Source organism: Rhodohalobacter sp. SW132, assembly GCF_003390325.1.
In the GTDB taxonomy this organism is placed as follows: Bacteria; Bacteroidota; Rhodothermia; order Balneolales; family Balneolaceae; genus SW132.
On the sequence record NZ_QUOK01000002.1, the window covers coordinates 230,687 to 288,357 of the forward strand.

The 57,671-nt window shown below is 44.7% G+C and carries 39 protein-coding genes, 2 pseudogenes and 1 riboswitch (1 of these 42 cut by a window edge); of the genes and pseudogenes, 29 read left to right on the plus strand and 12 right to left on the minus strand.

Features of this window, described 5'->3' with window-relative positions; translation table 11 throughout:
- The 12 genes from DYD21_RS05630 to DYD21_RS05690 form a co-directional block, all read left to right on the plus strand.
- Positions 1–32 carry the end of an NUDIX domain-containing protein gene (locus tag DYD21_RS05630; protein ID WP_116033903.1) on the plus strand. 427 nt of this gene lie to the left of the window's left edge, so the window shows 32 of its 459 coding nt (coding positions 428–459); its start codon lies beyond the left edge, outside the window; its stop codon occupies positions 30–32.
- The gene (locus DYD21_RS05635) at positions 11–1,240 is read left to right on the plus strand and encodes a hypothetical protein (protein WP_116033905.1); all 1,230 of its coding nucleotides are present in this window, start codon (positions 11–13) and stop codon (positions 1,238–1,240) included. The genes DYD21_RS05630 and DYD21_RS05635 overlap by 22 nt, the downstream gene beginning before the upstream one ends.
- A 12-nt stretch (positions 1,241–1,252) precedes the next feature.
- Entirely contained in the window at positions 1,253–3,004 is a 1,752-nt protein-coding gene (locus DYD21_RS05640) for a hypothetical protein (RefSeq protein ID WP_116033908.1), read from the plus strand.
- Positions 3,004–3,864: a DMT family transporter gene (locus DYD21_RS05645; RefSeq protein ID WP_158551430.1), complete on the plus strand. Its 861-nt coding sequence runs from the start codon at positions 3,004–3,006 to the stop codon at positions 3,862–3,864. Before DYD21_RS05640 ends, DYD21_RS05645 begins: the two co-directional genes overlap by 1 nt.
- The gene (gene pta, locus DYD21_RS05650) at positions 3,861–4,853 is read left to right on the plus strand and encodes a phosphate acetyltransferase (protein WP_116033913.1); all 993 of its coding nucleotides are present in this window, start codon (positions 3,861–3,863) and stop codon (positions 4,851–4,853) included. Before DYD21_RS05645 ends, pta begins: the two co-directional genes overlap by 4 nt.
- A gap of 632 nt (positions 4,854–5,485) precedes the next feature.
- On the plus strand, positions 5,486–6,928 hold the full coding sequence (sufB, locus tag DYD21_RS05660) for a Fe-S cluster assembly protein SufB (protein ID WP_116033919.1): 1,443 nt from the start codon (positions 5,486–5,488) through the stop codon (positions 6,926–6,928).
- Positions 6,929–7,080: 152 nt separating this feature from the next.
- Positions 7,081–7,854 (plus strand): Fe-S cluster assembly ATPase SufC, encoded by a 774-nt coding sequence (gene sufC, locus DYD21_RS05665; RefSeq protein WP_116033921.1) that lies wholly within the window; start codon positions 7,081–7,083, stop codon positions 7,852–7,854.
- The gene (gene sufD / locus DYD21_RS05670) at positions 7,854–9,179 is read left to right on the plus strand and encodes a Fe-S cluster assembly protein SufD (protein WP_116033924.1); all 1,326 of its coding nucleotides are present in this window, start codon (positions 7,854–7,856) and stop codon (positions 9,177–9,179) included. Before sufC ends, sufD begins: the two co-directional genes overlap by 1 nt.
- Positions 9,176–10,423 (plus strand): cysteine desulfurase, encoded by a 1,248-nt coding sequence (locus DYD21_RS05675; protein WP_116033927.1) that lies wholly within the window; start codon positions 9,176–9,178, stop codon positions 10,421–10,423. Before sufD ends, DYD21_RS05675 begins: the two co-directional genes overlap by 4 nt.
- 46 nt (positions 10,424–10,469) lie before the next feature.
- The gene (locus tag DYD21_RS05680; RefSeq protein ID WP_116033930.1) at positions 10,470–11,021 is read left to right on the plus strand and encodes a NifU family protein; all 552 of its coding nucleotides are present in this window, start codon (positions 10,470–10,472) and stop codon (positions 11,019–11,021) included.
- A gap of 7 nt (positions 11,022–11,028) precedes the next feature.
- Complete coding sequence (locus DYD21_RS05685) at positions 11,029–11,364, plus strand: iron-sulfur cluster assembly accessory protein (RefSeq protein WP_116033932.1); 336 nt, start codon at positions 11,029–11,031, stop codon at positions 11,362–11,364.
- Positions 11,365–11,444: 80 nt separating this feature from the next.
- Positions 11,445–11,954, plus strand: coding sequence for a DUF2480 family protein (locus tag DYD21_RS05690; protein ID WP_116033935.1), 510 nt, complete (start codon positions 11,445–11,447; stop codon positions 11,952–11,954).
- Between the two features lie 207 nt (positions 11,955–12,161).
- Here DYD21_RS05690 and DYD21_RS05695 read toward each other — a convergent pair whose 3' ends face one another.
- From DYD21_RS05695 to DYD21_RS05735, 9 genes are all read right to left on the minus strand, one after another.
- Positions 12,162–13,253, minus strand: a complete 1,092-nt coding sequence (locus DYD21_RS05695) for a hypothetical protein (RefSeq protein WP_116033937.1) — start codon at positions 13,251–13,253, stop codon at positions 12,162–12,164.
- Between the two features lie 4 nt (positions 13,254–13,257).
- Positions 13,258–14,304 carry a homoserine O-acetyltransferase gene (gene metX / locus DYD21_RS05700; protein ID WP_116033940.1) on the minus strand — a complete coding sequence of 349 codons (1,047 nt, stop codon included), beginning with the start codon at positions 14,302–14,304 and terminating at the stop codon, positions 13,258–13,260.
- Positions 14,305–14,354: 50 nt separating this feature from the next.
- The gene (locus DYD21_RS05705) at positions 14,355–14,918 is read right to left on the minus strand and encodes an OsmC family protein (protein ID WP_116033942.1); all 564 of its coding nucleotides are present in this window, start codon (positions 14,916–14,918) and stop codon (positions 14,355–14,357) included.
- Positions 14,919–14,930: 12 nt separating this feature from the next.
- The gene (locus DYD21_RS05710; RefSeq protein ID WP_116033944.1) at positions 14,931–15,521 is read right to left on the minus strand and encodes an NAD(P)H-dependent oxidoreductase; all 591 of its coding nucleotides are present in this window, start codon (positions 15,519–15,521) and stop codon (positions 14,931–14,933) included.
- Positions 15,518–16,603: a dimethylsulfone monooxygenase SfnG gene (gene sfnG, locus DYD21_RS05715; protein WP_116033946.1), complete on the minus strand. Its 1,086-nt coding sequence runs from the start codon at positions 16,601–16,603 to the stop codon at positions 15,518–15,520. Before sfnG ends, DYD21_RS05710 begins: the two co-directional genes overlap by 4 nt.
- A gap of 430 nt (positions 16,604–17,033) precedes the next feature.
- Complete coding sequence (locus DYD21_RS05720; protein WP_116033948.1) at positions 17,034–18,362, minus strand: O-acetylhomoserine aminocarboxypropyltransferase/cysteine synthase family protein; 1,329 nt, start codon at positions 18,360–18,362, stop codon at positions 17,034–17,036.
- Positions 18,363–18,603: 241 nt separating this feature from the next.
- Positions 18,604–19,086, minus strand: a complete 483-nt coding sequence (locus DYD21_RS05725; protein ID WP_199535470.1) for a CoA-binding protein — start codon at positions 19,084–19,086, stop codon at positions 18,604–18,606.
- Positions 19,087–19,309: 223 nt separating this feature from the next.
- Positions 19,310–19,443: riboswitch (SAM riboswitch) on the minus strand.
- Between the two features lie 315 nt (positions 19,444–19,758).
- Positions 19,759–20,643, minus strand: coding sequence for a GTPase Era (era, locus tag DYD21_RS05730; protein WP_116033953.1), 885 nt, complete (start codon positions 20,641–20,643; stop codon positions 19,759–19,761).
- A gap of 69 nt (positions 20,644–20,712) precedes the next feature.
- On the minus strand, positions 20,713–21,432 hold the full coding sequence (locus DYD21_RS05735; RefSeq protein ID WP_233505480.1) for a pyridoxine 5'-phosphate synthase: 720 nt from the start codon (positions 21,430–21,432) through the stop codon (positions 20,713–20,715).
- Between the two features lie 128 nt (positions 21,433–21,560).
- On the opposite strand from DYD21_RS05735, the gene DYD21_RS05740 reads away from it, so the two are divergent.
- Together DYD21_RS05740 and DYD21_RS05745 are read left to right on the plus strand one after the other, a co-directional pair.
- Positions 21,561–21,983, plus strand: a complete 423-nt coding sequence (locus tag DYD21_RS05740; protein ID WP_158551431.1) for a C40 family peptidase — start codon at positions 21,561–21,563, stop codon at positions 21,981–21,983.
- Positions 21,984–22,095: 112 nt separating this feature from the next.
- The gene (locus tag DYD21_RS05745; protein WP_116033957.1) at positions 22,096–22,680 is read left to right on the plus strand and encodes a hypothetical protein; all 585 of its coding nucleotides are present in this window, start codon (positions 22,096–22,098) and stop codon (positions 22,678–22,680) included.
- 242 nt (positions 22,681–22,922) lie between these two features.
- Here the strand turns inward: DYD21_RS05745 and DYD21_RS05750 are convergent, their stop codons facing one another.
- Positions 22,923–23,600 (minus strand): RluA family pseudouridine synthase, encoded by a 678-nt coding sequence (locus DYD21_RS05750; protein WP_116033959.1) that lies wholly within the window; start codon positions 23,598–23,600, stop codon positions 22,923–22,925.
- Positions 23,601–23,877: 277 nt separating this feature from the next.
- Between DYD21_RS05750 and uvrC the strand changes: the two genes are divergently transcribed.
- The 15 genes and pseudogenes from uvrC (at position 23,878) to DYD21_RS05825 (ending at position 54,185) form a co-directional block, all read left to right on the plus strand.
- The gene (gene uvrC, locus DYD21_RS05755) at positions 23,878–25,713 is read left to right on the plus strand and encodes an excinuclease ABC subunit UvrC (protein WP_116033961.1); all 1,836 of its coding nucleotides are present in this window, start codon (positions 23,878–23,880) and stop codon (positions 25,711–25,713) included.
- Between the two features lie 203 nt (positions 25,714–25,916).
- Complete coding sequence (locus tag DYD21_RS05760) at positions 25,917–26,948, plus strand: LacI family DNA-binding transcriptional regulator (RefSeq protein ID WP_116033964.1); 1,032 nt, start codon at positions 25,917–25,919, stop codon at positions 26,946–26,948.
- 581 nt (positions 26,949–27,529) lie between these two features.
- Positions 27,530–28,291, plus strand: a complete 762-nt coding sequence (locus DYD21_RS05765) for an SDR family NAD(P)-dependent oxidoreductase (RefSeq protein WP_116033967.1) — start codon at positions 27,530–27,532, stop codon at positions 28,289–28,291.
- 24 nt (positions 28,292–28,315) lie between these two features.
- Complete coding sequence (locus DYD21_RS05770; RefSeq protein ID WP_116034587.1) at positions 28,316–30,487, plus strand: alpha-glucuronidase family glycosyl hydrolase; 2,172 nt, start codon at positions 28,316–28,318, stop codon at positions 30,485–30,487.
- Positions 30,488–30,539: 52 nt separating this feature from the next.
- Positions 30,540–32,852 (plus strand): glycoside hydrolase family 3 N-terminal domain-containing protein, encoded by a 2,313-nt coding sequence (locus tag DYD21_RS05775; RefSeq protein WP_116033969.1) that lies wholly within the window; start codon positions 30,540–30,542, stop codon positions 32,850–32,852.
- 56 nt (positions 32,853–32,908) lie between these two features.
- Complete coding sequence (locus DYD21_RS05780; RefSeq protein ID WP_199535471.1) at positions 32,909–34,339, plus strand: MFS transporter; 1,431 nt, start codon at positions 32,909–32,911, stop codon at positions 34,337–34,339.
- Positions 34,340–34,368: 29 nt separating this feature from the next.
- Positions 34,369–35,508 (plus strand): endo-1,4-beta-xylanase, encoded by a 1,140-nt coding sequence (locus DYD21_RS05785; protein ID WP_116033972.1) that lies wholly within the window; start codon positions 34,369–34,371, stop codon positions 35,506–35,508.
- 108 nt (positions 35,509–35,616) lie between these two features.
- Positions 35,617–35,847: pseudogene (locus DYD21_RS05790) on the plus strand (bifunctional D-altronate/D-mannonate dehydratase); the annotation flags it as partial.
- Positions 35,848–35,923: 76 nt separating this feature from the next.
- On the plus strand, positions 35,924–37,867 hold the full coding sequence (locus DYD21_RS05795; protein ID WP_199535473.1) for a sialate O-acetylesterase: 1,944 nt from the start codon (positions 35,924–35,926) through the stop codon (positions 37,865–37,867).
- 436 nt (positions 37,868–38,303) lie between these two features.
- Positions 38,304–40,295: a T9SS type A sorting domain-containing protein gene (locus DYD21_RS05800; protein ID WP_116033974.1), complete on the plus strand. Its 1,992-nt coding sequence runs from the start codon at positions 38,304–38,306 to the stop codon at positions 40,293–40,295.
- 723 nt (positions 40,296–41,018) lie between these two features.
- Positions 41,019–44,543, plus strand: coding sequence for an endo-1,4-beta-xylanase (locus DYD21_RS05805; RefSeq protein ID WP_116033977.1), 3,525 nt, complete (start codon positions 41,019–41,021; stop codon positions 44,541–44,543).
- A 488-nt stretch (positions 44,544–45,031) separates the two neighbouring features.
- Complete coding sequence (locus DYD21_RS05810) at positions 45,032–47,992, plus strand: TonB-dependent receptor (protein WP_116033979.1); 2,961 nt, start codon at positions 45,032–45,034, stop codon at positions 47,990–47,992.
- Between the two features lie 100 nt (positions 47,993–48,092).
- The gene (locus DYD21_RS05815) at positions 48,093–49,925 is read left to right on the plus strand and encodes a T9SS type A sorting domain-containing protein (protein ID WP_116033982.1); all 1,833 of its coding nucleotides are present in this window, start codon (positions 48,093–48,095) and stop codon (positions 49,923–49,925) included.
- 117 nt (positions 49,926–50,042) lie between these two features.
- A complete protein-coding gene (locus tag DYD21_RS05820) occupies positions 50,043–51,800 on the plus strand; it encodes a hypothetical protein (RefSeq protein WP_116033984.1) in 1,758 nt (585 codons plus the stop codon).
- A 105-nt stretch (positions 51,801–51,905) separates the two neighbouring features.
- Positions 51,906–54,185, plus strand: coding sequence for a family 43 glycosylhydrolase (locus tag DYD21_RS05825; RefSeq protein WP_116033986.1), 2,280 nt, complete (start codon positions 51,906–51,908; stop codon positions 54,183–54,185).
- Positions 54,186–54,282: 97 nt separating this feature from the next.
- On the opposite strand, the gene DYD21_RS05830 is transcribed toward DYD21_RS05825, so the two are convergent.
- Together DYD21_RS05830 and DYD21_RS05835 are read right to left on the minus strand one after the other, a co-directional pair.
- Positions 54,283–56,763, minus strand: coding sequence for an endo-1,4-beta-xylanase (locus tag DYD21_RS05830; protein ID WP_116033989.1), 2,481 nt, complete (start codon positions 56,761–56,763; stop codon positions 54,283–54,285).
- 39 nt (positions 56,764–56,802) lie between these two features.
- A pseudogene (locus DYD21_RS05835) lies at positions 56,803–57,654 on the minus strand (alpha/beta hydrolase); the annotation flags it as partial.
- Positions 57,655–57,671: the final 17 nt, after the last annotated feature.

The window sequence follows — 57,671 nt, forward strand, 5'->3', positions numbered from 1 at the left end:
TCCTGGAAGATTGGCGCGTTCCCTTACCCTGATTTTTACCGCACTATTGGTTCTTACCTTCAGTTTTTCTGTCACTGATGCTGATGCGCAGTATGGAGGCTCCAGTTACGAAATTATCCCCGCACCGGACCTCTGGTATAACGACGTTGACGGAATCCGGGTGGGTGTTCGGTTTCAAGGCCAAGTACCGGGATCGTTTGAAGATGGTCCGCACCGGCTGGATGCCGGAATATGGCTTGGCCTTTGGTTTCCATCACTTCCGGTATCATATTATTTAAGTTTTACGGAACCCATTCCTGCGTGGTCTGATTTTGGGAGTGAAGCCAGTATTCAGGCAATTTCTTCCATCAGAACCGGGTACCACAATCACGGACTGGGGTTTAATAAACGCTGGCAGCAAGGCTTTGATGAACGTAAATTCAGAGAGTTTTCATTTCGAACCGCTTGGGAAAATCGTTTTGATGATGAGTATGTGCCATTTCCAATTATTTGGAGTGATGACGATAAGTGGCTGGCGCAGAGCACTTTTCTGCTTCAGGATGAAAATCGATTTGGAAATTATACGTTCAGGCTCACCGGTACCTATCAGTTGCTGGATGAATCCTATCAGCAAATTGAATCTTCGGTAACTCAGCGAATACCATTTAACGAAAACTGGGGATTGAGAATGCGTGGATTTTTTGGAGCTGCATCTTCATCAACAGCACCAGAATATTTGTATGGCAGAAGCTCAGCACCCGCAATTCAATGGATGAATAATGGACTTACCCGTGCAAAAGGAACCATACCACAGCCATGGATGGAATCGGGAAATTGGCAAATTGCCGGGGGAGCAAATTTAAGAGGATATGCCGGGCAGGATGTGGATCGTTTAATGGATGAGAATGCATCACCATTTCTGTTAAACTCAATCGTAAGTCTGAATACCGAACTTGATTACCCGAACCCGATCGGCAGTCTGTTCAGACAAATACCCTACCTGGCAGATTTTCTCCGTTTTCGATCGTATCTTTTTCATGATATTGGAACTTCACCGGGTCTTGTAGCAAATGAGACGGACGAAGTTTTTGCAAATGCGGGAGCTGGCTTTTCTCTCTCGTTAAATATTCCCGATTATCTTGGAAAAAACCGGGGATTTGTATTTCGATATGACATTCCATTCTGGCTCTCTCAACCGGGGAGCGAAGATCACTTCAAGTACAGAAGTTTGTTCGCTTTTGGTGCGGTGATTTCTTTTTAAACAGGTAACACCATGATTTTTCACCGGATATTATTATGTGGATTATTGTTGGTTATTGCATCAGCATGCACAACCAGTAAGTGGACTGTTGTGGATGAACATGCAATAAATCCAGCCGAAAGTGCTGAAGTAGTCGCTGTATCTGAGCTATTACTGGCAGAGGAATTGCCAACGATTGAAAATCCGGTTCTTACGTTATCTCCCTATAGGGTTGAGCAGCGTGAATACACAGAAAGAATTCAAATACAGCGGATGGTGCAGGAGTACAGGCCAAAATGGGGATTTGCCGTTCTTGCCGCAGCCGGTTCGGTACTCTCATTTACTGCTGCGAACAGCGGATATCTCATCTCCTCACCCTCGACGACACAGCAGGTTTCATTGAATGCAGTAGGTGTCTTTTTGGGGACACTGGCGGCCACTAATCTACGGGAATCCGGAGACCCCATTCAAACCGATGAGTCCCGTTTTCTCCGGCAATCTGGCACCGATCTTCGAACTGATACGCTTTCAATTCAGCAAACGATCGACCAAACAGCATCAATATCGGTTCTTGTAGACGATGAGGAGGTTTTTTACGATTCAACGGTACAACTTTCAGGCAACAAGATTGAACTAAATCTCGGTGCTCTTGCAGCGGAATTTAGCGGCACAATCATGGAAAGTTCTACTGTCACTGTAACGTCTGAGCTGGATGGTAATGCTTCCGTGCACACCATTGATGTTCTCGATTTTATGGAGCACAGATTTATTATTCAGGATCCGGTTGCACAACTGCGCAGCAGTCCAACCATCACACAGGATAATATAATTGCTGAATTAGGTGAGGGCAGTTCATTGAAGCAGTTGGAATTGCATGATGATCAATGGGTTCGGGTTGAATACGGATCGGTTGAAGCGTATGCATTGAGAACCGCGGGTGAAACAGCTTTACGATCAACTGCAGAAAGCGGACCCGCACTTTTGGTTGAGCTGAGTGATATCCCGTTCGGAGAAATTGACGTTGAAAATTCATTACCCATTCTGAAATCAAATAATCCCAACGACCGGGCTATTGTGATTTCGGGCAATCGAAATAATCTGGCTGGAATCCGGCAGTACACCGAGCGGGATGCGCGGTTATTTCGTCATTATATGAGAACTTCGCTGCGAATGGAAAACGATCAGATCATTGAATTAGAAAGCCCCGGATTATCTGAATGGCCAAATGAACTACAGTTTTGCAGAAATCTTACCGGCGGATCAGTTGTGGTCTATCTATCCGGATTTGCCCGTTATCCGTCAGATGATAGTGATCAGCAAATGGTGATGTATCATCTTGATGAAGATGGTAACGAGGAGACTTTACCGCTGTATCATGTTATGGAAGAACTGGCCCGTTGCGGAGCTGAAAAACTGTTTGTGTTTGTTGACCTTGAATATGTTCGTGAGGGTGAAGAAGGGCGAATGATCACACAGCTGAATGGGAACAGCAGGAGGCAGCAACAACTCGCAAACCGGCTGCTTGAACGTTTTCCAAATGCCTTTGTTCTTTTTGGTAACCGCGTTGGGCAGCGCTCTTCACTATACAGAGGCTCGGTAGAAGAGGATATGAGACACCATCTATTTCCATACTATCTTGCTGATGCACTTAAGCAAAGGCGAACCCGGATGTCCGACCTCTTCAGGCATCTCGAAAATAACGTAGATTATACGTCGAGAAGACTACACGACCGGCCGCAGGAAGTTCAGGGATTTGGAAACTTCATGCTTGATATCTCGCAATGATGAGTGGCTGGATTTACATCCTTCTAAGTTCAGTTTGTTCCGTTGCCATTGCCCATTTTTTAAAAGCCGCAGAGTTTAAGAAACTGGATACTGTTAAAGTTCTTACGGTAAACTACGTCATCGCGGCTTGTATAGCATTTCTAACTCCTTCCGGTGCTGAGATTCCCTCAAATATATCGGAACAAATTCCGGCCCTTCTGCTTGCTGCACTGGTCGGTGTGATATTCATCGCCAACTTTTTTATTTACAGTAAATCTGTTAGCAAAAACGGTGTAGGGATCAGCGTAGCGGCGATGCGGATATCTCTTTTGATTCCCGTGTTGCTCTCAACAATCTGGTATCTTGAGCCGCTTGAAACCCGACAGTGGATTGGGATTGGATCCGTATTTATTGCGCTCTTTCTCCTTCTGCCAAATAAGAGAAAAATGATTCGTGAACCGCTTAGTGCCGCCTGGCTTCTGGTCTTATTGTTTGTAGGAACAGGACTTGGAGACGGTTCTTTGAAAATATTCGAGGTAGAGTTTTTATCTTTGGTTTCTAAAGAACAGTTTATGGGAACGGTATTTTTAAGTTCTACAGTAGTCGGTTTAATTGTGATATTTGCTAAAGGAAAGTTTAAGTTTACCAGGCAGGAACTGCTGCTTGGCGCACTGATTGGCGTTCCCAATCTATACTCCGCAATTTTCTTAATCGAGGCACTTGAACGAATGAACGGCGCTGTTGTATACAGTACCATCAATATTCTGACAGTGCTGGGGGCAACACTACTTGGAATGATTCGGTGGGGGGACAGTCTGACCGTATTTCAATGGACGGGTATAGCAGCTACAATCATATCAATTCTACTATTAGTTTCATGAAAGATTCCATCTTACAACAGATTCTTACTACAAGTTCGCAATTAAATAAAAAAATTGTATTTCCGGAAGCCGGTCGTGATCCGCGTGTATTACATGCGGTGTCGCACCTGACTTCAACAGGTGCAGCCGTGCCAGTTCTGATAAGTGAAGCTGGAAGTGTAGAAGCACTTGCTGATGCCGAAAATATTGAGTTGCCGGATGATATCCGCATCATTAATGCTGATGATAAACAGGGACTTAAAGAAAGAACTGTTTTTTTTGAAAAGAAGTTAAGTCATAAAAATCCAACGAAAGACCAGATTCTGCTGCTTGCTAAAAACCCGTTAATGATAGCAGGCTGGCTGGTTGCCACAGGTCAGGCCGATGGCGCTGTGGCCGGATCCATTGCGTCCACTGCTGATGTCATTCGTGCATCGATTCGCACGATAGGTACGTCAGAGGGTGCAAAACTGGTTTCAAGTACATTTCTGATGGAACTGACTGATGGACGCGTGCTCACGTATGCTGATTGCGGTGTCGTTCCATATCCCGATTCAGAGCAGCTGGCGGATATCGCAATATCTTCCGGGGAGACACACCGGAAGTTAACCGGTCAGGATCCGAAAATTGCCTTTCTTTCATTCTCTACGAAAGGAAGTGCTGATCATGAACGGGTTGATCTGGTGCGTGAAGCGCTGTTTCTGGCTAAAAAGAAAAAAAATGAGTGGGCGATGGATGGCGAACTTCAATTTGATTCTGCTTTTGTGCCGGATGTTGCCAGGAGAAAATCCCCCGATTCAGAAGTTGCCGGCCAGGCGAATGTTTATATTTTTCCAAACCTTGATGCAGGGAATATCGCTTACAAAATCACCGAAAGAGTAGGAGGGGCTACCGCTATTGGCCCGATCCTCCAGGGACTTGCAAAACCTTACATGGATCTATCCCGCGGCTGCTCCAAAGAAGACATTTTCTATGCCGCGTGTATCGCATCTGTTTTATCCGATTCGTAGAGATATCTTGGATGTGTGCCTTTGTCCGTCCCTCAGATATGGTATTTCTCAGGACTCAAAAGTGGTTCGGGTTCAGCGGTTGGTTTTGACTTATCATCCGGCCCGGAAATGATCGAACAGAAATACCATGTCTTGGATTGGTGCCTTTGCCCGTAACTCAGATATGGTATTTCTCAAGGCTCGGAAGTGGTTCGTGTTTAGCGGTTGGTTTTGAGTCATCATTCTGCAAGGAAATGAACAAACAGAAATACCATATCTTGGATTGGTGCCTTTGCCCGTCGCTTAGATATGGTATTTCTCAGGGTTCGAAAGTGGTTTGGGTTCAGCGGTTGGTTTTGACTCATCATTCGGCCCGGAAATGATCGAACAGAAATACCATATCTCTTTTCGCTTCTGGTGATAACTGCGGGCAATAGCATATATCAGTAAACTCAATTAGCTGAAAATGAAGGGATTGCGGATATTCGAACAGTTCTGAGAAAGGCTTTAAAGCGGGGAATAATTTGCTTATCTTTATTCATTCCAAATAAGGATAAGGCAATTTTGAATGCCCGGTCCTGAACGTGCAGTAATGATGTTGTGTTCAGCAGTAAGATAGATTAAACAACTCAATTTTTAAAATTTCTGAATTTATGAGTGAGACTAAAGAATTAGAAACAATGATCGGTGAAGAGTATAAATATGGTTTCACCACCGATGTTGAATATGATGAATTCCCGAAGGGTTTGAATGAGGATATTGTTCGAAAGATTTCAGAAATAAAAGAAGAGCCGGAGTGGATGACAGAGTTTCGGCTGAAATCTTTCAGGGCATGGAAAGAGATGACAGAACCAGACTGGTTCAATGCTACCTATGAAAGCCCGAAATTTGATGAAATCCAGTACTACTCATCGCCCAAGGATAAACCAAAGGTCGACAGCCTGGATGACATCGATCCAAAAATCAAAGAAACATACGACAAGCTGGGAATTCCACTTGAAGAACAGAAAATGTTGTCTGGTGTTGCTGTGGATGCGGTATTTGACAGTGTTTCGATTTTTACCACATTCAAAGAAAAACTTGCTGAAGCCGGCGTGATTTTTTGCTCAATCTCAGAGGCGATTCAGAAATATCCCGAACTTGTGAAAAAGTATATGGGATCGGTAGTTCCAGCGCGTGATAACTTCTATTCCGCACTGAATTCCGCAGTGTTTTCTGATGGTTCGTTCTGTTACGTGCCAAAAGATACCATCTGCCCGATGGAACTCTCTACATATTTCCGTATCAACAACATGGATTCCGGTCAGTTTGAGCGAACGCTGATTATTGCTGAAGAGAATAGTCATGTGAGCTACCTCGAAGGGTGTACCGCGCCGATGTATGATAAAAATCTTCTTCACGCAGCAGTTGTTGAGCTGGTTGCCATGGATAATGCAGAAATCAAGTACTCCACAATTCAGAACTGGTACGCCGGTGATGAAGATGGAAAAGGCGGTATTTATAATTTTGTAACCAAGCGTGGTCTTTGCAAAGGTGACAATTCTAAAATCTCATGGACTCAGCTTGAGACCGGTTCAGCCGTAACGCTCAAATACCCAAGTGTGATCATGAAAGGTGACAACTCCGTGGGTGAGTTTTTCTCCGTGGCCGTTACAAACAAAAGGCAGCAGGCGGATACCGGTACGAAAATGATCCATATCGGGAAAAACACAAAGAGCACAATTATCTCGAAAGGGATTTCTGCCGGGAAATCAAACAACAGTTATCGCGGTGAGGTGAAGATCAGTAAAAAAGCAGAGAATGCGCGTAACTACTCACAGTGCGACTCTATGCTGATTGGTCAGACCTGCGGAGCTCATACGTTCCCTTACATTGAATCTGCCAACCCAACAGGGAAAATTGAGCACGAAGCGACAACCTCTCGTGTAGGAGAAGATCAGATCTTTTACCTGCAGCAGCGGGGCTTAAGTGAAGATGATGCCATTTCGCTGATCGTGAATGGTTTCTGTAAGGAAGTGTTGAAAGAGCTGCCAATGGAATTTGCGGTTGAAGCCAATAAACTTCTTGGAATTAAGCTTGAAGGAAGTGTTGGCTAAGTAGTTCTCCCAAAGCAAACAGGGAAAGTTTAAGATTGAAATCGTTTCAGGATTGAACCGGAACCTCAAAACTAATTTAATTATGAGACTCCGGCTGAAGTTCTGAACGACACAAAAGTATTAAATACAAACAAAACCAAATCGTAATAAAAGTGTTAGAAATTAAAGATTTACACGTTGTAGTAGAGGGTGAAGATACAGAGATCCTCAAAGGAGTGAACCTCAAAATCAACAAAGGAGAAATCCATGCCATCATGGGACCAAACGGAAGCGGGAAAAGTACGCTTTCAAAAGTGGTTGCCGGTCATCCCGAATACGAAGTAACCAAAGGTGACATCCTTTATAATGGCGAAAGTATTCTCGAACTCGATCCGGATGAGCGGGCGCATGCAGGAATCTTTCTTGCATTCCAGTATCCTGTTGAAGTTCCGGGCGTGACCAACACTACGCTTCTGCGTGAATCGTACAATACGATCGCAGCTTCCCGTGGCCGTGAAGAACTCGATCCCCTGGAATTTGAAGATTATATCCAGGATAAACTCGAACTCGTGGGTATGAACCCCGAATTTTTGCAAAGAAGTGTGAATGCCGGGTTTTCAGGCGGTGAGAAGAAAAGAAATGAAATCTTTCAAATGGCCGTACTGAGGCCGCAACTCTCTTTTCTTGATGAAACGGATTCAGGACTCGATATCGATGCACTGAAAATTGTATCAGAAGCGATTAATCAGCTTCATGGCGAAGAAGATTCCGTTGTACTGGTAACACATTATCAGCGTCTGCTCAATTACATTGAACCCGATTTTGTACACGTAATGATCGGCGGAAAAGTAGCGAAATCCGGTGATAAAGATCTTGCTCTGAAACTTGAAGATCAGGGTTATGACTGGCTGAATGCATATGCAACTGTAAACGGAGAGGGGAAGTAATGGCACATCCTACACAGGTTGAACCATCATTTTTGCACGAGCTGGCAAAATACGCGCCGGATGTCGAGAGTGCGTTTATGAGAAAAATACGGGAACAGAGTCTTGTGAAACTGAACTCTACACCATTTCCCACACGGAAAATGGAAGACTGGCAGTTTACCGACCTCAAACCGATTACCCGGACTGAATACGTAACAAAGTCCGAAGCCGGGCTTAAACCAGCGATTGACGTAGAAAAATATTTTATCCCTGAATCAGACAGAAGTCGTCTCGTATTTATAAACGGACAGTACCAGGAGAAATATTCTTCCATCGGCGGACTCGGAAACGGAGTTACTGTAGGAAATTTATCTGATCATCTGGAAGACAAAAACGTTCAGGAATACCTGAATACTCTGGTAGATTACGAAAACGACCCATTTGTGGAGTTTAACGGTTTGATGTTTACCGATGGCGTATTCATTCACCTCGAAAAAGAGGCCAGGGCAGAAGCACCCATTCACGTCCTCAATCTCTATACCGATTCCAGCAAACCGTATGTGGCTACACCGCGTATGCTGGTTGTTGCTGAAGAAGAATCAGATGTTACAATTATAGAAGATCATATCGGACTGGCGGACAACAGCTATCTCACGATTCCTGTTTGTGAAATCAAGGTGAAAAAAGGTGCGCATATTCATCACGCCCGGATTCAGCGCGACAGCCTGAGTGCCGTTCATGTTTCCCGGCCGATCGCTTATGTTGAAAAGAATTCAGAATATCACTCCTACACCATCACACTCGGAGCAAAACTCACAAGAAATGAGCCGAAAGTGATTCAGGAGGATGAAGAAGTTGATTTTACACTCGACGGACTGGTATTGATTGATGGCGATCAGATCGCGGATACACATTCCACAATGGATCACAAATTTTCTCATGCCGAGAGCCATCAGCTTCACAAAGTTGTGGTGAATGGTAATGCTCACAGCATTTTCAACGGAAAGATTTTCGTTCGGCGTGATGCACAGAAAATTGATTCATTCCAGGAAAACCGGAACCTGCTTCTTTCACGAGACGGATTGGTAAATACCAAGCCGCAGCTCGAAATTTTTGCCGATGACGTGCTCTGTTCACACGGTGCAACCATTGGTCAGCTCGACCCGGAAGAGGTGTTTTACCTGCAGAGCCGGGGAATGACCGAGCAGAAAGCGAAAGAGGTTTTAACCTACGCTTTTGCACTGGAAACAATTGAAAACATTAAAGTTGATTCAGTCCACAAATTACTGATCGACGAAGTGTACCGTTATACAAAAGCAAACAACGTTGCCAAGGTAACTGCATGAGTGAACTTGTGACCTCCATACCGACTAAAGTCGATTTTGATAAGATCCGGGAAGATTTCCCGGTTCTATCACAACAAGTAAACGGGCATCCGCTTGTTTACCTCGACAATGGTGCGTCCAGCCAGATGCCAGCGATGGTTGCTGACAGGCTGGATCATTACCACCGGTATGAGCACGCCAATGTGCACAGAGGAATTCACACACTCAGTCAGAAAGCAACCGATGCGTATGAACTGACCCGTAAAAAAGTTCAGGAATTCATCAACGCACGGCATGTTGATGAAATCGTCTACACGACGGGCACAACCGATTCCATCAACCTGGTTGCACACTCTTTCGGTACGAAGTTTTTTGAAGAGGGTGATGAAATTATTCTCAGCCAGATGGAGCATCACGCCAATATTGTCCCCTGGCAGATGATCGCCGAACGAACCGGTGCCGTTATCAAGGTAATCCCGGTGGATGACACCGGCGAACTCGATATGGAGGCTTACAAGTCACTTCTATCATCAAAAACAAAAATGGTAGCGGTTATTCATGTATCAAACGCACTGGGTACGGTAAATCCGGTGAAAGAGATCACGGATTTGGCCCACGAACAGAATGCTAAAGTTCTGATTGACGGAGCTCAATCTGTTCCGCATCAGCCGGTTGATGTACAGGATATAGGGTGTGATTTTTTCGCTTTTTCTGCACACAAGATGTGTGGCCCAACCGGGTTTGGAATCCTGTACGGAAAGAAAGAGCTGCTGGATCAAATGCCACCCTACAGAGGCGGCGGAGACATGATCGATAAGGTGAGCTTTGAAGAGACCACATACAACGTAACTCCCTTTAGATTTGAGGCCGGAACACCGCCCATTTCCGCAGGAATTGGTCTCAGTACCGCAATTGATTATCTCAACAAAATCGGGATGGATCAGATTGCAGCGCGCGAACATGAGATTGTCTCTTACGCATACAATAAACTCCAAAAAATTGACGGCTTACGGTTTATCGGGGATTCCGAAAACAGAGCCTCGGTAATCTCATTTGTGTTTGATGATATACATGCATCGGATATGGGAACCTTGCTCGATAAAAGAGGCATCGCCGTGCGGACAGGTCACCATTGTGCCCAACCCACTCTGAGAAGATTTAATGTACCGGCAACTACACGGGCATCGTTTTCATTTTATAATACGAAAGACGACGCAGACCGCCTGGTTGATGGAATTGAGTATGTGAAAACATTTTTTGACTGAACCGATATCTGAAACGACTTTTTGTAACTTAGAATAGCTTTTTATTATGCCTAAAATTAAAGAAATAGAGCGTACACCGAACCCGGATGCCATGCGATTTGTGCTGGGTGAACCCCTTACGAATGGTGTTACGAAATCGTTTGAAAATAGTGGAGAAGCCGAGCATGATGAACTGGCAAAAGCACTGTTCAATATTGATCACGTAATTAATGTCTATTATGTAGATAAATACATCACGGTCACACAAGATGGCAAAGAGGTCTGGTCTGATCTTCTGCGCAAACTCGCACCACCCATTCGCGAAGCAACACCGCAGCTTGATATTGAAGAAGATGCCGAAGTTCATGCATCCAAAGAAGTGCAGGAAACAGACGATCCGCGGCTTCAGCAAATCAACCAGATGCTTGATGAACAGGTACGTCCATACCTGCTTGCTGATGGCGGCGGTTTGAAAATTATTGGCCTGGATGGAAACCGGCTGAAAGTTCACTACCAGGGAGCTTGCGGTACATGTCCGACGGCTACATCCGGAACACTCTACGCAATTGAAAGTATGGTCAAGCGAATCGATCCCGAAATTCAGGTAATATCCGTTTAGGAGAATTATGTCTATCACAATTACCGAACGAGCAGCCCGGCGGATCGAAGAGATCCGCCAAAGTCAAAATCACCCGGATGACACGCCACTGCGGGTTTCTGTAGTTAGTGGTGGCTGCTCAGGGCTCACGTATGATCTCGACTTCGACGCCGGTCAAACCGAAAAAGAAGGGGATAAAATCTTTGAGGATGACGGTGTTAAGCTGATCGTGGATATGAAGAGTTTTCTCTACCTGGCCGGTACCAGGCTCGATTATACCGATGGACTGGAAGGGCAGGGGTTCCATTTCTACAATCCAAATGCTACCCGTACTTGCTCCTGCGGAGAATCTTTCTCCCTCTGATTCTGCTCTTTTTATACTCGCGACATTTCATTCGACTCCATTCTCCAACCTGAATAACACACGTTTGAACACTAAGTAAAATGTCTGAAATTGTAAACAAAGTTAAACAGTCTAAGCTCGAAACCGTCGACCTTGAAAAGTTTGCGGAAGGAATTACGATCGCCGAATTTGATCTGAAGGATTATCTTTTCAAAGAGATGATCCTGAAAGAAAAAGAGTTCCGCGAAAAACTGAAGGAGCACGACTGGTCGCAATACGACGGGAAATTTCTAACCGTACAGTGCTCAACAGATGCAATCATTCCAAAATGGGCGTATATGCTCGTCGTTCAGCACGCGCAGGATCACGCTCAAAACGTACTATTTGGAAGCCGTGAGGACGCACTTCGCCAGATATTCAGGGAGAAACTCGACCTGGTAGACTGGACCAAATATGAAGACCGATTTGTGCTGCTGAAAGGATGCAGCAAGATGGATGTTCCCCCGGATGTTTACATGTATGCGACTAAAAAACTGCTTCCCCACGTTCGAAAATTGATGTACGGTGAGGCGTGCTCGAACGTACCGGTTTATAACAGGCCGAGAAAGTAAAGCGGGGAGCAAGGTTCAGGGTTCAAGATTCAAGGTTCCAGTTACACAGTCTCAAGGGACATGAAACAAGATTTATCGCCAAAAACGTATCGGTTTTTTTGAATCACTGATCTCACGCTTTTCTATCCCATGCGTGAGAGATTTTTGTAGCTTTGACCCTGAGCTTTGAACCATGTTTGTTATCTTTCCTGCACCCTGAACTGAACCTTACCCATTGCGTGAAATCTGCCTGATATCCGCAAGAACACCAGCAGCCGTTACCTCTTTACCGGCTCCCGGGCCCTGAATAATCAATGGCTGATGATCGTACCGTTTCGTTTGGATCTGTATGATGTTGTTGGTTCCGTAAAGTCTGGCCACCGGAGAATTAATGTCAATTTCCTGCGGGCCAACCTTAATTCCGCGCTCGGTCATTTTTCCGATATATCGAACTGTTTTTCCTTTTTCTTTAAGCGCTTCAAGCCGATCAGACCACTCGTTATCAAATTCACTCAGACGTTTCAGGAACGTTGCAGAGTCTACATCACGCAGTGCTTTTGGTGTGATGGGTTCAACGTCAAGATCCTCCCGCTCAATCGGGAAACCGCTCACGCGTGACAGAATCATCATTTTTCTTGCAACATCTTCACCGGAAAGATCGTCCCGCGGATCCGGCTCAGCATAACCAAGCTGACGCGCCTGGATGACGGTCTCACTAAACGGTTTGCCGGCATCAAGCTGCGAAAAAATATAGGTCATGGTGCCCGACAGAACGCCGCTGATCTCAGAAATCCGGTCACCGCTCTTCACCAGGTCTTTTACAGTGCGAATCACAGGCAGGCCGGCCCCGACATTGGTCTCATATTGAAAGGATACATCATTCTCATCGGCTGTTCGCTGCAGAAGATTGAAATAGGCCTGTTTCCGCGTATTTGCCAGTTTACTTGGGGTAACAACATGAATTCCTTTTTTGAAAAGGCGGATATAGAGGCCGGCTACTTCATGATCGCCGGTTGCATCAACAAAAACCAGGTTTCTGTCAGGATGCGGATGCAGTTTCTCAATGATTTTTTCCCAGTCTCGGAGAACTCCTTCAGCGAGCGACTGCCTGTTGATGATCTCATCTCCTGATTTGGTCCATAATGTTCTGGACCGGTTACAAACCCCGATAATCCGAAAATGTTCTTTGTCTGAAAGTGAATGGATCTGTCGGATTAGCGTACCGCCGACTGCTCCGATGCCCGCTATGAAAAGATCTGTTTTGGCCTGTTTTTCCAGGTATACCGGTTGTGAACTGCTAATTGCTGCAAAGTTGCTCATAGGTTTAGTAGGTAAGAATCGACTGTATTTCTTTGAAAGGTTTAATAATGTTGTGGAGTTGTTCAAATTCAATCAAAAACGCATCGTGGCCATAATCGGATTCTATAACGTGCAGTCTGCCATTTGGAAGACGTTTTACAAGCTCTTCCTGCTCATCAAGAGGGTAGAGGTGGTCGGAAGTCACTCCAATGACCTGTACCGGAATTTCGACGCGGTTCAGAACCTGTTCAAAAGTACCGCGGCCACGGGAAATATCATGGGAGTCCATCGCTTTGGTTAGGGTGATATAAGTGTTGGCATCAAACCGGCCGGCCAGCTTTTTTCCCTGGTACTGCAGGTATGATTCAACCTGGAATGTATCAGTTTCATCCTGCAGCTTCCGGCCAAACTTTTCGTCATAATTTTTGGGTGTGCGATAGGTTATCATCGCCATCATGCGGGCCGCCGCAATTCCCTGGTTTGGTCCGTCTCCATATTCATAATCACCATTGTTCCATTTCGGATCGGCTTTAATGGCAGCGCGCTGTGCTTCACTGATACCGATTGCCCAGGGTCGGTGTGCCATCCCCATTGCGATCAGGCAGGCCGAGCGGATTCGTCGGTCCATAATAGAAAATTCAAGTGCCTGCATGCCGCCCATCGATCCGCCAACCACCAGCTCAATTCCCAATATTCCAAGCTGATCGAGTAAGAGCTGCTGGAAACGAACCATATCCCGGATTGTAAGATTGGGAAATTTTGACCTGTAGGGTTCGCCGGTTTTCGGATCCTTTGACCATGGTCCCAGGGATCCGTAACAGCTTCCCGGAACATTAATGCATATGATGAACTGGTTTTCAGGATTACAAAGTTTTTGATTGCCGATCAGCCCTGGAAACCACTCATCAGCCGCCGCATGGCCGGTTAGAGCGTGGCAGATCAGAATTACGTTATCCCGGGCATCGTTAAGAGTTCCCCAGGTTTTATACGCAATCGGCGCATTTTCAAAACGATTTCCTGATTCCGTTACAAAATCTTTATTCAGTCTGGTTTGAATGATGTCGTTATTCATGCTTATAAATTGATATCAATAAGTAAATGTTAATATCCAGCCGGTATGGATCAACTTTTCAAGCCGTCAGGATTGACACCGGTTTTTTTAAACGATACAGACCCTTCCAGGGGAACCGGATTTCTGATGATATCCAATACAGGACATCTTCTGACAGAAAAATGTTCAAGCTGCTTTAACTTGTCCTGATCCGTTTCATTTGTTTCAATAACAGTTTTATAGCGCACATCTGTAAAACCGGCTCTCGCATCAGATAAATTAAGGAAACCGTGAAGATCTACATCACCTTCAACATCCACATGTACTGACACTACATCAATCCCAAGAACTGTAGCATATGCTTGAATGACTATTTCCTGGCAGGCAGCAAAAGCTCCCAGTACATATTCAACAGGATTCGGGCCAAGGTTTGTGCCTCCAAGTTCTTCTGGTTCATCTGATTGAAAATTGAAATCACGGATTTTGACCTCTGCAAGAAAACCATCCTCGAGGCTGGATTTTGCTTTGAAGACTGCATTTGCCTGATTTGGCTCTTTTTTAATTCCCTGAATAAGATTAACTAAAGCTTTTTCAAGCTGCTGATTCTTAGGTTTAACTGTTTCTATAGTGCTCATATTTATTCTTGTTTATGAAGTTTGAAGAGATTCTCTTTTTATTTCCGGCTGTGTAGGGCCAATATACCTTTGATTCAGCCTGGTTGAGAGCCTCACGGTCTCTTCAGCCAATTCTTTAAGTCTTCGTTTAACATCGGCATCGGATAATGAACCATTGGTGAAATGGCCGTTGTTGGCATAAACTCCGGCCGGAACCACAAACGAATTGAAATATCCGAACAGTGGTTTGAACTGGTGTTCGATTGCGAGGAAATGGTGATCGGATCCGCCGGTGGCTACAATCCCAATGGCCTTACCTTTCAAAGCATCGTTAGGGATCAGGTCAAACAGGTTTTTGAAAGCACCGGAAAACGTTCCTCGGTAAATCGGTGATCCCGCGATAATTGCATCCGCTTCGATGATTTTATCAAGGACGGTTCGGGAATCTCCCTCGTATTGATCGGGATTCCGTCCGTCGCAGAACACCAAATTGGCAGAAGAGAGCGAAACGAGATCCGTTTCCAGATCCCGGTCAAACTCTTCTGCAAAATTTAACGCCTGCTTCACTGCAAGTTCCGTTTTCGATTGTTGACTCAGGCTGCCTGAGATTCCAAGAATCTTCATGCGGCTACTCCTTTCTTTTTCAGCTCTTCTTCTTTTTCGCGAACGAGGGGAATCACCTCTTTACCAAAGCGTTCCAGTTCTTCGTCGTAGTTGAAAAAACCGGTCAGAACAAGGTCTACACCCAGTTGCTTCAGCTCAATAATTCGATCAGCCACCTGTTCGGCAGTTCCGATCAATCCGGTCTTAAAGCCATCGTTATACTGAACGAGATCGTCGAATGAAGAATCGGCCCACATTCCTTCGCCTTCCTTAGAAGATGCACCCGCTTGTTGCACAGCATCTCTGAAAGCGTTCACGGCTTCTTCATTGGCTTCTGATACGATCGCTTCAAGCTGTTCAATCGCTTCCTGTTCGGTATCCCGTACAATTACAAAACCGTTGAGTGCAAATTTTACCTCACGTCCTTCTTTTTCGGCAAGCTGCCTCACATCATCTATCTGTTCTTTAATTCCGGAGTTGGTGTTTCCGTTCATGAAATACCAGTCGGATACTTTTGCTGCCATCTTTCGTGCAGCTTTTGAGTTTCCGCCCTGAAAGATAGGAATTCCGTCACGCTTGGGTTTTGGATTGTGGGGTGCGTTGCTGATCTGGTAGAAATCACCGCGATAGTTTGCTTCATCTTTGGTCCAGAGTTCACGCAAAACTTCGATGAACTCTTCGGAACGCCTGTAGCGCTCCCCATGCTCCAGCCACGGTTCGCCGAAAGAAGTGAATTCATCTTTCAACCACCCGCTGACAACATTTACGGCCGCACGGCCATTACTGACATTGTCGATTGTGGAGAGGATTTTGGCGTATACAGCCGGATGCCAAAGTCCGGGATGCACGGCTGTAATCAGGTTGATCTTTTCGGTTACAGCGGCAAGTGCAGAACCCAGTGCTGCAGCTTCGAGCTGCTTGTCAGCTCCATAACTGGCTATAAACCGCGTTTGAAGCAGTGCATATTCAAACCCTACACGTTCTGCTGTTTGGATGTATTCTTTATTGGCATCGAAATCCCAGCGGGTGTTTTGCTTGAGTTTTGAAACCACAAGACCTCCGCTGACATTTGGTACCCAGTATGCGAATTTTACGTTACTCATTTGTATATTTGGTTTAATATGATGCCGTCAGGGCTCCGCTAAAAGTTCCTGCCGGCGTTTTTATTCAGAACCCGGTCTCGAATTTCGAGTCCGGGTTTTTTAAATTTAATCCCCTCCCCGAATGATCGGGACCAAGTGTGGCTCAAGAGGGATAAAGTTCAGCTGAAAGTGCGAAGCACGGTTCAGTTGGTCGCGGGGTGTGTTCGCGGAGTTGAGGACCTGGTCTTCAACTCCAAACCTCATCAACGCCCAGTCAACCCACCTCTGATCAAAACTCTGTACGAGTTTTGATCTGTCTCCTCCCCGGAGGAGAGATTTAACTACCCTCTTGGGAGGGGACAGTCACGCCGTTGGTGTGACAGGGGTGGGTTCGTAGGGTTGAAAAGCTCGTATTCAAATCCAAACCCCATCAACGCTCCTGAACACCCTTCTAAGCCTCTACTTTAATTGCTTTAAAAGCAGACTCGAAATCTTCAATAATATCATCGATATGTTCGATGCCGACCGATACGCGAACTAAGTCTTCTTTTACGCCACCGGAGGCCTGCTCTTTTTCCGTCAGCTGCTGGTGCGTGGTGGATGCCGGGTGAATGACCAGGGTTTTTGCATCGCCCACGTTGGCAAGGTGACTTGCAAGCTCTACATTTTCGATAAATTGCAGGGCTGCATCATATCCGCCTTTTACGCCGAATGTCAGTACGGCACCAAACCGGCCTTCACGAAGATATTTCTTTCCATTTTCATGATGCGGATGTCCCGGCAGACCGGTGTAATTTACCCAGGATGTATATTCACTTTTATCCAGCCATTCGGCAAGTTTCTGTGTGTTTTCGGCATGCCGTTCAGCACGCAGCGAGAGTGTTTCCAGTCCCTGTAGCAGAAGGAAGCTATTGAAAGGCGCCTGTGCCGGCCCCACATCACGCAAACCTTCAACACGGGCACGAATAGCGAATGCAATGTTTCCGAATGGGCCGCCTTCGCCAAATACTTCCCAGAAATTCAGACCGTGATAGGCAGGGGATGGCTCTGTGAAAAGTGGATATCGCCCATTTCCCCAATCAAAATTCCCGGCATCAACAAGAACACCTCCAATGCTGGTGCCGTGTCCGCCAATCCACTTTGTTGCGGATTCTACAACGATGTTCGCACCGTGGTCAATCGGACGCGCAATTGCACCCGCTGCGCCAAAGGTGTTATCAACAACCAGGGCAACTCCATGTTTTTTAGCAACAGCTGAAATTCCTTCAAAATCGGGTACATTGCCGCGCGGGTTACCGATACTTTCTACATAAATCGCTTTTGTATTGTCATCGATCAGCTTTTCAAAACTTTCGGGCGAATCATCTTCCGTGAACTTCACATCAATACCAAGACGCGGAAATGTAACTTTAAACTGGTTATAGGTCCCGCCATACAAATTTTGTGTTGAGACAATATTATCACCGGCCTGTGCAAGTGTAATAATGGTGAGGAATTGTGCGGATTGACCGGAAGCCGTTGCCACAGCCGCAGCACCACCTTCGAGAGCAGCAATTCGCTTCTCAAATACATCGGTGGTAGGATTCATAATCCGCGTATAAATATTGCCAAACTCCTTCAGGGCAAAAAGAGTGGCTGCGTGCTCGGTATCATCAAACTGGTAGGAAGTGGTTTGATAAATCGGTACCGCCCGCGAACCCGTAGTGGGATCCGGCTCCTGTCCTGCATGGAGTTGAAGTGTCTCGAATTTGTAGTTTTTATCTTGTCCGTTCGTGCTCATTGGTAGTATGGTTTTGGTTGTTGGTATAGTGTCGTTTTAAATATGTTGTTGAAAGTAATTCCCCTATCGGGAGGGGACAGTATAATCGCGTTCAGCGATTTTACAGGGGTGGGTTTGTAGGATTGAGAAGCTTGAATCTATCTCTAAACTACATCAACGTTCCTTCTACCCACCTCTGATCAAAAACTCTGTACGAGTTTTGATCTGTCTCCTCCGGGGAGGAGAGGGGATAAAAAACCCATCACTTACCCTTATCCCGGTCGCGGATTAAAAACTGGTGATCAACCTTCATACAGCGGTTTTGTACCAGCAGTGTACCGGCTTCTTCGGCTTTCTGTTTTTCATCAGGGTGATCTCCGGTACCGAGTTGCAGCCAGATCACTTTTGGATCGATTTCCAGCGCCTGATTGACAACTTCGGGGACATAGTCCGGACTGATAAAGACATCCACAGCATCCACAGTTTCCGGAATTGATTTCAGGTCGGGATACGCCTTGTTGCCAAGGATTTCATCCGCTCCCGGATTTACCGGAATAATGTTATAACCGGCATTTTGCAGATATCGGCCTACAAAATGGCTGTCTTTATATCTGTTTCGTGATATTCCCACAATGGCAATGGTTTTGATGTTATCCAGCCAGTTTTCAATGGTGTCGGTCTCCTCGGAAAGTTCCGGAGTTGCCCGCATCTTCTTTTCGTACCAGCTGTTGAATGTACTTCGCAATGTTTTTTATTGGATTAAAGTTGAAAATAGTCCCCCCTTGGAAGGGGGGATGATCAAATGCGTTCAGCATTTGATATGGGGGGATGTTTCTGATCATGGCTTCAATGTCAGAAATGAGAAATACACCCCTTACTCAAACAAAAAAAGCCTCTTCCGAAAATCCTGTAATGGGAAAGATTTTCAGAAGAGGCTTTTTGATTACTGCTTGTAAAATTGCCTGATCATCTCATCTTTCCCTGAGCTGATTATTTGATAAATCACTCCGGGCAGGATTTAGCACCTAACATTCCAGCATCTCTGCCGGAACCGGTTGCTAAGGTTTCACAGGGCCTGTCCCTCAACCTTTCTGGATAAGAATTCAAAATGTCAAAAGAACGAATCTCAGAATTGTGAACAACAAAAAAGCCCTGCCGGTTTCCCGGAGGGCTTAGTAATTCTTTCGAAAAAAGTTACACCCTCCGCACTATGTGTGACAATACATACACATCATGCAGATAAAATTTTGGATGCTATTTGATTTAATATTTTTCACACTTCCATAATACAATTGTTTATGGGTTTGATGCAAGAACTATTTTAGAAGCCTGGAAATAGAGCCTCAATCGCTTAAATGTGTATTTGCTTTAATTACTGATGGATCATAGTGAATTACAAGGGTAGATTTATTATATGTCAGTACCCAAGATTTCTGACCCAGTTCTCTTTCTCGCGCCATTTTTCGCGCACTTTAACGTGTAAATCGAGAAATACTTTTTTTCCGATGAACTCTTCAATCGATTCTCTCGCTTTAATGCCGAGATTTTTAATCGCTTTTCCGCCTTTTCCGATCAGCATCCCTTTTTGAGATTTTCGGTTTACGATAATCTCAGCACTAATTCTGTCAATATCTACATCCGCTTCGTAGGATATAATCTCAACCGTGCATGAATAAGGAATCTCCTCCTGGAACTGAAGATAGACTTGTTCCCGGATCAACTCTGATACAAAAAACCGCACCGGATGTTCACTCAGGTCTTCTTTGGGATAGTAGGGCGGCCCTGGAATCAGATGAGTTCGGATCGATTCCATCAGCTCTTCAACGCCGGTTCCCTGCAGCGCCGACAGGTAATGCACACCCCGAAAATTTAGTTTTTCTTTTAATATAGATACTTTTTGATCCGCTTTTCCCCGGTCGATTGCATCCATTTTATTGACAACCAGCAGAATCGGTTTTTGAATGGACCTGAGCAGTTCAATCACTTCATCTGTGGGATGGGTATCTGTCGGGTCGAATATAAAGAGGATCACATCCGCATCTTTTCGGGCCCGCTCCACGGTTTTCATCATTGCCTTCTGAAGCTCATATTTTGGTGTAATCACTCCAGGGGTATCTAAAAACACAACCTGCGTATCATCATCAGAAAAAATGCCAACCACCTGGTGGCGAGTGGTTTGCGCTTTGTGTGTTGTGATAGAAATTTTACTTCCCAGAATGCGATTCATCAATGTCGATTTTCCCGCATTCGGTTTTCCAATGATGGCCGCATAACCCGATTTGTGCTGTTTTTCTGTGGTCAAAATTTCTGGGTTTTAGGTGATTGGATAGATTCTCAACGAATGAATGTACGGATAAAACCTATTCCAGATTTAGTTCATGATTTTTAAGTACTCTTTCACTGTTTTTTCCAATCCCCAAAATATGGATTTAGAAATCAGAGCGTGACCAATACTGATATCCGCCAGGTGTGGTACATGTTTAATCAGCAGCGGCAGGTTATCGAGATTAAGACCATGACCCGCATTGACGGTCATGCCAGCTTCATGTATCATGCCGGCTGCTTTTCCAAGTCGTTTAAGCTCGGTTAACTGGTCTTCCTTATTGATACTGTTTGCAAATGTACCGGTGTGCAGCTCAACAGCATCAGCCCCGAGTTTATGTGCCAGCTCAATATCTTTCGGATTGGGGTCCAGGAAGAGTGAAATATCGATCCCGGATTGTTTAAATGCCGGAAACACCCGTTCTTCGTAATCTTTATAGACTTTTTCCATGTTAAGGCCTCCTTCCGTAGTTAGTTCTTCACGGCCCTCCGGCACAAGTGTTACCAGTTCCGGTTTGATATCGAGGCAAATTTCTATCATTTCATCCGATGCTGCCATTTCAAAATCAAGCAATCCCGTGACTGAATCTTTCAGCCGGTACACATCATCGTCCCGAATGTGGCGCCGGTCGCCGCGAAGGTGAAACACAATGCCAGCCGCACCAGCCCGTTCGCAAACCTCTGAAGCTTCTACCGGATCGGGAAAACCTTCTCCGCGTGCATTACGAATTGTAGCAACATGGTCGATATTTACCAGTAATCTCATCATATTCAATGGTTGGTTTTTCAACAAGATACAAACAACGATTACAAATGTGCACCCCGGGAAACATTGTTCTTTTTTATCAAAAATTTGCTCTTTTACTGCTTACAGTAATTCTTTTATCCTCATGCGGAGTGGCGAACCAACAGCGTGCGCCTCAACAGAGCGCAACAGATTCAGGCCAGCGTTCGAGTATATTGGGTGCCCTTGAAGAAGCTCACCGGGAGTGGCAGGGAACGCCGTACATTCTCGGCGGAAGCGGTATAAACGGCGTAGATTGCTCCTCTTTTACTCAAATTATTTTCAGAGATTACCTGGGTAAAACACTTCCCAGAAATACCCGCGCCCAGCTGCAGGAGGGGAACAGCGTGCGGCGAAATCAAATTCAGCCGGGTGATCTGATTTTTTTCAGAACCGGTCGCGATCTGCTGCATGTGGGAATCGCAATGGAGAACGGAAGATTTTTACACGCTTCGGTCTCCTCCGGCGTGATGATCTCCCGGCTTGATCAAAACTACTGGGCTTCACGATATCTTGCTACAAGGCGACTGTTCTGAAGGTTGATTTCGTAAATCTTCTCACACTATTTGGACGCCTTCGGTTGAACGCCTTCGGATAGAGTTCTGTTTAGATAGTTGAACAAACGATAATCCAATTCATCATAATCCCATGAGTACCGAAAAGAAAAAAGATCTCAGAACATATACATCTGACCTGCTTGCACTCGAAAAACATTTTATGAATGCGATAAAAAAGCAGAAAGCGTCCGATAAGGTAAAGGACGATCGTGTTATTGAATTGATGCACGAGCTTGACAAGATGGTCTCCACCCATGTGAAATCCCTCGAACGGCACGTAGACAGACTTGGCGGCGAGATGAAATCCGATATCAAATCAAAAATTGCATCGTTTACCGGCTCGGTCGCTGGCCTGATGGATAGCGTACGCAGTGATACGGTTTCAAAGATGATGCGAGATGATTACACCGCCCTTTCTATGATTACAATCGGTTATACCATGCTGCATACCCACGCGCTGGCGGAAGAGGATGAGCTGCTGGCAGATTTGACCACGGAGCACATGACAAGGTGCACCAGTTTGATTACCGAAATCAGCAAAGTGGTGCCGCTCGTTGTGGCTTCTGAAATGATTGAGGATGAAAAACGTGCGGAGATAATCGGTCAGAAAGCGCTTGAAAATACGCAGGCAGCCTGGAAACCGGATGTCGTAAACAGGGAGCCTGAGATCGTCTGATTTGTTGCTGAATAAATAATTTCTAAGAAAAAGTCGGGCAGGAAAAGTACCGGCTTTTTCTTTTTTTAAATACCTGAGTTCTATTCATAATATATTTCATTTATTCGGTATCAAGTCTCCCCTAAAAAGGGGAGATTTAGAGGGGTGTTCATCGGTTTATTCACAGGTCTGATGGACATCCCCCTCAATCCCCCTTTTCTAAGGGGGACTTTTTCATCCCTAATTCAAGAATAGAACTCAGGTTAAAACCTATTCCATGGAAAAGTGTCGGGTGCAGAAGCAACGAACTCCTGTTTCTCTTTCAGTGTGGGGTGCTCTAGCCTGAATTTGTGTGCGTGAAGGGCAATATCAGAATCAGACGTACGTCCATATTTTCGATCGCCGTGAACCGGGGTGCCGATTTCAGCGAATTGTACGCGTATCTGATGCGCTCGTCCGGTTTCAAGGTTTATACTCACAAGTGCCATTCTTTCGTTTCTCCCTACAGTTTGAAATGAGAGTTTTGCCGCTTTGCTGTTCTTCCGGGGCGAGGATACAACCTGTGTGATGTTCTTTTTTTTGTCTTTCAACAGGTGATGCTCCAGCACACCATTTGGAGGAGGATCACCATCCAGCACGGCGAGATACGACTTTTTGACTTTACGGGCTCGTATCTGCTCGCTGATTCGTGAGGCTGCTTTGGATGTTTTAGCAAACACCATCACACCGCTGACCGGCTGATCCAGTCTATGAAGCAGACCCAGAAATACGTTGCCCGGCTTATCATACTTTTTTTTGATGTACTCTTTACAGAGATTCAGCAAGTCCGGACGCCCGGTATGATCCTCCTGCGAAAGCACGCCGGCCGGTTTGTTCACTACGAGCAGATGATTGTCTTCGAACAAAATCGGAATATCAGGTTGGGTGCCGGTTGTTTCCATTATGGATAAGATCTTGAAGTATTCTTAGTGTTTCGGTTTGATATCAGACTGATAATGCGTCTTTGATAATCGATAAAGATTGAGTCTCCGGATGAGCCATCTATGTTTCAAATGTTGATTCATCAGAAGACTATTTACCCAAAAACTCATCTGATTACTGCCCTGTATTGCATAAGTGCCACTACGCAAATAGCTGCAGCTGCATCAAATCAAACAATATAAAAGTTTTTCCCGAGGATACGGTTTGCTATTTTTGTGAAAATTGAAAGTTGCTTGTATGTCTATTACCGTTCAGGAAAAAGTTGATCATCTGCCGCTGAGTCCCGGTGTCTACCAGTTTAAAGACAGCCGCGGGAACCATCTTTATGTCGGAAAAGCAAAAAAGCTGCGGAATCGTGTGCGATCCTATTTCCAGGAATCCCGCCATCATGACGGACGCCTGAAGGTGATGATCTCTAAGATTGATGATGTGGAGGTCATCGTTACCGATTCCGAAGCAGAAGCATTGATTCTCGAAAATAACCTCATCAAAAAGCATCAGCCGCGATACAACATCATGTATCGTGATGATAAATCCTATCCCTACATCTGCGTAACGCGCGGACGAAAACCGAGGGTTTATCCAACCCGAACCGTCGTTCGTGACGGCAGTAAATATTTTGGCCCGTACGATCACGTGGGTCACATGCGACGCATGCTCGAAACCATCCGGAAGACATTCAATCTCTGCACATGCGCTGTCTCTCCAAAAATGATCGATCCTTCAAGAGGCACTCCAAAATGGCACTCCTGTTTTGATGATTACCTTGAAAACTGTTCGGGAGACTGGGATGAGGAGACATATCAAACCATAATGCAGAAGGTTGAGCGGCTGCTGACCGGGAAAACGGAGGACCTGATCCGTGAAATCAAAGAAGAGATGCAGATCGCTTCGGATGCGCTTGCATTTGAGGAAGCTGCCAGACTTCGCGACAGCATGGAATCTCTTGTGAAATACAATCAGAAAATGAAGATTGTAGATAACAAACAGGTGAACCGCGATATATTTGCCATAGAAGTGGATGACGAGCTGCAGGAAGCGTGCGGCGTACTTTTTAAGGTAAGAGAGGGAAAACTGATCGGGAAATTTCACCGTTTTTTGAAAAACATATCTGAATCCTCAAGAGACATGATGATTCAATCATTCGTGGAGGATTACTACACAGGTCAGTTTGCCGGGGCAATTCCGGATGAAGTATATATCAGCGAAGAGATGGAAGATTCCGAACCTCTGGCCGAATATTTGTGGGAACAGCATCAGAAAAAAGTGCCGATTCATGTGCCGAAAATCGGGGAGAAGAAGCACCTGATTAACATGGCGATTTCAAATGCCAAGCTGAACCTCGGGCAGAGAAAACTGGAAAAGCAGAAGTATGAAAAGGAGCGGATCCCGCAGTCGGTTAAAGACCTGAAAGAGTATCTCCACCTGCAGCGGCTGCCTCGACGGATTGAGTGCTTTGATAATTCCAACACCCAGGGAACCGACCCGGTCGCTTCGATGGTCAGTTTTGTGGATGCAAAGCCAAGAAAAAGCGAATACAAACGATTTAAAATTAGAACCGTAACCGGGGCCGATGATTTCGCATCGATGAAAGAGATTGTGATGCGTCGCTATAAACGGGTAAAACGGGAAAAACTGCAGCCTCCTGATTTAATTTTGATCGACGGCGGAAAAGGCCAGCTAAATGCGGCGGTAGAAGGTTTGAGGGAAATTGGGTTTGAAGACGCATGCGAAGTTGCGGGGATCGCAAAACGGATGGAGGAGATTTTTGTGCCGGGAAAGGCAGACCCTTATATGATTCCCAAAACATCATCAGCCCTCAAACTGCTGCAGCGGGCACGGGATGAAGCGCACCGGTTTGCCATCAACTACCACCGGGATAAACGCACAAAAAGGACAATCAAAACGGAATTGACAGAAATAGACGGAATCGGTGAAAAAACGGCTACAGAACTTATTAAAATCTTTGGATCAGTAAAGAAAGTAAAACAGGCGGAAGAGCAGCAGATTAGGGATGCTATAGGAGAAAAGAAGGGGAGTGCAGTCTATTCATTTTTCCGTGATCGGGGGTAACTATTTTTCCTGTGAGCGGTTTTAGGCAACAAATTTTCTTGAAATCATAGTAGATTTGCACACCCTATATCTCTATTTATATATGATAATACCCAAAATGGCTAAGAAAGTTGTATCCACTTAAAGAAATAACTTTCTATATTTGTCCTTTTTGCTCAAATGATCGTTATTGAACAGTATACCACTCACTTGAACTACCATTGATGAAAGTTACACTTAAAGACATATCAGAAAACACGGGGTTTTCCGTATCTACAATTTCAAGGGCTATTCGAAATAAAGGAAGAATATCAGATAAAAATCGCAAAAAGATTATCACCAGTGCTCAAAAACTGGGCTACCCGCTGCCGGAAAAACGAACAAGGGAAACTGAAAGCGGCAAGCCAAATTTTGCGCTGGTTACACATTTCAGAACCGGCGAATTTTACGCGTCATTCTTTGTAGGCTTTGCAGAAGCGGCTCAAAAAAAAGGGCTTCGGGTTGGGCTATTTGATGTAAGGCCTGATCTTCAGGAGATAGAGGAACTGTTTAAAGATCTGAAAGGGCTGGGGTATGCGGGTGCAGTACTGTTTATACCGGAGCTTAAAGATTTTGAGTACAAAGAAATTTTAGAAAATACTTCGGTTGATTTTCCTATCATCTCTTGTTCCCAGATTGATAACTCCGTGCTGGATACGGTGACCTTTGATGCCTACCAGGGTGCGGTGATGGTGGCAAAACATTTTTATGAGCAGGGGTACCGTTCCTTCGGAATTATCGAAGGACCCTATGAAACTCCAGAAGCGAGATTTCGAACCAACGGCTTTACAGATTATTTGAAAAGCGTTCCGGATGCTGAAAAATTGTGGGAATTCCGTGGCGATTATACTCATGAGTCCGGTATTCGCGCATTCGATGATTTTATACAGCTAAACAAAAAACCACGCGCTATTTTTGGAGCGAACGATGCAATGGTTCTGGGTTTTATAGAATCGCTGCGAAAAGCCAATCTTCAGATTCCGGATGATGTAGCCATTGCCGGTTATGACAACCTTCCGATTTGTGAATATCACTATCCCAAAATTACATCCGTAAAAACAGATTATTCTTTATTAGCAGAGAATACGTTCGACAACCTGATTTCCCGGCTCGGATCACCCGATAAACACCAGGGGATCGTTAGCCTCGTGCCTGTATCACTTGAAGTCAGAGACTCTTCACTTCACTATTCAGAGAATAAAGTTGCACAGTCCTGATACAGGATTTTATCTGCAATTTGAATCAGTTATAACCCTCTGCCTTTCTATGATTTTATGGACCTGGACTTTCATATTAACATGGAAATGACGCTCTGCTTAGATTTTATGTGGTATCATAGATGTAGATATGGTGTCGTTTGTCTTCCTTTTTATTCTTGAGATATAAAGGTAAAATGGGATTCAACAGAGAATCGAGAATTCCATGAGTAAATAGTGTCAAATCTACGGCTTAGGTGGAAGATCCCGGCTTCCAGTTGTTATTTAGCCTTAATGAGCACTATATAGCGGAATTCCGAATATATATTTGCAATTGAGCAAAGATGGGCAACAAAGAGAAAAAATTGCTCTTTTCTTTTTTTTATTTGTTCTGATTAAATATATTCCGCTATAAATAAATGTGGAGCTTTATCTCGTGGTGATTTTAAAAAGCGCTTTTAGCTTTAAGGCAACTCAGACAAGTTTTGTTTAGATTTATTATCATAAATATTGCTACTTAAAACAATACATAAGTAGTAGTTATTCTTCTGCAAGCTTACACATTCAAATTTCATTAACTTTTTTAACCGGATTTGCTCTCGATGTTAAAGACATTCTACAATTTTGAAGGTAAGCTTGTTCTTGTTACAGGTGGCGGCAGTGGTTTAGGTCTCGGAATTTCAAAGATCTTCATTGAAGCCGGAGCTTCGGTTGTGATTACAGGCAGGGGAGAGGAAAAACTGAAAAAAGCATGCAATGCAATGGGGGAATCGGCCTCATATATTGTTAATGATATCACTGAACTTGATTCACTGCCCGGACTTGTTGAAAAAATTGAGTCAGAAATTGCCCCTATCGATATTTTAGTGAATAACGCGGGAATTAATCTTAAAAAACATACCCGTGATGTTAGCGATAAAGAGTTTAATGACATTATTCAAACCAACCTTAACGGACTTTTTTCTCTTTCCAGAGAAGTAGCGTCCAGGATGATGAAACGGGAAAGTGGAGTTATCCTGAATATAACCTCTATGGCAGCGATTTACGGAATCCCGCAAGTCACGGCCTACACCGCTTCCAAAACCGGGCTTCTTGGATTGACCCGCGCACTCGCTGTTGATCTCTCTCCGCACGGAATTCGGGTAAATGCAATTGCTCCCGGTTTTATTGATTCCCCGATGTTGCGTAAAGCGTTCGATTCTGATCCCGACCGCGCAAATCGAGTTCTTGAACGTACTCCCATGAAAAAGCTGGGAGAACCTGAAGATATTGCCACTGCAGCCCTTTTTCTGACTTCAGATGCAGCAAAATTTATTACCGGTGTAAATTTACCGGTTGATGGTGGTAACTCAATCGGTTTTTAAACCTGAATTTCACAAATGAATTTCATGACAAAATTAAAACATAGTACAATTCTTCTTTTAGCATTCATCCTGTTTTCCGGAACCGATGTTTTCGGTCAGGATGGATACAGAATGTGGCTCAAATACGACAAAATTAGCGATGATCAGCTGCTTGAACAGTATCGCAGCCAGATTCATCAAATTCAGATAGCTACTGATACGCCTACACTGGAAGCTGCCGAAAAAGAACTCCTCGATGGGTTAAGCGGTCTTCTTGATACAGAAATCGAAAACCGTTCCGAACTGAACCGCAGCTCCGTGGTTGCAGGAACACCGGCTAACTCAGAAACAATTGCAGCCCTTGGGCTCGAGGACGATCTCCGGCAGCTGGGTGATGAAGGATATTTAATCCGCCATACCGAACACAATGGAAATGCACATATCATCATCGCGGCGAATGAAGATATTGGAGTCCTGTATGGTGTTTTTGGCTTATTACGAAAAATACAAACGAACACCGGTCTGGATGGAATTTCTTATGAAACCGCACCGAAGGTTCAGTTTCGGGTAGTTAACCACTGGGATAATCTTGACCGCCTCGTGGAAAGGGGATATGCGGGTCTTTCATTGTGGGAATGGGGCACACTGCCGGAATACAAACATCCCCGCTACATCGATTATGCACGAATCAACGCTTCTATTGGAATCAACGCTGCAGCCATTAACAACGTAAATGCAGATCCGCTAATCCTGACAGACCAGTTTCTTGAGAAAGTTGAAGTACTGGCCGATATTTTTCGCCCGTACGGCATCCAGATGTTTCTGTCGATTAACTTTCACTCACCCGTTCGGATTGGAGGTTTGGATACGGCCGATCCGCTTGATCCCGGCGTTATCGAATTTTGGGCTGATAAAGCGGATGAAATTTATGAGCGTATCCCCGATTTCGGCGGATTTCTGGTAAAAGCGGATTCAGAAGGTCAACCCGGACCACACGGTTACGGTCGGGATCACGCTCAGGGCGCAAATGTTTTGGCAGATGCTCTTGAGCCGCACGGCGGAGTTGTTTTCTGGAGAGCATTCGTTTATGACCCCGAGCAGGATGACCGGTTCCGGGAAGCGTATGATGAATTTGTGCCGCTTGATGGAAAATTTAAAGACAACGTCATTCTCCAGGTGAAAAACGGTCCGATTGACTTTCAGCCAAGAGAACCTTTTTCCCCTCTATTTGGCGCACTGCCAGAAACCAATACGATGATTGAGCTGCAGGTCACTCAGGAGTATTTCGGTTTTAATCTGCACCTTGCCTACCAGGGGCCGCTCTTTACCGAAGTTTTGAATGAAGATACGTACGCGAAGGGTGAGGGCTCAACCGTAGCTAAAGTTGTGGATGGATCGGTTTTCGACTACGAACTGACCGGAATGGCAGGAGTGATCAATCCGGGAACCGACCGAAACTGGACCGGACACCCGTTTGTGCAGTCGAGCTGGTACGCTTATGGGCGACTCGCGTGGGATCACACACTGTCAGCAGAAGAAATCGCCGATGAGTGGATCCGGATGACATTCACAAACAACAACGAGTTCATCGATCCGGTTACGGAAATCATGATGGAATCCCGTGAAGCCGGGGTGAACTATCGAAATCCGCTGGGTCTTACTCACCTCTATGCCCAGGGGCATCACTACGGACCCGCTCCGTGGCATTCAGAATCATCCCGTCCGGACTGGACTTCTGCATACTACCATAAAGCGGATGATTACGGCATTGGTTTTGACCGTACCGAAACCGGGTCAAACGCAGTAGAGCAGTATCATGAACCGGTAGCCAGCGTCTTCCGGGACTTGGACAAGATTCCTGAAGATTACCTGCTTTGGTTTCACCACGTCAGCTGGGATCATGAAATGGAATCCGGCCGAACCCTTTGGGAAGAGCTCGTTCACAAATATTACGAAGGTGTTGAGCAAGTTCGGTGGATGCAGGAACAATGGAATGAGATGGAAGGACTGATCGATGATGAACGATTTGAACATGTAAAAGCTCTGTTGAAAATACAGGAGAGAGACGCTGTCCGATGGAGAGATTCATGTGTGCTCTATTTCCAGACACATTCGGGGATGGAGATACCAGAGCAATATGAACAGCCCGAGCACGATCTGCAGCACTACATCGATCTTGAGCATATTATTTACGTGCCGGACCCATGGTACAACTAACCGATAGAATTGATGAATAATCAGAAAGAAGAAATTAATAACGAATAATAAAATGGCTACACAATCTAACCTACGCCCGGTATCTGAAGCAAAATTTAAAGATTCTGATCTTTCACCGGATGAGAGAACTGACGATCTGCTATCGTTAATGACTCTGGAGGAGAAAATTGCACAACTGATGTGCGTTTGGAATCAAAAGGCTGATACTCTTCTTGACAAGGATGGCAAATTTGATGAAAAAAAGGCAAATGATTCGTATAAACACGGCAATGGCCTTGGTCAGGTAGGGCGCCCGAATGATTCCGGCGGAGGTACTACGGCCCGGGAAATGGCTGAACTGACCAATCGAATCCAGAAATTTTTTATTGAAAACTCACGTCTTGGTATCCCGGTCATTTTTCATGAAGAGTGCCTTCACGGACTTGCAGCTAAAGACAGTACAAGTTTTTCGCAGCCGATTGGCCTTGCTGGAACATTCAATCCCGATCTGATTGAAAAACTTTATGCAATGACCGCTGAAGAAACCCGTGTAAGAGGCGGACACCAGGCGCTGACTCCGGTACTTGATGTAGCCCGTGATCCGCGCTGGGGCCGTGTTGAAGAGACATTTGGCGAAGACCCTTACCTGATTACACAAATGGGTTTATCCGCAGTGAAAGGTTTCCAGGGCGATGCCTCATTTAATAATAGAAAACATGTGCTGGCTACGCTTAAACACTTTGCAGCCCATGGGGATCCGGAATCCGGCATGAACTGTGCACCGGTGAATGTATCGGAACGGGTGCTTCGTGAAGTCTTTCTGCCGCCGTTCAAAGAGGTGCTGCAAAAAGCTGAAGCGATCAGCGTGATGGCATCTTACAACGAAATTGATGGTGTTCCGTCTCATGCCAATAAGTGGCTTCTACGCGATGTGCTGCGCGAAGAGTGGGGCTTTGAAGGATTTGTAGTATCCGATTATTATGCGATTTGGGAGCTGAATGATCGCCCCGATACACACGGCCATTTTGTGGCAAAAGATAAGAAGCAGGCGGCTGAACTTGCGGTTAAAGCCGGTGTAAACATGGAATTTCCTGAGCCGGACTGCTATCTCTTTCTGAAAGAACTTGTGGAAGAAGGCAGCGTGGATGAGTCCCTGATAGATGGACTTGTTCGTCCGATGCTCTACTGGAAATTCAGGCTCGGACTTTTCGAGGATCCATATGTAGATCCGGATGAAGCGGACCGAATCTGCGGATCGAAAGAAAATGCAGAACTGGCTTATGAGGCAGCGAAGGAGACCATCACCCTTCTGAAAAACGAAAATAAAACACTGCCGATAAATCTCGACGAGGTGAATAAAATCGCCGTTATCGGCCCAAATGCAGACAGAAGTCTTCTGGGCGGATACAGCGGTGTGCCGAAAAAAGAGATCTCCGTACTGGAAGGCATTCGTGAGAAAGTTGGCGACAAAGCTGAAATTCTCTACAGTGAAGGGTGCAAAATTACCGTTGGCGGTTCATGGAATGAAGATGCCGTGGTGCTGCCTGATGAGGAAGACGATCTGAAATCGATTGCTGAAGCGGTAAAAGTTGCTGAAGAGGCAGATGTGATTGTACTCGCCATCGGAGGCAATGAGCAGACATCCCGTGAATCGTGGGATATCCGCCACATGGGGGATCGCACAGACATAACCCTGTTCGGCAGGCAGGAAGAACTGATCAAAGAGATGATCAAAACCGGAAAGCCGGTCATTGCATTTCTGTTTAACGGACGTCCGCTCGCTACAAATTATCTGAGCGAAAATGCCAGTGCAATATTTGAATGCTGGTACCTCGGCCAGGAGACCGGCCGGGCTGTTGCGGATGTTCTGGTGGGAGATTACAATCCCGGCGGAAAACTGCCGATCACCATTCCAAGATCTGTAGGACACATTCCTGCGTATTACAATCACAAGCCATCCGACAGGCGCGGTTTTCTGCATGACGTGGTAACACCGCTCTATCCTTTCGGATTCGGCCTCAGCTATACGGAATTCAAAATTGGCAACATCAGCCTGAAAGATTCCACAATCGAAGCGTACAATTCTACTACGGTTTCATGTGAAGTTTCAAACACCGGGGATCGCGAGGGATCAGAAGTGGTTCAGCTCTACATCCGGGATCTGGTCAGCACGGCAACCCGGCCAGTTAAAGAGCTGAAGGGTTTTGAGAAAGTCTGGCTAAAACCGGGTGAAACCAAAACCGTTGAGTTTCAGATCAAACCGGATTCACTGGCATTTCATGACATTAACATGGAATATGTTGTTGAACCGGGCGAATTTGAGCTCATGATCGGAACATCTTCACAGGATGAAGATCTGTCAAAAGTTACGCTCGAAGTTGTATAAAAAAGGGCAAATAAAATCGCAAACAGAATTAACACTAACTCAATCATACAAATCCATTGAACAACTCAGGTGATAACGGGGTGAAGCTTGAACGGCCAAGGTTAACGTTCAAAGAAAAAGTCGGGTACGGTCTTGGGGATATGGCATCGAATCTGTATTTCCAGACCTTTGTTCTGTTCCTGCCCATTTTCTATACAGATGTTTTCGGAATTCCTGCCGCTGCTATGGGAACCATGATGCTGGTTACGCGTGTGTGGGATGCCGTTACCGATCCGGTCATGGGAATGATCGCGGACAGAACTCAGACGCGATGGGGTAAATTTCGCCCCTATATCATCAGTTTTGCTATACCGCTTGCGGTTGGCGGGGTGCTCGTATTTTCGACCCCTGACCTGGGCGACTCAGGTAAGCTGATCTACGCTTATGCAACGTACATGCTGCTGATGATGCTCTACACCGCTATCAACGTGCCGTATTCTGCGCTGATGGGTGTGATCACTCCAAACTCAATGGAGCGTACCGAAGTCTCCTCATTCCGATTTGTGGCAGCCTTCGGTGGTCAGGTTATTGTAGGTGCTGCCACACTTGGCCTGGTTGAATATCTTGGCGGCGGGGATGAAACGCTCGGCTGGCAGATGACAATGGTAGCATATGGTGCGCTTGCTGTGGCGCTGTTGTTCGCAACTTTTTATCTCACTAAAGAGAGAGTATCTCCCAAGAAAGAGGTTCGAAACAAACCATCGGCTGATCTCAAAGATCTGTTTATGAACAAACCGTGGGTACTGGTCGGATTAGCTACGCTTTTCCAGCTTACCTACATAGTAATGAGGGGCTCATCAACTACGTACTATTTCCGCTATTTTGTTGGCGACCAGCAGTTAAATCTGCTGGGCTGGAATATTGACCTGACATATGCGCTGTTTACCTCCTCCTTTATCACAGCCGGTACGATTGCAACACTTATTGGTGCGGTTCTTACGAAATACTTCACCAAGCTGCTTGATAAGAAATTCGTCTACTCCGGCTTTCTGCTCTCAAGTGCAGCGTTTTCATGCGCCTTTTTCTTTCTTGAACCAGATAACGTTGTGCTGATGTACGTACTAAATGTTCTGGTATCGTTCTTCTTTGGATCGGTTTCCGTACTTCAGTGGGCCATTTACACTGATGCAGCCGATTATGGGGAGTGGAAATTCGGCAGAAGGGCGACAGCACTCATCATGGCTGCATCCCTCTTTATGCTGAAGCTTGGCTTAACATTTGGAGGGGCAATTACCGGATGGATGCTTGAGTTTCATAACTTTGTACCGCTTGCGGAGCAGAGCGAATACACCATCACCGGAATTAAGCTTCTTATGAGTGTTTACCCTGCGATATTTGGCTTTATCGGCGGCGCCATCATGCTGTTTTATCCGCTGAGGGATGTTACTATGGTGAAAATCGAAGAGGATCTACTCGCACGAAAAGAGAAAGCAGGACAGGAATCATAATTAGTTATCATAAATCTAAACATAATTTCATGAAATCTATTTTATTTACATCTATTCTACTTCTTTTGATTGGGTGCGGATCCGACAGAGATCAATATCAGCAGGAGCAAACTGAAGAACAAACTTTGAGAAGCGCCTTTGAGGGATCCTTCCTGATCGGTACGATTCTGAACCATCGGCAGATTTTTGGACAAGATCAGCGAGGTCAGGATTTGGCTGTGCGGGAATTCAATGCCGTAACTGCTGAGAATGTAATGAAGTGGGAGAATATCCATCCCGAACCTGGAGTGTATGATTTCGATGCTGCTGATACAATGATTGATATCGCAGAAGAGAACGGTATGTTTGTGGTTGGGCATACACTTGTGTGGCACAGTCAGACACCTGATTGGGTTTTTTATGATGACGAAGGTGAACTTCTCAGTCGTGAAGCTCTTTTGGAACGGATGAAAGATCACATCGAGACCGTCGTTGGCCGCTATAAAGGGCGTGTTCATGGATGGGACGTGGTAAATGAAGCGATTGTGGATGATGGCACTATGCGGGACACCTACTGGTACCGAATTATAGGTGAAGACTTTCTTGTAAAAGCATTTGAGTATGCGCACGCAGTAGACCCCGAAGCCGAGCTCTACTATAATGATTACTCCCTGGAAATTCCGTCGAAGCGGGAAGGGGCAATTCGCCTGGTTGAATATCTCCAGGAAAATGACGCACCTATTACCGGTATAGGTACGCAGGGTCACTTTATGCTCGATTTTCCCGATCTTGAAGAAATCGAAAAAACGATCACTGATTTCGCCGCACTTGGTATCGATGTGATGGTAACTGAGCTGGACATCGATGTATTACCGCCAGCATTTGATTACATGGGCGCTGACGTTTCGGCATCAGCAGAAATGCGGGAAGAACTAAATCCCTATCCCGACGCACTTCCCGATTCCGTACAGCAGCAGCTCACCGACCGCTACCGGGACATATTTGAAATCTACCTGCGTCACAGTGACGATATCACCCGCGTAACATTCTGGGGCGTGACCGATGGAGATTCCTGGAAAAATAACTGGCCGGTCAGTGGACGAACAAACTATCCGCTGATATTTGACCGGAACTGGGAGCCGAAACCGGCTTATCACGCAATCATCGAACTGGCTGAAGAACACCGTTGATTATTTAGTTTTTGAAATGTCGGCATCTGAAGCCAGATCATACAGGATGAGAACTTTCACATATCAGATTATCATAAATAAAAATTGAACAAGCATATATAATTGCGAGTAATGATAGCTGCAGCTTTGCATTTTGGTATCCAGGAGCAAATGCTGCATAGTGAATTGACGGACGAGATCTTTCCTCACGCCTACACATTTAATGACGGATATATGTATCCCGGAGATGAGCCCGGCCTTGGGGTGGACATCGATGAAAAGAAAGCGAAAAATTATCAGTATGAACGAGCTCGTCTTCCGGTTAATCGTAAAGAAGACGGTACGCTCTTTAACGGGTAATGGGGCGCATCGATTTTCGTTTGTGGTAAGAATCACTGCCCAGATTTAATTCAAACAAAACAGTGTCCTTTCCATGATGAATAAACGATCTGCTGCTTTCCTGTTTCTCTTCCTTTTTTTGGCACTTCCGGTTTTTGCACAAGTATCGCTTCCTCAGCTTGTGTCGGACGGTATGGTGCTGCAGCGTGATGCCGAAGTGAAAATCTGGGGGTGGGCATCAGCTGATGAAGATGTGACTGTACATTTTTTGGGAGAGTCTCATCAAACCAGGGCTGACGGTGAGGGAGAATGGGAAATTACCCTGGCCAGACTGGAAGCCGGTGGCCCGCACGAAATGAAAATCGAAGCGTCAAACACGGTTACCATCGAAGATATTCTGATTGGCGATGTGTGGGTTGCATCGGGTCAATCGAATATTGAATTGCCGATGCGAAGGGTGGCTCCGCTGTACCAGGATGTGATTGATTCAGCAGACTATCCGGAAATCCGGTATTTCGAAGTTCCGAAACGGTATAATTTCAAAACCGAAGAGACAGATCTGATTTCGGGTCACTGGCAGCGAGCCACACCGGAGAGTGTTCAGGAGTTCTCAGCCGTGTCTCTGTTTTTTGCGAAATCGATACAGCAGCGGTATGATGTTCCGGTTGGCATCATTCTTTCCGGTCTGGGAGGATCCCCGGCTGAAGCGTGGATCAGTGAGAATGCTTTGAAAGATTTCCCGGATCATTATGAGGAAGCACAACGATTTAAAGATGATGAGCTGATTGCCGATATCGAAAGAGAGGATCAGCAGAGATCGGATGCGTGGCATGATGAGTTGAATCAAACCGACACCGGACTCAGTGACCCGAATAACACATGGCACGAGCCGGATATCAATACGGAAGAGTGGGGAAGTATGACGATTCCCGGATACTGGGCCGATACGGAAACAGGAGCAATAAACGGATCCGTTTGGTTTCAAAAAAAGCTTACTCTGGATGGTGACTGGGCCCGTAATTCAGCAAAACTGGAGCTCGGTGTTATCGTGGATGCTGATTCGGTTTTTGTAAACGGCACCTTTGTTGGAAATACGACCTATCAATATCCGCCGCGATGGTATGATGTTCCGCAGGGAGTACTTACCGAAGGTGAAAATACGATATCGGTTCGTGTGATCAATCAAAGCGGCAAGGGCGGATTCATCCCCGATAAACCGTATGAACTCACCACAGAAACAGATACCGTGGATCTGAAGGGAGAGTGGAAGTACAAAGTAGGTGCAGAGATGGATCCATTGCCCGGTCAGACATTTGTCCGCTGGAAACCTGTGGGTCTCTTTAACGCGATGATTTCTCCGCTTTTAAAAACCTCCATCAAAGGAGTGATCTGGTACCAGGGTGAATCAAACACCGGCCGGCCTGATGAGTACCGCGAACTTTTTCCCGCATTGATCAACGACTGGCGACAGCAGTGGGGTATTGGCGATTTTCCGTTTCTGTATGTACAGCTTGCCAATTTTATGGAGCCGAAAGATCATCCTTCCGAAAGCAACTGGGCAGAGCTAAGGGATGCACAGCTTCAAACACTATCACTGCCCAATACGGGAATGGCGGTAGCCATTGATATCGGTGAGTGGAATGACATCCATCCTCTCAATAAAAAAGATGTGGGAGAACGGCTCGCCGCATCAGCATTTCATCTGGCTTATGGCGAAGATGTTGTACACTCCGGACCAATAGCTTCCAAACTAAATACGTTTGGCGGGGAGAACGAATTGGCTGTATCCTTTGAACACACCGGCAGCGGGATGCAGGTGAAAGGGGAGGTTCTTCATGAATTTGCCATAGCGGGAAGTGATGGCAAATTCTTTCCGGCTGATGCACGAATTGAGGGAGAAAGAGTCATTGTGCAGAGCGGTGAAGTGCCTGATCCGAAAATCGTTCGCTACGCCTGGGCTGATAACCCAGTGAATGCCAACCTGTATAACAAGGAGGGTTTTCCTGCAACCCCGTTCCAGCTTACCATTGAAAAGAATTGAACATAGTTGAAGAAATCACTAAAAAGTGTGGTACTTACACTAATAAAGTTTGCGCAAAAAGTAATATTATTGCGCAAAAAGTCGATCTCAAAATATACAAGAAGATATAAATGAAAGTGTGATATTCAGCAGTCTGATTGGGTGATTATATTTCTAAATACCTGTTAATTATATATTTGAAGAATATATAGAAGCGCTTTTATTTTTCTTGTGTTCATAAAGGCTGTTTGGTAAATTGAAATAGAGCTGAAGAAAAGGAGGTTCAAAATTGAGCAAAAGTCATTTCAGATGTCCCACTTTTTTCGACAGTGCATTAAGGTTAACACCAGGGAAGGCGGAATTGCTCAAAAAGAGATACTACACTTAATGTGTTCTTCAGAATTCTGAATTAACTCATTGAGACACACGCTAAACCTTAACTTAGAATACAACCTATATGAAAATAAAAAATACTATTGAGACTGGTTTATTCACACTTATGTTTCTGTTGGTTTTTTCCACAGGAGTATTTGCGCAAACGGTTATCAATCAGAATGGAGATTTTTCCGATGCTACGGAAGGTCAGACCGAAGAGATAACCAACTGGCTGCTTGAAGGCACAGAATTTGCTGATTTTGAAGTAGTTACTGATCCTGATAATGGTGACAATAAACTACTTCGAGCAACGATCACCGACATCGATGGAGTGGAGAACCCCTGGGATATTCAACCACTTCATGTAAATGTACAATTAGAAGAGAATGGTGAGTATATCATTACTGCCCGTATACGCTACGATAATGCCGGAGGAGGTACCGCAGGTGCGGTGAGTGTTGATGCAGAGGGTGATTTACCGGCTGTGTACGAACGGGATATCTCTGGTGGTGAGTGGGAAGTGATTGAGCTGGATTCGTTTACCGCGACTGAGGATGCAACTATACAGGTTGGTATTCACCTGGGTGCAGACTCACATGCAAATGATGATATTCTCTATATTGATTATCTGAGAGTCGAAAAAGTTGAGGGCGATGATAATGGTGACACGGATCCGGTATCTCCGCCTTCTACGGATGAAATTGTTTGGAATTTCGATAATCCGGATGATTTGAACGGCTGGGTAAATGGAACAAACTCATCACAAACGCTGGAATCCAGTGATGATAATACCCAGGGTGAAGCATCTCTTCACTGGACATATACTGTAGATCCAAGCGAGGACTGGGGAGGAAGCGCTGACATCGAGCTAATGATGGAAGGTGAGATGCTCACAGATCTTTCAGGTTATGATGGCATGTCGCTGGATTATAAAGTACTGGAACCCGTATCACCAGCCAACGGTGGTGCTTCTTTCAATGTCATAATTTTCGTTGAAAGCGGGGAAGAAGGTGAAGCTGTAGAGGAATGGCACCACACGGTTTCAGGCCTGCTTGACGATGAGAGCGGCGAATGGCAAACAGCTGAAATGCTATTCGAAGATTTTGCGATTCCAGGCTGGCAGGATACCCATGATGGTGTTCTTTATGAAGACCAAATCCAAAAAATCCAGATACAGGTGATTGTAGGAAGTGACGGATCTGAAGTTACAGGTGAACTCTTGCTTGACAACCTTTTGCCTTATACAACACCTTTGCCCATTCCGGAGCCGCCACACGAAATCGGTGATATCATCAACTATAATGGAAGTTTCCAGCTCTCTGAGCTTGGTGAGAATGAACCGGCAGCCTGGTCAGTTACTGCGCATGACGATTCTATTGTAGAAGTTGTAGATGATGCAGCTGATGATGACGAACGTGCACTATCCTTTACTGTGAATTGGACAGGAAACACAAACTGGTACGAAAATGAAGTTGTGAATGAACCCATTCATGTAGTGGAAGGTGATGAATATAACATTTCCGTATGGCTGAAAGCTGATTCTGATGAGCGGGTTGCAGGTTTCTATATGGGTATGCCAGAAAGTGGCGGCTGGGAACGTGCACGGGGTTGGGATACTCCGGTGCTGAGCCTCACAGATGAGTGGCAGGAATTTTCGTTCACTCATACCGCCACTGCAAATAATGAGACTCACGGAATGCGAGTTGGTATTGAGTTAAATACCGAAGAGAATGACGGTGGTACGATTTATATCGATAATGTTCAGGTTGAAAAAGTGGATGCCGTATCAAATGAGGCGATAGAGCAGCCATTATCATTTGAACTCAACCAGAACTATCCCAATCCGTTCAACCCGACGACAAGTATCACATATACTCTGCCACAGTCAGCTGATGTACGGCTCGATGTATTTAACGTTCTCGGTCAGCGGGTAATGACGCTGGTGGACACACATCAAAGTGCTGGTGCAAAGCAGGTAACTTTTGATGCAAGCAATTTATCATCCGGTGTTTACCTCTACAGAATTCAGGCCGGCGATTTTGTTCAGTCCCGGCGAATGACATTAATTAAGTAAAATTTCAAAACCGATTATTTAAGAAAGTACCGTCTATAAAACAGGCGGTACTTTTTTTTACGAATAAATGTGTCTTTCTCAAAAAGTTATTACTGATGATTATCGAGATATCCGCTTGAATAGTAATACCAGCCATCAGGGCTTTTCTCATTAGGCCTGGAGATTTGGAATAGGTTCATGTGCAAATTTTGATTTGAATCCCGAAAAAGAAAGAAGTGTAGAATGACCAAATGAGGTTTCTGAATATTCGATTTTCTCTGGATCAATCAATAATGCAGAAGTCAATCATCCGATATCTTATTCATACAACACAACACAATCATCAGAGTTTAGCAATTGAGCAATAAATACATCTATTTGCGCAATTTCCTTAGCGCAATAAATTAAAAAGTTCATTTAATTTACTTTCACTTCCTTGTAAATATAGTAGTAAAAATTCTATAAGTAATTGATAATTAGTTAATTAATAAATTTATAGAAGCGCTTCTAATTTTCTTGGATTGATAGCCTTCGTTTACTAAATTGCGCTATATACCTAATAGAAAAGGGTCAAAATTGAGCAAAAGCTTGTCTTTATGTTTTTTAGGGAAAATATTTCTGAGGTATATCCCTAAAGCAGTTCAGTCCAATTTAGCCCGTAAAAGGAAAAAATACTGCCGTTCAATCACAGCAGAAATAACCTTTAGGTAACACCCTTAAATACTCACTTAGAATGCAATTCATATGAACATAAAATCTACCATTACAACGAGTCTGTTTATGTTGATGTTTCTGGTGGCTTTCTCCACCAGTGCATTTTCGCAAACGGTTATCAATCAAAACGGTGATTTTTCCGATGCTACGGAAGGTCAGACTGATGAGATAACCAACTGGCTGCTTGAAGGCACAGATCATGCTGATTTCGAAGTTGTTACTGATCCGGATGATCCAAACAATCTTGTACTTCAGGTAACCCTCACTGATATTGACGGTATCAATGCCTGGGCTGTACAAGCAATGAATACCGGCACTATGTTTACTGAAGGCGAAGATTATCAGGTATCGTTCAGAGTTCGTGGTGATCAGGATGGTACTATTCAGCTTGATGCCGGTGACGGCGGCCAGCTATGGGGGCAGCAAATAACCGGTGGTGAATGGCATACGCTTGAAACCGGAGTATTTACTCCTACGGAAGATAATGACGGGGAACGTCTCATTGCTATTCACTTCGCTCATGAGAACAATGCCGACGAATATGTTTTTTATATCGATGACATCCAGGTAGTTCACCATGAATCGGATGACAATGGTAATGGTGATAATGATACCGATCCTGTCACAGAAATTGTAAATGTAAATGGAGATTTTACCGGTGCTGAAATTGGTCAAACAACCGGGATTACAAACTGGGTTTTGGAAGGCAGTGATCTTGCTGACTATGAAGTGATTGCTGATCCGGACAATGCTGATAATAGAATCCTTCAGGCAACAATTACGAATATTGAAGGAGCGGAGAATCCATGGAATATCCAGCCGCTGCATGTAGATGTTCCCATGGAAGAAGGTGAAGAGTATATAATAACCGCTCGGATAAAATATGACAATGCCGGCGGAGGTTCAGCCGGATCGGTAAGCGTGGATGCAGAGGGAGATCTGCCTGCAGTTTACGGCAGAGATATTTCGAGTGGTGAATGGGAAGTAATTGAGCTGTCACCATTTACTGGAGATGCAGATAGATTATTTCAAGTCGGTATTCACCTTGGAGCTGCTACGCATGCCAATGGAGATATCCTTTACATAGATTACCTGCTGGTAGAGAAGGTTGAAGAAGCAGATGACAACGGTGACAATGGCGAAAACGGTGAAGATGACGAATCATTAGCTCCGAATCCTCCTCACGCGATTGGGGACATCATTAATTACAATGGTAGTTTTCAGCATTCAGAGTTAGGCGAAACGGAACCGGTTTCCTGGACCGTTACTGCAAATGCTGGTTCGCAGGTTGCAGTAGTAGACGATGCTGCCGATGAAGATGGGCGTGCATTGGAATTCAATGTTAACCATACAGGAAATACAAACTGGTATGAAAATGAAGTGGTAAACGAACCCATTCATGTTCTTGAGGGTGATATCCTTCGAATGACGGTATCACTGAAAGCCGATACTGATGATCGGATTGCAAGGTTTTACCTTGGTATGCCGGAAAGTGGAGGGTGGGAACGAGCCCGTGGATGGGACACACCCGAATTGAGTCTGACAGATGAGTGGCAAGAGTTTACTTTTGAACACACGGTAACAGCCAACAATGCTACCCACGGTATGAGAGCTGGCATCGAATTCAATTCTGCAGTGAATGATGAAGCTACAATTCTTATTGACAATCTCCAGGTTGAGAAAATTGGTGTCGGAGAAGCCCAGCAGCGGGTACCTGTAATTGTTGAGGCTGAATCAGGTGAGTTAGGCGATGAATGGGAAGTTCTTGAAGATGGCGGCACAACCTACATCGTAATAACAACCGATTTTAATGAGACAACCGGCTCAGCTGCATATCCCGGTGAAAATCGTACCGCATCATATACTGTTTCATTTCCTGCAGAAGGGGATTACGACCTGTACGCTCGGGTACGGGTAGGGGCAGGAAATTTTGATGACGACAGCTTTTTTGAACCACATGGTTTTGGTGAAAAAGATCCGTCAAATGCGGAAGACTGGTTTAATGTGAATGGCCTTGCCGCCGCAGGGTATGATGATCCGGATGCAGTCGTTCGTGATGCAGGGGGCCTCGGCAGCGAAGTTTGGAAATGGGTAAATGTTTCCCGCAATGCATTTCAGGGGGATACTACTCAAACCTTTACTGTAGAAGGCGATCTTACCAAAATATTCCAGATTGGTGCCCGTGAAGATGGTCAGGAGATCGATAAGTTTGCTTTCGGTAAGTCTGATCTTTATTTCACGGTTGCCAACCTGGACAACATGGAAGCCGGTTCAGATACCGATCCGCGTGATATACCTGTTCATACCGCTCCAATTGCCGATGGCAAAGAAAAATGGCTGGGGAACATTTACAGCAGTTCTCAGATTGAGGATTTCGAAGTGTACTGGAACCAGGTTACCGCTGAAAACGCCGGTAAATGGGGAAGTGTTGAAAGTAGCCGGGGTAATTACAACTGGACTGAGCTTGATGCTTCTTACAATCTTGCTAAAGACAATGGTTTCCCATACCGTTTTCATATCCTTACCTGGGGTGGACAGCAGCCTGACTGGATTAACGATCTGAGCACAGAAGAACAACTTGTAGCCATCGAAGAGTGGTATGATGCTGTTGCTGAGCGATATCCAGACATGGAATATGTGGAAGTGGTAAATGAAGGTTCTAACGGGCACCAATTACCGGACGGACAAAGCGGAAGTGCCAATTACATTGAAGCTTTAGGCGGAACCGGTGATACCGGCCACGACTGGATTATCACTGCTTTTGAAATGGCGCGTGATCGATTTCCAGAAAGCAAACTAATGATCAATGATTATAATATTGTATGTAGTCATTCCGTCAGCTGGTGCTCTAATAATGCCGTGAATTATCGCAATATCATTGAGGACCTTATGGAACGGGACTTAATTGATGTAATAGGTGTTCAGGCCCATGCATTCTCTACAATGGGATCAACAGAACAAATAATCAATTCATTAGATTATTTAGCTGAGACGGGCTTGCCAATTCAGGCTACTGAAATGGATATCGATGGAGCGCCGGGTGAATCAAATGAGGAGTCGGATCAGGCGCAGCTTGAAAATATGCAACGCATATTTCCGGCATTCTGGGAGCATCCGGCAGTAGAGGGTGTAACGTTCTGGGGCTGGAGGCCCGGACTCTGGCGTCAGGATCAGGATGCTTTTCTTATCAGAAGCTCAGGTGTTGAACGGCCCGCTCTTACATGGCTCAGAGAATATGTTGAAGAAACGGATCTAAGTGTTTCAAATGAAATAGTAGAAGGAGAGTCTCCTATGCAGTTTAGACTCTACGACAACTACCCGAATCCGTTTAACCCAACAACACAGATACGGTATGATATTGCCCGTACCTCTGACGTATCCGTTCGGGTATATGATGTGCTGGGACGACAAGTGCAGACACTTGTTAACACGCAGCAATCACCCGGTACATACACACTCACATTTGATGCGTCTAACTTGTCATCTGGTGTGTATTTCTATAGAATACAAACGGACTCTTTTGTAGATGTAAAACAAATGATGCTGGTTAAATAAAGTTGCGCAAAATCCAGTAATTCTATGTTGTGATGAAAGCCTGTTCCCTGGTACGGAATGGGCTTTTTTATTGGCCAAATAATAAGAACACAGAATCATTTTTTATTCTCAAAAATGCGTAATACAGTGAGGGAAATCACCTGATCATAGCCATGATTCTTGCAAAAAAATCAATTCATTTCATTTAATATTAAATAAAAGTCTTATGCCAGGTTGAACTAATGGTCAAATAGAGGGATTTCTATGAAATATCTGTCTCTTGTAAAATCATAATTAACAATTAATTAACATATCAAAAATCACGGATCGCATTTCAATATTGTTTAAATCATAGAAAACAACGGCCTCATATGTACGATGAGCAAAATTTGCTCAAAATATCTCATATATTGCTCAAAAAACATTTCATTAATACTTTCCATTTGATATATTCAATAAAGGATGAAAGCGCTTTTTAGCGCTAGTGATTTTAACCTAAACAGATCATCATGGCAAAAAAGTTTACAGAAATTATTTACATACTTTTTCTATTGGTATTTGCTCTTTTTAGTACCGCATCATTTGGGCAAGATACCGGTGATATAAGAGGTACAGTAACTGATGCAGTTACAGGAGAAACACTCATTGGAGTAAACCTGATGATTGAAGGCAGCAGTCAGGGAACCGCAACAAATGTATCTGGTGAATATGTTATAAGGAGAGTGCCTGCCGGAACTCATAACCTTGTTGTAACATATATAGGTTATCAAAGGATTGTTGAAGAAATTGAGGTAACAGCAGGCGAAACGCTCGAGGTCGATTTCGTAATGCAGGAGATGGCACTTGAAGGTGCGGAGGTAGTTGTTACCACTCAGGCAAGAGGACAGCGAAGTGCAATTAATGAGCAAATTAGCTCACGTTCTATAACGAACGTGGTATCGGCTGACAAAATTCGTGAATTGCCCGACGACAATGCAGCCACAGCTTTGAGTCGACTCCCCGGAATTTCTCTTCAGGATGGGGATAAAGTTGTTATTCGTGGAATGCAGGCAAGATATAACCAGGTAATGGTGAACGGTGTTTCATTACCGAGTACAAGTGACGGAGATCGTTCTACGAACCTCGGATTTATCTCATCGAACATGCTTGCAGGAATTGAGGTAACAAAGGCTCTGCGCCCCGATATGGATGCAAATTCACTTGGAGGTGTTGTGAATTTGAGACTTCAGGAAGCACCTGAGGGAGTCAATTCGGATGTGATGCTACAGGGTACATATAACACCCAGGATCAAACATCCCGTAACTATCAAACATGGGCCAGTGTAAGCAATCGTTTTTTTGAAAACAGACTCGGCGTTTTTGTGCAGGGAAATGCTCGGCGTTTTGATGGCGGGGGGGAATCTGCAAGCGCTACATGGGAACGATTGGGTTCCGATCCAGGGTATGGGCTTGCTCCCTATGGAATGTCGGAATTTACATTTCGTGATAATATCAGCGTAACGGAAGAGTATGGCGGTAGCGTACTGATGGATTACAGAATTCCAACAGGCTCGATTAAATTGCAGAACACCTACGCGTATACTGAATTGGATCAATTTAGCCATTTCGACCATTTGCTTCTTGGCAATGGCGGGCGACAGGTGCGTGCTGAAAGGGATAACAACAATCGTCATCTGCTGGTAAACGCACTACAGGTTGAAAGTGATTTCGACATCTTTAAAGTAGATTTTGGCGTATCTCACTCTGCAAGTCAAAAAGAGACCGGCCTTAGATATGCTATAGAGTTTCCTATAAGTAATGCATTTCCATCCTTTGGGGAATCACAAAGACGTCAGCTAACACCAGCAGATATCTATGATATCACATTTGATGAAGATAGATTTTCTGCAATGACGGCTGGCAACGGTTCAACCCGGGATGAATATTTTCAGGAGAGGCAAATTGTTGCAAACCTAAATGTTACGGTCCCCGTACAGATTACAAGGAACATTAGTGGTGATTTTAAAACGGGTGCAAAAGTAAATTACCTTTCCCGGGAAAATGATGTGACACGCTATTTTGCCAGGCTTTCTGAAGGCAGTAATAATGCCGCTGCAGCTGATTTTCTTAGCAGCATAGGTGTATCAAACCCTAATTCTGCATTGCGTTTTACTGATTTTCAGGATCAGGTATACCCCACCGGTCGGGGGTCTTATTTCCTGCAGGGTGATTACAGGCTCAATCAGGTGATACGATCAGACTATATGGATCAGTATATGACTCTTGCTCCTACAGGCTGGGGTTCACCACACGTACCGGATTCCCGGCGGTTTGACTATGATGCAAATGAAACCCTTTCTGCTGCATATGTTATGGCTGATTTGGATATCGGATCTCGCCTTTCCCTGCTTTTTGGTGCACGGTACGAACACTTTAATATGGATTATGAGGGCAGCTTTGTTCTTCAAACTCAGTTTACAGGGCAAGGCCAAACTGACCTGACCAATCCTGAGCTTGATACTCTGAATACCGCAAACCGGAGTGTAGATCATTTTCTCCCGAATCTACAGTTAAGATATAAATTTACAGATTGGCTGGATTTGCGTCTTGCTTATACACGAACTCTTTCCCGGCCGAACTACAATCAGTTAATGCCATCTATCTTTATTGCCAGCGATGGTGGCACTGGAGATGCAGGTAACCCAACTCTTGAACCGACAGTATCTAATAATTATGATGCGTATCTATCTATATACGAAAATAGAATAGGACTCTTTACAGTTGGTGGATTTTACAAGCATGTTGATGGTGTTATTCTTTCGAATCAATTCCAGCGAAGAAATTTACCCGAAAACATTGTTTGGCCCAGTGAGGATTCAGGACTGCCAAGAGCACGCGAAACAGATTTAATCACCACGTTTAGTAACAACCCAAATCCTGCACATGTGTACGGACTTGAGTTTGAATGGCAAACCATATTTTGGTATCTGCCAAGGCCACTCGATTCAATGGTATTAAATGTGAACTATACGAGAACCTGGTCTGAAATGGATTACAGACAAATTAGAAATGTTCGACAGGGTTTTGACCCAATCGATTTCCAGCCAATACTCGTTGAACAAGACACCGCAAGAAGCGGGCGACTCGAACAGCAGGGGAACCATATTGTGAATGTGGCACTTGGCTCCGACTACAGAGGTTTTTCCGGACGGATCTCCTTCAGAATGCAGGCTGATGTATTAACAGGTCTCGCGACACGCCCTGAGCTGGATACTTTTACCGGAAACATCTATGGATGGGATTTTACAATCCGTCAGCAACTACCGTTAGAAGGCTTGAGTCTGTTCCTGAATGGCATGAATATAACTCATTCTCCCACTGAAAATTTCCGGGAATTCCGAAGAGAGTCCGACGGAGAGGTATTGTCTAATTTAAGCGCCTTTAATTACAATCCGAGAAGATTTGAGCTCGGTATCAGATACAGTTTTTAACGACATCAATCAACCCTAACCAATCAACCCAAACTAAGCTACCACAAGACAAAACAACCGATCAATAAATCAAATCAAAAAGAACACAGGTGAACCAAACATGAAAAAAGCACTACTACTATTACTGTTTATGAGTATGGCCGGTATGTACAATGCTATTCATGCACAAACTCTTATGGATTTTGTGGATGAAGTGCGCGGCGACACACTAGTCATTAAAAGTATTAACGATTTGGGAGAACCAAACTCACTAATCGATGCCATGGATTTAGACGTGGATGCACCTGAAGGAAGGGTGTATGAACTTAAAAGAGGAAACTCTTATTTGCAAGACCGGGGGCCCTACAATCTTCCGACTGATCGTAAAACCCGTATAGTTGGCGAACAGATGGGTTCCATCGTAACTGAAGGAGGAGACCGCCCGCCACGAATTGCAGGAACTGTAGATGCTGAAGGAAGCCCGCAGGGTTTCAACTTTCTGGGTGTCCAAAGCGACTTCGAACTTAAGAATGTAGCGGTTCACGTAGGTGCATCTGACGGTACAGAAGAATGGTTTGCTTTTGAAATGACCGGTAATAACCTTGATGTAACCTTCGAAAATGTTCTGATGGAACATAATTCCTGGACCTTCATTCAGTCTAATAATGGTGAAAATAACAGCCTTACGATTCGCGACAGTTACTTTCTGAACATGACCGGATTAGCCGTCCGCAGAAATGGTGGTATTTACGACAGTGAAAACGAGCCGCTTCGAAAGCTTTTGGTTGAAAACTCAACCCACCTTCATGCTGCCGGTATGATGTATAAATTCAGGAATCACGCCCCTGACTCCGCTGTTTTTAACAGAAATACATTTGTAAATGCGTCAGGTCAGCTTTTCACAAGTATTGGATATGAGCACAACTTAACCGTTACTCATAACCTGTTTGTAAATAGTAATGTACAGGCGTATTATCCGGGTTTGGATGTTAACGAAACCGATCAGGACTTTTTACCGCATGGGATCATCAACCTGAATCACCTGCCGGATGGAAGTGATGTTGCAGACAATGAACGTAAAGTACTGGTTGCTCATAACGGTGTATTCTGGGATGATCAGCTGGATACCATAGTCGAAACCCTGAATGCTGAAAACGTTCCCTGCCCCGGGGATGAAGGAGAATCCGAATGCCAGGAGGGTGGACAATGGATGACTCAGATGATTACAATGAATAGCAGAACCCAGGAGATTTTCGACGATAATGATCGGTATCCGTACATTAACGAAGCAAACTGGGTGATGGCTGGTGACCCTCAGTTTACCGATCACGGTGGATTAATGACTACTGCACTGGATGATGTAATTGAGTGGGCAATTAATACTGCCGGCCCCGGAAACACGACTCTGATGGCCAAGTGGAGAACTCCTGGCAATGAAGCACAAACCGGAGAAGGACAGAACTTCTTCAACTTTGACTGGCCAGTAGCAGCGGACCTTTCGTATTCCAATACGGATTATTACAATGCAGGTGGCCTGAATCGTTTTCCAATTGGTGATCTTAACTGGTTTCCAGACTATAAAGCTCAATGGGTAGCGTTGCGTGATGATGAGTATGCCCAATTAGGTGAAGCTCTGAACACAGGGAATATCCCCGTTTCTACCGAGTCTGTTGTTCAGGATCGCCCAACTACGATTGAGTTGAAACAAAACTATCCGAATCCGTTTAACCCATCAACTGTAATTGAGTATACACTTGCTCAAACTCAGGAAGTTACTCTTGAGGTGTTTGATGCGACCGGACGAAAAGTGGCTACCCTTGTTGACAATAACGTGCAACAATCCGGTACACACAATGTACGTTTCAATGCAAGCAACTTAAGCAGTGGTATTTACTTCTACCAACTCACTGCAGGAAATCAAATGTTGACAGGAAAGATGACACTTATCAAATAATTGTCTGATTTCTTCCGTTAGCATGATATGTTTATTGCCCCGATTATAATTCATAATCGGGGCTTTTTTTATATTATTGAATACATCACACAGCAGAAATAAATGTTCAGGAAGCACATGAAATTTTCCTTTTCAATTCTAAAGCCGGCTCTCTATTTAACCGCAATTTCCGCACTTTTTTTGTTATCCTGCAATGCTGAAAATGAACCAGTAAATGAGCATATCATCGTATCTGTTGATGATGATTACTCCCTTTATTTTCCGTATATCCAAACATTTTACTCAAATCATGAATTTGGTGCCCGGTACCCTGATAGTGAATTTAAAGGATATGAAGAGGCAATTGATTACCTGGTTACAAATCATTTAATGTTCGTTGATTTTTTTGAAAAAGAGATGCACCGTGATCCTGATCTGGAATATGAATTGGCAAGGATCATAAATGAAGATTTAGAGAATGTATATTTTGAGGAACAATACCTGTCTGACTATATCAACGAAACGTCAATCAATCGCTACTACCAGGGGATGCAGAAAGAGATTCAATTCAGCCAGATTGTTCTTCCTGTTCAGTCCCAGTCGGCTGAATCAAGACAAGAACTGGATGATGTCATAGAGGATATACTTGATGCGATTTCAGAGGGTGAAGATTTTAGCCGGTTAATGAACCTCTATTCCAGAGAAGACAGAATTGCAGGAACTCAAAGTGGAACCCGTGTACTTCGCGGTGATCGGGACAGAACAACGCCGTTGTTTTCTCAACTATATAACTTAAATGAAGGCGATGTAAAAGTTCTGGATACCGGTGCTTCGCTGCTTGTGGTTCATATTGACAGAGTTGACCGGATCGATGCACCACCGCTTGAAAATGTAAGAAATGATATACTTCGCAACCTAAGGAATATTCATTACAACGATATATATGTAGAATTTGAAAATGATAAAAACCGTATCGTAAATAAAGAAAATGCAGATTGGAATGAGGAGGCATTGGAGAAACTTACAACATGGTCTGCTCAGCCCGAGTTTTTTACTGAACAATATCAAACCGTGATACAAGATGAAATTTCAGCCGATCGGGATATTGAAATTCTTTCCTATAACAATTCAACGGTTTATCTCAGCGACTACCTTAGAATACTGGATACCATTCTGATTCCTCAGCGGTCAAGGGGAATGAACACCGAACAAATGAAAAACTTTTTAGTTGAAGCCGTTCAGAAAGACGCTATCGTAAAAAAAGCCCGTGAGATGGGACTTGATGAAAACATCTTAAATGCAAATCGTCAGAATCCGGCATTGAGGAGTCGCATAATTCAGATTTATGATCGTGAAATCATTGAATCACAAATTCCTGAAGCAACCGATGAACGTATTGCAGAATTTTATGAAACCAATCGTGACTCACTCTTTTGGGAACCCGCAAAGGTAAATCTCTTCGTGCATTTTTATGACACCAGGGATGAAGCCGAAGCCGCATGGTCACGATACCAAAACGGGGCAGAGTTTGAAAATCTTGAATCCGGCTATTCTGTACGAACTTTCATCATAAACAGAGAAGGCAATATTGAGTCTTTTATGAGAAGGGAAACCCCATACCTGGGCGAAGCAGCATTCAGTATTGATCAGGGTGAAGTAGATGGACCAGTTGAATTTACTCACGACCAACATGGACAACAGTTTGCAATCATAAAAAGCGCGAACAGAGAAGAGGAAAGAATTCTTGAAATTGCGGATGTTGAAAACCGCATTGACAGAATGTTCCGTGAATATCACAGAAAAGAAATTTTAAGCCAGGTTAAGGCTGATCTCTGGGATCGGTATCCGGTTACGATCTATAAAGATAACCTGCAGCGGAATATAGCTGAACTTTGAGATTATTCAGGTAAATATATTTCAAAAAAGGACAGATTTACATTTCAATTTCTCAATTGATTAACAAAGAAAAGAGCCCTATTTCTAAATCAACAATCAAGTTCTATGAAAAAAATAGTTACAATCTGCTTATTAAGTATAGTATTGCTGATCTGTTTACCAATGCTTGTCTATTCACAATCCGGTAAAACATTTATCAACCCGATCATACCGGGAGATCACCCTGATCCAACTCTTACCAAAATCGGGAATTATTTTTACTCATCCGGCTCTTCGTTTAATCCTACTCCAAAAATCTATCGCTCAACCGACCTTGTGCACTGGGAAGCCATCGCTCAGCCTGTAAAAGCATCCTGGTCTACCTATGGCGATCAGCCGGGCGGAGGTGCCTGGGGCGGCCATACAGTTTATCATCACGGAAAATACTGGCACTATTTCGGCCGTGGAGGAGGGAACATGTATTTTGTAACTGCAAATGCACCTACAGCCGGCTGGAGTGATCCGGTTGAACTCCAGCGTTTCGGAAATCTACCGCCATATGGTGTGGATAACTCAATATTTATAGATGAAGAAACCGGAAAGTGGTACCTGTTAACAAAAGCAGGGCACGAAAATAATCACATGATTGAGTTAGGAGAAAATGGTCAGCCGACAGGCGAATTTCTCGATCTTACCTGGTTGAATCCCGATGATGAAGGTCTTCCGTATGGATGGGCTGAGGGACCCGTAATGTGGAAACATAATGACTTTTATTACTACAGTTTCGCTGAACATCTGGTGGGTGAGCAGTACGTGATGCGTAGTGATACCTTAACCGATAATCCCGATGATTGGGAAATTATGAGTGGTAACATGTACTACGGCTCAAGGGGTACATTCGATCGTCCCAATCATATTTCACCGGCTGTAACTCTGGATGATGGTACAAGCTGGGCGATCGGCCACAGCTATCACACAAACAACAACTGGCAGGCCCAGGGAAGGCAAGGTCTGCTCCATGAAATTACGTACGAAGACGGCTGGCCCCGAATTGAATTTCCGCCTTCTCACGAAACAGACGCACCCAATCTGCCGAACATAAACAATATTCCATGGATGGTGCCGAAATCTGATATGTTCAATACGGCCAGGTTAAACCCTGCATGGTCCGTTTTAGGATATACTCCGGATGGAATGATCTCTTTATCTGACCGCGCAGGCTGGGTGAGACTTGAACCCCATAACAACTACACAAGTCTGATACAGAATGATGGCGAACATCAATACTCAGCTATCACACGTGTTGATTTTGAGCCCGATGCGGATTCCGATCAGGCCGGTTTATGGATCATCAACGGGCCACAGAATCTATCGGTCAGAGTATACAGCTCAGCCAATGCACAAGGCGATCCAATTCTTGGATTTCGTTTTGATGACACCGTTTATGAAGTGGAAAATACGGTGGGTTCTGCTGTATGGCTGAAATTGATCCGTAATGATCACACGGTATCGGGCTATTTCAGTGATGACGGGGATAGCTGGACCCAGATCGGTGAGGAGATCAATGCTATTGAGTTGGGACGTCATCAGAATGATTTCAATGATTTTACCGGCAATCAGCAAGGATTATTTGTAGAAGGAAAAGCGGCATTTTTCGATCTCTACGTATATCGTGATGCTTATACGGAAATTATGGGAAGAAAACCTGCAAACTACTCGGGTGCCCGTCCATCAGGCTCAGGTTCCTTCCTTGGCTCAATTAGTAATGGGGACTGGGCGATGTATGCCGGTGTTCAATTTGGTACATCTTCTCCATCGAACTCCGGTGTGGATTACCAGAAATCTGCAAGACAGATTAACCTCACAGCTTCCAGCAATGGCCACGGCGGTGTTGCTGAGGTTTGGCTTGGCGGCATCGAAAACGGTGAAATGATTGCTGAAGTTCAGATTGAAGATACCGGGAGCAACGCCAGCTATTCGACCTTCAGTGCGCCTACTGCAAGAGATATCACGGGCAGCCATGATGTGTATCTGCGCTTTACAGGATCTGATGGTGTTCCTGAACTTTTCAGATTGCAAAGCTTATCGTTTTCCACTGAGATAACTACTTCCAGTGAGAGTATAGCAGACGGAACGAATCCAAGAGAGTTCAGGCTTCAGCAGAATTATCCAAATCCTTTTAATCCTTCAACTGTCATTACATATCAATTACCGGCAGGTGATCAGGTTTCACTGAAAGTATTTGATATGCTTGGCCGTGAAGTGGCGACACTGGTTGACGGCATGGTTTCTTCCGGTGAACACAGGGTTACATTTGATGCATCAAATCTTACCAGCGGGATGTATATCTACCGCCTGCAGGCAGGGGAGAGAGTACAAACCAGGAAAATGATGCTCATCAAATAGAAGTGCTTCAATATGAATATGAAAAGCCCGACTGGCATTTGCCAGTCGGGCTTTTTTTATGTTCAATTTTATCTGTTTATATAGTAGAAAGAGTAGGTTATTTGATTAACGTCATCTTTTTAACATCTCTGTAATTTCCGGCTCGGATTTCATAAAAATAGATTCCGGTTGATAAATTTGACGCATCAAACCGTATGGTATGGCTTCCTGCCGTTTGCCGACTATTTACAAGTGTTTGAATTCGTCTGCCCGTTACATCATACACGTGCAGTGTAACATCGGTTGCAGCCGGAAGCGTGTATGAAATCGTAGTTGCCGGGTTAAACGGGTTTGGATAGTTGTTTTTTAAATCGAATTTTTGAGGTTGTGTATCGGTGATATCTTCAGTGCTGACGTTCAGTTCAACATTTGCTGTATCAACATAAGCTCTCAGCCATTCGAGGGCCGGCCGTTCCTCGCCGTTGTTTCGAACCAGGAATGCATCCTGATCTTGTCGCCACAATCCGGGTCTCCATCCCCAGAACGTAACACCTTCCACTGCAGGGTGCTCCCAGAAAGTTGGGAAAATGCGCTGCATATTTTCAAGTTGTACCTGATCAGATTGTGCTTCAGTACCACTCGGATATCCATCGATATCCATTTCTGTGGCTTGAATTGGTAAACCGGTCTCAGCCAGCAGATCCAGTACGGATGTCATTTGAGCACGAGTTCCCACAGTTGAGAATCCATGGGCCTGAACGCCAATCACATCAATTAAGTCCCGATCTATCAGGTCATCTATAATTTGTCTGTAATTTGCAGCGTTTTGGGTATTCCAGGTATGACTGCTTACGATATTATAATCATTGATCATTAGCTTACTGTTGGGGAATCGCTCTCGGGCCATTTCAAAAGCCGTAATGATCCAGTCATGTCCGGTTTCACCGGTTCCGCCCAAAGCTTCAATATAGTTGGCAGAACCGCTTTGTCCGTCTGGTAATTGGTGACCACAGCAGCCCTCATTGACCACTTCCACATATTCCATGTCTGGATATCGCTCAGCAACGGCATCATACCACTCTTCGATAGCTACAAGCTGCTCTTCTGTGCTCAGATCGTTAATCCAGCCAGGTTGTTGTCCACCCCAAGTTAGGATGTGAAATCGGTAGGGAAACCCATTGTCTCTGGCAAGATTATAGGAGGCATCAAGCGCTCCCCAATTATAATTGCCACGGGTTCCTTCTACGCTGCCCCATTTACCGGCATTTTCAGCCGTTACCTGGTTCCAGTAGTATTCGAAGTTTTCTGTTTGTGCAGGACTGTAGATGTTCCCCAGCCATTTCTCTTTACCCTGAGCGATCGGGTCCTGGGGTTCAACAGGCGAAATGGGAGGGATCGGTGAACCAGCTTCGCCATTATCCAGATTTTCTACAGTGTAGTAAAAATCGGAGAGGCCAAAGGCAATTTTATCAATTCTGAATCCGTCCTCGCTTGCACCAATTTGAAAGGTATAGGTTAGGTTTTCGGGATCATCTACAATAAACGTATCCGCAGGTGCACTTTGATAACCGTTTTTCGTGAAATTCACCCACTTCCAGACTTCAGACCCGAGGCCGCCCGCTTCTCTTACTACATCATCCGGCATATTAAAACCAGCAGCTGCAAGCCCGTTTATTGCCTGCCAGTCATCCGGATTATCAGGTGATTTCTCGCCAAATCCACGTGGAGTGAACCAGCTGTCATCGTCAAAGGATTGGGAGCCAACGTATACCCTTGCAAAAAGATCGTAATTTCCGGTATCAGGGAAGGTGATTTCGTAGGTAATGGTTCGGTTTTCCCCGGGAAATGTTCCGGAGCCGGATGTTTCGCTTATATCTGTTGTAATTTCAACATATGTGCTTCCATCATCGGCATCGGTATCTGTAATCCATTCGCTTCCCAATTCACCTGATTCGGCATCAAAAACCAATGGAATTCCAATAATCTTCGGATGGGTGATACTTACACTATCTAAATAGATAGTTTTTCCAATATTCTCTTCAAAACTGAAATGCATTGGAGCGCGGAGCGTATCGGCTCCGTTGGGTGCTGTAAAATTAAAACTAAACTCCTGCCATTCTGTAGTCAGCGATACATCATTGCTTCCTACCCGACCAAGTTCCATAAAGTTATTGTTAGGGTCGTGAACGGTGAAGTTTGCTGTGCCACCTGCTTCTGACGATTTTGCCCATAAAGATACGGTATACGTCAACCCTCCAATAACAGGAACGCCTTCGTTTACAGCGCCAAGACTATACTCTTCGGAACCTGTACTTTCAACGGTAACAGCCAGGGCCCGGTTTCCATCTTTAGTGACACTATCAACAATTGCGTAAGTGCCAGCTGCGCCATCATCCAGTACAAAGAATTGCCACCCTTCAACAGCGGCTGTATCCCCGGATGTGGTTACCTCAGACAGTTCGAAACTGCCATTCGTATTTACGATTACGTCCTGCTGGGCATAAATTTTTTCGGAGATACCGCTAATCGATACCAGCAACAATCCCAACACAAAACAAAGAGTGACTTTTGTAAATTTGTATCTATATATATGTTCCATTGAGCAATGATTTTTTGATTATGATGATTTTTATTATGATTTAAATAAAAGTTTCGAGAAGAGATAAAGATCATTTTTCCAAACATCGAAATCATGGTCGCCCGGTTCTTCATAATAGATATGGGGTACCTGATGTTCTTCTAAATACTCATGGGTACGCCTGCTTACATGGAGCAGATTATCATCAACTCCACAGGAAATCCATAGCAGGTTTAACTTCTCTTTTGCAGCATCCGGATTGGGAAGCAGCTCTTCAGGTTCTTTTGTGTTTGGTGCCGAAGAAAATCCACCCACCCATGCAAACATATCAAGATTGCCAAGACCAAAATTTAAAGATTGACCGCCTCCCATTGACAGCCCGGCCAGTGCACGATACTCACGATCCTGGATAACGGGGTAGGTTTCCTCAACAAAAGGAATGAGGTCGGTGAGCAGATCCTGTTCAAAGCGTGCAAATGCCTCTATTTTCTCTTGTTCGAAAGGATTCCCGATGGCGCGGTCATCTTCCATTGCTCGTCCGTTTGGCATCACTACAATCATAGGCTCCAGTTCGCCTTCGGCGTAAAGGTTGTCGAGAATAATCTGAGGTTTCGCGTTATTCAGCCACTCTTCTTCATCACCTCCAATACCATGCAGTAAATAGAGAACCGGATATTGCTGATTTTCGGAATATCCGGGGGGTGTGTAAATATTTGCTTTCCTTTTTGTTCCCACCGTTTCTGATTCATACTCCACGGTTTCAATTACGCCCCGCCCGATGTTGGCAGTTTCTACATCAAAACCTTCCGGTGCCTGTTCAATGGACTGCTGTGAATAAGCATAATCGCCAAACAGAAACAAAAGGATTATAAAAGTAAAAATAGATGTTAGGTTCACTTTATCTTTATTCATCATCTGGATTATTTATT

Excerpts from the sequence above, each read along its gene's own strand:
- DYD21_RS05640 (WP_116033908.1), top strand. The coding sequence starts at position 1,253 with ATGATTTTTCACCGGATATTATTATGTGGATTATTGTTGGTTATTGCA.
- DYD21_RS05645 (WP_158551430.1), top strand. The coding sequence starts at position 3,004 with ATGAGTGGCTGGATTTACATCCTTCTAAGTTCAGTTTGTTCCGTTGCC.
- pta (WP_116033913.1), top strand. The coding sequence starts at position 3,861 with ATGAAAGATTCCATCTTACAACAGATTCTTACTACAAGTTCGCAATTA.
- sufB (WP_116033919.1), top strand. The coding sequence starts at position 5,486 with ATGAGTGAGACTAAAGAATTAGAAACAATGATCGGTGAAGAGTATAAA.
- sufD (WP_116033924.1), top strand. The coding sequence starts at position 7,854 with ATGGCACATCCTACACAGGTTGAACCATCATTTTTGCACGAGCTGGCA.
- DYD21_RS05675 (WP_116033927.1), top strand. The coding sequence starts at position 9,176 with ATGAGTGAACTTGTGACCTCCATACCGACTAAAGTCGATTTTGATAAG.
- DYD21_RS05680 (WP_116033930.1), top strand. The coding sequence starts at position 10,470 with ATGCCTAAAATTAAAGAAATAGAGCGTACACCGAACCCGGATGCCATG.
- DYD21_RS05685 (WP_116033932.1), top strand. The coding sequence starts at position 11,029 with ATGTCTATCACAATTACCGAACGAGCAGCCCGGCGGATCGAAGAGATC.
- DYD21_RS05690 (WP_116033935.1), top strand. The coding sequence starts at position 11,445 with ATGTCTGAAATTGTAAACAAAGTTAAACAGTCTAAGCTCGAAACCGTC.
- DYD21_RS05695 (WP_116033937.1), bottom strand. The coding sequence starts at position 13,253 with ATGAGCAACTTTGCAGCAATTAGCAGTTCACAACCGGTATACCTGGAA.
- metX (WP_116033940.1), bottom strand. The coding sequence starts at position 14,304 with ATGAATAACGACATCATTCAAACCAGACTGAATAAAGATTTTGTAACG.
- DYD21_RS05705 (WP_116033942.1), bottom strand. The coding sequence starts at position 14,918 with ATGAGCACTATAGAAACAGTTAAACCTAAGAATCAGCAGCTTGAAAAA.
- DYD21_RS05710 (WP_116033944.1), bottom strand. The coding sequence starts at position 15,521 with ATGAAGATTCTTGGAATCTCAGGCAGCCTGAGTCAACAATCGAAAACG.
- sfnG (WP_116033946.1), bottom strand. The coding sequence starts at position 16,603 with ATGAGTAACGTAAAATTCGCATACTGGGTACCAAATGTCAGCGGAGGT.
- DYD21_RS05720 (WP_116033948.1), bottom strand. The coding sequence starts at position 18,362 with ATGAGCACGAACGGACAAGATAAAAACTACAAATTCGAGACACTTCAA.
- DYD21_RS05735 (WP_233505480.1), bottom strand. The coding sequence starts at position 21,432 with ATGATGAGATTACTGGTAAATATCGACCATGTTGCTACAATTCGTAAT.
- DYD21_RS05745 (WP_116033957.1), top strand. The coding sequence starts at position 22,096 with ATGAGTACCGAAAAGAAAAAAGATCTCAGAACATATACATCTGACCTG.
- DYD21_RS05750 (WP_116033959.1), bottom strand. The coding sequence starts at position 23,600 with ATGGAAACAACCGGCACCCAACCTGATATTCCGATTTTGTTCGAAGAC.
- uvrC (WP_116033961.1), top strand. The coding sequence starts at position 23,878 with ATGTCTATTACCGTTCAGGAAAAAGTTGATCATCTGCCGCTGAGTCCC.
- DYD21_RS05760 (WP_116033964.1), top strand. The coding sequence starts at position 25,917 with ATGAAAGTTACACTTAAAGACATATCAGAAAACACGGGGTTTTCCGTA.
- DYD21_RS05765 (WP_116033967.1), top strand. The coding sequence starts at position 27,530 with ATGTTAAAGACATTCTACAATTTTGAAGGTAAGCTTGTTCTTGTTACA.
- DYD21_RS05770 (WP_116034587.1), top strand. The coding sequence starts at position 28,316 with ATGACAAAATTAAAACATAGTACAATTCTTCTTTTAGCATTCATCCTG.
- DYD21_RS05775 (WP_116033969.1), top strand. The coding sequence starts at position 30,540 with ATGGCTACACAATCTAACCTACGCCCGGTATCTGAAGCAAAATTTAAA.
- DYD21_RS05785 (WP_116033972.1), top strand. The coding sequence starts at position 34,369 with ATGAAATCTATTTTATTTACATCTATTCTACTTCTTTTGATTGGGTGC.
- DYD21_RS05795 (WP_199535473.1), top strand. The coding sequence starts at position 35,924 with ATGAATAAACGATCTGCTGCTTTCCTGTTTCTCTTCCTTTTTTTGGCA.
- DYD21_RS05800 (WP_116033974.1), top strand. The coding sequence starts at position 38,304 with ATGAAAATAAAAAATACTATTGAGACTGGTTTATTCACACTTATGTTT.
- DYD21_RS05805 (WP_116033977.1), top strand. The coding sequence starts at position 41,019 with ATGAACATAAAATCTACCATTACAACGAGTCTGTTTATGTTGATGTTT.
- DYD21_RS05810 (WP_116033979.1), top strand. The coding sequence starts at position 45,032 with ATGGCAAAAAAGTTTACAGAAATTATTTACATACTTTTTCTATTGGTA.
- DYD21_RS05815 (WP_116033982.1), top strand. The coding sequence starts at position 48,093 with ATGAAAAAAGCACTACTACTATTACTGTTTATGAGTATGGCCGGTATG.
- DYD21_RS05820 (WP_116033984.1), top strand. The coding sequence starts at position 50,043 with ATGAAATTTTCCTTTTCAATTCTAAAGCCGGCTCTCTATTTAACCGCA.
- DYD21_RS05825 (WP_116033986.1), top strand. The coding sequence starts at position 51,906 with ATGAAAAAAATAGTTACAATCTGCTTATTAAGTATAGTATTGCTGATC.
- DYD21_RS05830 (WP_116033989.1), bottom strand. The coding sequence starts at position 56,763 with ATGGAACATATATATAGATACAAATTTACAAAAGTCACTCTTTGTTTT.